This is a genomic window from Streptomyces sp. ICBB 8177 (assembly GCF_003144095.1).
In the GTDB taxonomy this organism is placed as follows: domain Bacteria; phylum Actinomycetota; class Actinomycetes; order Streptomycetales; family Streptomycetaceae; genus Streptantibioticus_D.
Map to the genome: position 1 here is coordinate 1,158,182 of NZ_NSKH01000023.1, position 57,671 is coordinate 1,215,852.

The following is a 57,671-nucleotide window of genomic DNA, read 5'->3' on the forward strand; positions in this document are numbered from 1 at the left end:
GAAGGCCTGGGCCTGACCAGCGACCCCGCCCTCGTCGCGCAGGCCGGCGGCCTGTCCGGCGCCCCCCTCAAGGCCCGCTCCCTCGACGTCCTGCGGCGGCTGTACGCCAGGGTCGGCGACCGCGTCACCCTGGTCGGCGTCGGCGGCGTCACCACCGCCGACGACGCCTGGGAGCGCATCCTCGCCGGCGCCACCCTGGTCCAGGGCTACAGCGCCTTCGTCTACGAGGGTCCCTTCTGGTGCCGCGCGGTCCACCGGGGCCTCGCCGAGCGCCTCGCCGCCAGCCCGTACGCCACCCTCGCCGACGCCGTCGGCGCCGACGTCCGCAAGGAGAACGCATCGTGACGAGGACAAGCTTCGGCGCCCGGCTGCGCCACGCCATGGACACCCGCGGACCGCTGTGCGTCGGCATCGACCCGCACGTCTCCCTGCTGTCCGCCTGGGGCCTGGACGACACGCCCGACGGCCTGGAGCGCTTCTCGCTGACCGTCGTGGAGGCGCTGGCCGGACGGGTCGCGGTGCTCAAGCCGCAGTCCGCGTTCTACGAGCGGTTCGGCTCGCGCGGCATCGCCGTGCTGGAGCGCACGGTCGCCGAGGCCCGCGAGGCGGGCGCCCTGGTGCTGATGGACGCCAAGCGCGGCGACATCGGCTCCACCATGGCCGCGTACGCCGCGACCTACCTGGACCCGGCGAGCCCGCTGTTCAGCGACGCGGTCACCGTCAGCCCCTACCTCGGCTACGGGTCGCTGCGCCCGGCCGTCGAGGCGGCCCGGGAGTCCGGCTGCGGGATCTTCGCGCTGGCGCTCACCTCCAACCCGGAGGGCGCCGAGGTCCAGCACGCCCTGCGCCCCGACGGCACCACGGTCGCCGGCGCCGTCCTGGACCACCTGCGCGACGAGAACGCGGGGGAGCGGCCCATGGGCTCGTTCGGGGCGGTGGTCGGCGCGACGCTGGGCGGCACGATCGCCGCGGCGGGTATCGACCTCGACACCGGCGGCCCGCTGCTCGCCCCCGGCATCGGGGCCCAGGGCGCGACCCCGGCCGACCTGCCGGTGGTCTTCGGTGCCGCGCTGCGCAACGTGCTGCCGAGCGTCAGCCGCGACGTCCTGCGCCACGGCCCGGACGTCACCGCGCTGACCGCCGCGGCGGCCCGGATCGCGCAGGACGTCCGGGCGGTCGTCGAGGCCTGACCGGCCGCCACTGCGTCGCTTATGTCCGAAAAGCGGCATCGGATCGTCAGGGAATCGAGTCTGACCAGGACTTTTCGTCTGTTCTCGCTGACGGGAGCGGGTTCGCCCGCTAGTCTCCGACAGGAGAACGCACGTAAGCGCGTTGCTCGTTGCTCTGCGAGTGCGGAGCAACTAGGTTCCACACCGGTCAGTATCCGACAGTTCTACATCCGAGGTGACGTAGGCGTGGCTCTTCCGCCCCTTACCCCTGAACAGCGCGCTGCCGCGCTCGAGAAGGCCGCCGCGGCTCGCCGGGAGCGCGCCGAGGTCAAGAATCGTCTCAAGCACTCCGGGGCCTCCCTCCACGAGGTCATCAAGTCGGGCCAGGAGAACGAGGTCATCGGCAAGATGAAGGTCTCCGCCCTGCTGGAGTCCCTGCCGGGCGTCGGCAAGGTCCGCGCCAAGCAGATCATGGAGCGGCTCGGCATCTCCGAGAGCCGCCGCGTGCGGGGTCTGGGCTCCAACCAGATCGCGTCCCTGGAGCGGGAGTTCGGCGGCGGCGCCGCCTGACGGCCGCCGGCGTTTTCCGCCTGGGCGGAGAACCGGGATAATCGCTCCATGGCTGCACACTCCCGGGGGACGTCCCCCGTACCCCCGGACGTACGTCCGCGGCTGACCGTGCTCTCCGGCCCCTCCGGGGTCGGCAAGAGCACGGTCGTCGCTCATCTGCGCACCGTTCATCCGGAGATCTGGCTGTCGGTCTCCGCGACCACCCGCAGGCCCCGGCCGGGTGAGCGGGACGGCGTGCAGTACCACTTCGTCGACGACGACGTCTTCGACAAGCTCATCGCCAACGGCGAGCTACTGGAGTGGGCCGAGTTCGCGGGCAACCGCTACGGCACCCCCCGGCAGGCGGTGCTGGACCACCTCGCGCAGGGGGTGCCGGTACTGCTGGAGATCGACCTGCAGGGCGCCCGGCTGGTCCGCCAGTCGATGCCCGAGGCGCGGCTGGTCTTCCTCGCGCCGCCCAGCTGGGACGAACTGGTGCGCCGGCTCACCGGTCGCGGCACCGAGTCGCCCGAGGTGATCGAACGGCGTCTGGCGGTGGCCCGTACCGAACTGGCCGCCGAGTCGGAGTTCGACACCACCCTGGTCAACACCTCCGTCGAGGACGTGGCGCGTGAGCTGCTAGCCTTGATGGTGGACAGCTGACGGACCACGCTCCCGCGTCCGTCCGTCTCGGTCCAGTCAACCCCAGCAGCGAAAGGCACAGCGTGTCCTCTTCCATCACCACGCCCGAGGGCATCATCAACCCGCCGATCGACGAGCTGCTCGAGGCCACCGACTCGAAGTACAGCCTCGTGATCTACGCGGCCAAGCGCGCGCGGCAGATCAACGCCTACTACTCGCAGCTCGGCGAAGGCCTGCTGGAGTACGTCGGCCCGCTCGTGGACACCCACGTCCACGAGAAGCCGCTGTCGATCGCGCTGCGCGAGATCAACGCGGGCCTGCTGACCTCCGAGGCCGTCGAGTCGGCCCAGTAGTCGGCCCGGCAGGGCGACGCGGGCGGCGCCTCGCGCGCACCAGCGAAGGCATCACCACCACGGGCCCGGCGGCCACCACCGCCGGGCCCTTGGTGTGTCATGGAACCGTACGGTCCTGCCGGGGCACACCGGCGACGCGACAGTGGGGAGAGGCGATGGGCAGGCCGAAGGTCGTCCTGGGGGTGAGCGGCGGCATCGCCGCCTACAAGGCGTGCGAGCTGCTGCGGCGGCTGACCGAGTCGGGCCACGACGTGCGCGTGGTGCCCACCGCCTCCGCGTTGCGCTTCGTCGGCGAGCCCACCTGGTCGGCGCTGTCCGGCAACCCGGTCTCCCCGCAGGTGTGGGACGAGGTCCACGAGGTGCCGCACGTGCGGATCGGGCAGGCCGCCGACCTGGTCGTCGTCGCCCCGGCCACCGCCGACACCCTGGCCCGCGCCGCTCACGGCCTCGCCGACGACCTGCTGACCAACACGCTGCTCACCGCACGCTGTCCGGTCGTCTTCGCGCCCGCCATGCACACCGAGATGTGGGAGAACCCGGCCACCCGGGAGAACGTCGCCACCCTGCGCCGCCGCGGAGCCGTCGTCATCGAGCCCGCCGTGGGCCGCCTGACCGGTGTCGACACCGGCCAGGGGCGGCTGCCCGACCCCGCCGAGATCTTCGAGGTCTGCCGCCGGGTGCTGGCCCGGGGCGCCGAGGGCGTGGCCGCCGACCTCGCCGGGCGCCACGTCGTGGTCAGCGCGGGCGGCACCCGTGAGCCGCTGGACCCGGTGCGCTTCCTCGGCAACCGCTCCTCCGGCAAGCAGGGCTACGCCCTCGCCCGGTCCGCCGTCGCCCGGGGCGCCCGGGTCACCCTGGTGGCCGCCAACACCGACCTGGCCGACCCGGCCGGCGCCGACGTGGTCCGCGTGGGCACCGCCGTCCAGCTGCGCGAGGCGGTGCTCAAGGCCGCCTCGGACGCGGACGCGGTGGTCATGGCCGCCGCGGTGGCCGACTTCCGGCCCGCCACCTATGCCAGCGGCAAGATCAAGAAGCGGGAGGGCCAGGAGCCTGCCCCGGTCGAGTTGGTGCGCAACCCCGACGTCCTGGCCGAGCTGGCCGCCGGCCGTCCGCATGCCGGACAGGTCGTGGTGGGCTTCGCGGCCGAGACCGACGACGTGCTGGCGAACGGCCGCGCCAAGCTCGCCCGCAAGGGCTGCGACCTGCTGGTCGTCAACGAGGTGGGGGAGCGCAGGACCTTCGGCTCGGAGGAGAACGAGGCCGTGGTTCTGGCCGCCGACGGTACCGAGACGCCCGTGCCGTACGGGCCCAAGGAGGCCCTGGCCGACGTGGTGTGGGACCTGGTCGCCCGGCGCTGGTGACTGCCGGGCCGGGGGTGCGCGAGCGGCGCGAGCCGCAAGGGGTGGCCGGCATGAGCCGGGTGCGCGGCACGGGGCGGGGGCGCGGCACGCCGGTGCGGATCGGATGCGGCGCGCGGCGCGCCTGACCGTGTGAATACCCCCGTTTCCGCACGGTGAAAGGCGTATCGTCGTAGTGTTCGAGCGGGAGACGCAGGTCATCGGGTCCATGGAGCCATCCACGGACCGAGACACGGTGTCCGTCCGCTCGACACGACCGTTAAACTGGCCGTGGTCCGACGGGCGCAGCCCCGAGTTCGGACTTCTCCTATCAGCCAGCAGCCGCTGCAACCCCAGGGAGCGATGTGTCTCGCCGCCTGTTCACCTCGGAGTCCGTGACCGAGGGTCACCCCGACAAGATCGCTGACCAGATCAGCGACACCATTCTCGACGCGCTCCTGAAGGAGGACCCGACCTCCCGGGTCGCCGTGGAGACGCTGATCACGACCGGTCTTGTGCACGTCGCCGGAGAGGTGACGACCAAGGGCTACGCCGACGTGGCGACCCTGGTCCGCAACACCATCCTCGGGATCGGGTACGACAGCTCCAAGAAGGGCTTCGACGGCGCCTCCTGTGGTGTGTCGGTGTCCATCGGCTCGCAGTCCCCCGACATCGCGCAGGGTGTCGACACCGCGTACGAGAACCGGGTCGAGGGCGACGACGACGAACTGGACCGGCAGGGCGCGGGCGACCAGGGCCTGATGTTCGGCTACGCGTGCGACGAGACGCCCGAGTTCATGCCGCTGCCGATCACGCTGGCGCACCGGCTGTCCAAGCGGCTCACCGACGTCCGCAAGAACGGCACGATCCCCTATCTGCGTCCCGACGGCAAGACCCAGGTCACCATCGAGTACGACGGCGACAAGGCGGTCCGCCTCGACACCGTGGTCGTCTCCTCGCAGCACGCCTCGGACATCGACCTGGACTCCCTGCTGGCCCCGGACATCCGCGAGTTCGTGGTGGAGCCGGAGCTGAAGGCGCTGCTGGACGAAGGCATCAAGATCGACACCGACGGCTACCGGCTGCTGGTCAACCCGACCGGCCGCTTCGAGATCGGCGGCCCGATGGGCGACGCCGGCCTCACCGGCCGCAAGATCATCATCGACACCTACGGCGGCATGGCCCGCCACGGCGGCGGTGCCTTCTCCGGCAAGGACCCGTCCAAGGTGGACCGCTCCGCCGCCTACGCGATGCGCTGGGTCGCCAAGAACGTGGTCGCCGCGGGCCTCGCCTCCCGCTGCGAGGTGCAGGTCGCGTACGCGATCGGCAAGGCCGAGCCGGTCGGCCTGTTCGTGGAGACCTTCGGCACCGCCAAGGCGGACGTCGAGAAGATCGAGCAGGCCATTTCCCAGGTCTTCGACCTGCGCCCGGCCGCCATCATCCGCGACCTGGACCTGCTGCGCCCGATCTACGCCCAGACCGCCGCGTACGGCCACTTCGGCCGCGAGCTCCCCGACTTCACCTGGGAGCGCACCGACCGCGTCGACGCCCTGCGGGCGGCAGCGGGGCTGTAGGGGCGCGCCCGCACCACGCACCACCCCCGGGGCCCGGACGGCGACCAAGCCGTCCGGGCCCCGGGCGTTCCCCGGGACGGCTCCGCGCGCACCCGGGGATGTCCGACCCCTCTGGTAGGAATGGCGTTGTGAGCAGCGAGGACGACGGAGCGCCGGGTGCCCCGGGGGCGGGGGCCGGGGGGGAGCAGCTCGCGCTCATTCGGGAAGAGGTGCGCAAGGCCAAGCAGCCTCGGGCCAAGCCGCGCAGCTGGCGGGGGGTGGCGCTGGCGCCTCGGCTTCCCGTGGCCCGGGTGCTGGTCGACAAGGGGCTGCTCCACCTCGATCAGTACTTCGACTACGCCGTGCCCGAGGCGATGGACGAGCAGGCCCAGCCCGGCGTGCGGGTGCGGGTGCGGTTCGGGGCGCGCGTGGTGAAGGGGCGCCGGGAGGGCGGCGAGCTGCACGACGGCTTCGTGATCGAGCGGCTGCCGTCCAGCGACTACTCCGGGCCGCTCGCGCCGCTCGCCCAAGTGCTCTCCCCTGAGCCGGTGTTGGGGCCGGAGCTGCTGCGGCTGTGCCGGGCCGTCGCCGACCGCTACGCGGGCGCGCTCGCCGACGTCGTGCAGCTCGCGGTGCCGCCGCGCCGGGTGCGGCCGGAGAACGCGGCGCCCGGCGAGCCGCCACCCGCTCCCGCGCCGCCCGCGCCCGGCGGCTGGACGCGGTATCCCACCGGGCCCGGCTATCTGGACACCCTGGCCGGTGGCGGGTCGCCGCGTGCGGTGTGGACCGCGCTGCCAGGGCCCGGCTGGCCCGACGAACTGGCCCGCGCGATGGCCGCCACCCTCGCCTCCGGCCGCGGCGCGCTCGCCGTGCTGCCGGACGGCCGCGCGGTCGCCCGGGCCGACGCCGCCCTCACGGAACTGCTGGGGGAGGGCCACCACGTCGTGCTCACCGCCGACAGCGGCCCCGAGGAGCGCTACCGCCGCTGGCTCGCCGTCAACCGCGGCACCGTGCGCGCCGTCATCGGCACCCGCGCCGCCGTCTTCGCCCCCGTCCGCGACCTCGGGCTCGCCGCGCTGTGGGACGACGGCGACTCCAGCCACGCGGAACCGCACGCCCCGCAGCCGCACGCCCGCGACGTACTGCTGCTGCGCGCCGCCGACGAGGGCGCCGGATTCCTGCTCGGCGGCCACGCGATGACCGTCGAGGGCGCCCAGCTGCTGGAGCGCCGCTGGGCCGCGCCGCTGACCGCGGACCGTGAACGGGTGCGCGAGGCCGCGCCGTTGGTCCGTACGGTGGGCGACGGCGACGAGGGGCGGGATGCCGCCGCCCGCGCCGCCCGGCTGCCCTCGCTGGCCTGGCGGGTCACCCGGGACGCGCTGGCGCACGGCCCGGTGCTGGTGCAGGTGCCCCGGCGCGGCTACGTGCCCCGGCTGGCCTGCGAGCGCTGCCGGGAGCCCGCGCGCTGCGCGCACTGCGCCGGACCGCTGGAGCTGGCGGACGCGCCCCGCGAGGGCGGCGGCACGCTGCGCTGCGGCTGGTGCGGCAGGCCCGAGGCGGCGTGGCACTGCGGGAGTTGCGGCGGGACACGGCTGCGCGCGCAGGTGGTCGGCGCCCGGCGCACCGCCGACGAGCTCGGCCGCGCCTTCCCCGCCGTGCCGGTGCGCACCTCGGGCCGGGACGCGGTGCTCTCCCGCGTGCCGGACCGTCCGGCCCTGGTGATCTCCACGCCCGGAGCGGAGCCCGTGGCGGACGGCCCCGGCTACGCGGCGGCTCTGCTGCTCGACGGCTGGGCGCTGCTGGGCCGCCCCGACCTGCGTGCCGGTGAGGAGGCGCTGCGCCGCTGGCTGCTGGCCTCCGCGCTGGTCCGCCCCGCTCACGAGGGCGGGACGGTGGTGGTGCTGGCCGAGCCCACGCTGCGGCCGGTGCAGGCCCTGGTGCGCTGGGACCCGGCCGGGCACGCGGCGCGTGAACTCGCCGACCGGGCCGAGCTGGGCTTCCCCCCGGTCTCCCGGATGGCCTCGCTGACCGGCCCGCCCGCCGCGGTGGCGGACCTGCTGACGACTGCCGAACTGCCGGACGGCACGGACGTGTTGGGCCCGGTGCCGCTGCCCGAGGCGCCGCCCGGCAGGCCACGGCGGGCCGGTGACCCGCCAACGGGGGAGCGGTGGGACCGGGTGCTGCTGCGGGTGCGCCCGGGCAACGGTGGCGCGCTGGCGGCGGCGCTGAAGACCGCCCAGATCGCGCGCACGGCCCGCAGGCAGACGGATCCGGTGCGCGTAAGGATCGACCCGCCCGACATCGGGTGACGCGGCGGGCGCGCGGCGGCGCGTGGTGGCCCGCGTTGGGCGCGGTGCGCCCCGGGCGCTCGCGTCCGCTCCGGCGCCCGACCTGTCGGCGTGGCGGGCGGCGGTGCGGACGCGGTGCGTCGGGCGTGGGCTCAGGTGCGGGCCGTCCCCGGTCCCGTCAGCCCTCGCGCGGCTCGTCAGCCGTTGCGCGGTCCAGGCAGCGCCCCGGGGAAGGCGTCGTCGCGCACGCCCGGCGCGGGGTGCGGCCCCATCGGCGTCGTGCGAGCCGCCGGGACCGTGCCGCGCGGGGCGTCCTCCGGCGTGCCCGGAGCGGAGGCCCGGCGCGTTCCGTAGCGCCGGTGCACCGCCTGCTTCGTCACGCCGAGGGCGGAGCCCACCGCGTCCCACGAGAAGCCGAGCGACCGGTCGAAGTCGACGGCGGCGGTCACCAGGGTCTCGACGCTGTCCCGCAGTTCCTGGGCCAGGCGGACGGTCGGCGCGGGGGCGCGCCCGTAGACGACGAATCCCGCGGCAGGCCCGCTGCGCCTGGGGCGATACACATTGCCCAGTTGCGCGGTGAGGGTACGCAGTGCGTCCACCTGCCGGCGGACCCGCTCGATGTCCCGCACCAGCAGGTGCAGGCTGGCCCGTGCCTGGGCGTCGTGGGTTGCGTGGTCGGCCATCAACAAGCCTCTCGAACCGGCGATGCTGTGAGTGTGTACGGAAACCTGAGGGTCCAGGAGACGACGGGCCGCCGGGCGACCCGTCCGGTCAATCTCTCTTGACCAACGCGCCAGCCGCCCAAGGGGTCACGCACCAGGGGCGTACCGGGGCAGTCAGGAGGCGCGCACGGTTCCGTACGCCCCCACGACGAGCCGTTCCCGGTGAGCGCAGGGGGCGCCCTCGCCCGCCCCCCGGGACGCGCCGGGCGGGACATAGACTTGGGCCGATCCTCCGTGCCGCCACCGTCGACAGGAGTCCGCCCGTGTCCGTCCTGCCGATCCGGCTGTTCGGCGATCCGGTGCTGCGCATGAAGGCGCAGCCGGTCACCGTCTTCGACAAGGAACTGCGCACCCTCGTCAAGGACCTCACCGACACCATGGTCGACGCCCCCGGCGCCGGACTCGCCGCGCCCCAACTCGGGGTGTCGCTGCGGGTGTTCACCTACCGGGTCAACGGCGAGCTGGGCCACCTGGTCAACCCCGACCTCACCCTGACCGACGAGGAGCAGGACGGCCCCGAGGGCTGCCTGTCGCTGCCGGGCCTGCGCTACGACTGCAAGCGCGCCCACGGCGTGGTCGCCCGGGGCTTCAACATGTACGGCGACCCGATCGTGGTCGAGGGCACCGAACTGCTGGCCCGCTGCGTCCAGCACGAGACCGACCACCTGGACGGCATCATCTTCATCGACCGCCTCGACCCCGAGCAGCGCAAGGCCGCGCTGCGGGCGATACGCGAGGCGGAATGGGCGGGCGAGGCACCACTGAAGGTCAAGGCCTCGCCGCACAGCACCTTCGGACGCGCGCTGTGAGCCCGCCGGGCACCGCCCCGGCCCGGCGCTCGGCCACCTGACCGTCCGACCCGTTCACCCCCCCGGCGGGGGCCGCGGCCCGCCAACCCTCCGTTCCCGAAAGGCACTCCACGCACGATGAGGCTCGTCTTCGCCGGTACCCCCGAGGTCGCCGTTCCCGCCCTGGACGCCCTGCTGGCCTCCGACCGGCACGAGGTCGCCGCGGTGGTCACCCGGCCCGACGCGCCCGCCGGGCGGGGCCGCAGGCTGGTGGCGAGCCCGGTGGCCCAGCGGGCCGAGGAGGCCGGGATCGAGGTGCTCAAGCCGGGCCGCCCCCGCGAGGAGGACTTCCTCGCCCGGCTGCGCGAGATCGCCCCGGACTGCTGCCCGGTCGTCGCCTACGGCGCCCTGCTGCCCAAGGCGGCGCTGGAGATCCCCGCCCGCGGCTGGGTCAACCTGCACTTCTCGCTGCTGCCCGCCTGGCGCGGCGCGGCCCCCGTGCAGCACGCGGTGCTGGCGGGCGACGAGGTGACCGGCGCGTCCACCTTCCTCATCGAGCAGGGCCTGGACTCCGGCCCGGTCTACGGGGTGACGACCGAGACGGTGCGTCCCCGCGACACCAGCGGCGACCTGCTGGAACGGCTGTCGCACAGCGGAGCGGGACTGCTGGTGGCCACCATGGACGGCATCGAGGACGGCAGCCTGGTGGCCCGCCCGCAGCCCGCCGACGGCATCACCCTGGCCCCGAAGATCACGGTGGACGACGCCCGGGTCGACTGGGAGGCGCCCGCGCTGCGCGTCGACCGGCTGGTGCGCGGCTGCACCCCGGCGCCCGGCGCCTGGACACTGTTCCACGGCGAACGCCTCAAGCTCGCCCCCGTCGCCCTCGCCGCCGACCGGACCGACCTCGGCCTCGCCCCCGGCGAGCTGGCCGTGGGCAAGAACGCGGTGCACGTCGGCACCGGCTCCCACCCCGTCGAGCTGACCGAGGTCCAGCCGCAGGGCAAGAAGCGCATGCGCGCGGCGGACTGGGCCCGCGGGGCCCGGCTGGCCTCCGGTGATCGCCTGGGGGAGTGACGTCGTACGCTGGTGGCGCAGGGCGGCCGCACGACGCGAGGCGGCTCGCGCCACCGCCGATCCTCTTCCGGAGCACCTTTCCTTGAACGACCACCCCCGCCGCCGTCCGCAGGCCAGGCCGCACGGCAAGCCGCAGCACAAGCCCTACCGCAAGCCCGCGCCCGACCCGGTCCGCAAGCTCGCCTACGACGCGCTGCGCGCGGTGGACGAGCGGGACGCGTACGCCAACCTCGTGCTGCCCGCGCTGCTGCGGGAGGCCGAGCGCGCCGGGGACTTCGACCGCCGGGACGCGGCGCTCGCCACCGAACTCGTCTACGGCACCCTGCGCCGCCAGGGCACCTACGACGCGGTGATCGCCTCCTGCGTCGACCGGCCGCTGGGCGGGGTCGACCCGCCGGTGCTCGACGTGCTGAGCCTCGGCGCGCACCAACTGCTGGGCACCCGCATCCCGCCGCACGCCGCCGTCTCCGCCACCGTCGAGCTGGCCCGCGCGGTCGTCGGCGACGGGCGCTCCCGCTTCGTCAACGCGGTGCTGCGCAAGATCGCCGCCGACGACCTCGACGGCTGGCTGGACCGTGTGGCGCCGCCGTACGACGAGGACCCCGAGGAGCACCTCGCGGTCGTCCACTCGCACCCGCGCTGGGTGGTCTCCGCGCTGTGGGACGCCCTCGGCGGCGGCAGGCAGGGCATCGAGGACCTCCTCGCGGCCGACAACGAACGGCCCGAGGTGACGCTCGTCGCCCGTCCCGGACGCTGCGCCCCCGCCGAACTCGCCGCCGAGGTGGGCGAGGACGCGGCGCCCGGCCGCTGGTCCCCGTACGCGCTGCGGATGGCGGACGGCGGCGACCCGGCGGCGCTGGAGGCGGTGCGCGACGGCCGCGCCGGAGTCCAGGACGAGGGCAGCCAGCTGGTCGCCCTCGCGCTGGCCGGCGCACCGCTGGAGGGGCCCGACCGGCTCTGGCTGGACGGCTGCGCCGGCCCCGGCGGCAAGGCGGCACTGCTCGCGGCGCTGGCGGCGGAACGCGGCGCGGCCCTGGTCGCCGCGGAGAAGCAGCCGCACCGCGCCCGGCTGGTCGCCCGCGCGCTCGACGGCAACCCGGGCCCGTCCCAGGTCGTCACCGCCGACGGCACGCGTCCGGCCTGGCGGGAAGGCGCGTTCGACCGGGTGCTGGTGGACGTGCCGTGCACCGGGCTCGGCGCGCTGCGGCGCAGGCCCGAGGCGCGCTGGCGGCGGCGCCCGCAGGACGTGCCGGGGTTCGCGCCGCTCCAGCGCGAGCTGCTGCGCTCCGCGCTGCGGTCGGTGCGCGTCGGCGGGGTGGTCGGCTACGCGACCTGCTCGCCCCATCCGGCCGAGACCCGCGCCGTGGTGGAGGACGTGCTGGCCCGGCCCGGCGCGGGCGTCGCCGCCGAGTTCGTCGACGCCCGTCCCACGATGGAGGGCGTGACGGACCTGGGCGACGGGCCCGACGTGCAGTTGTGGCCGCATCTGCACGGCACCGACGCGATGTACCTGGCGCTGCTGCGGCGCACCGCGTGACCGCCGGGGCGGCGTACCGCGCGCCGCCCCGCACCCGGGCCCGTTTCCTCGGCGGGGCGTTCGACCCGCCATACTGGGCGCATGCGCGCGCAGATCAACCCGAGCATCCTGTCCGCCGACTTCGCCCGGCTCGCCGAGGAGGCGGAGGCCGTGGCCGGGGCCGACTGGCTCCACGTCGACGTGATGGACAACCACTTCGTGCCCAACCTGACGCTCGGCCTGCCCGTCGTGGAGTCGCTGCGCAAGGCGACCGGCACCCCGCTCGACTGCCACCTGATGATCGAGGACCCGGACCGCTGGGCCCCGGGTTACGTGGAGGCGGGCGCCGGCTCCGTCACCTTCCACGCCGAGGCGGCGACCGCGCCGGTCAAGCTGGCCCGGGAGATCCGCGCGAAGGGCGCCCGCGCGGCGATGGCCCTGCGCCCGGCCACCCCGGTCGAGCCGTACGAGGACCTGCTGCCGGAGCTCGACATGCTGCTGGTGATGACGGTCGAGCCGGGCTTCGGCGGCCAGTCCTTCCTCGACATCATGCTCCCCAAGATCCGCCGCACCCGGCAGCTGATCGCCAAGCACGGACTCGACCTGTGGCTCCAGGTGGACGGCGGCGTCTCGCAGTCCACCATCGAGCGCTGCGCCGAGGCCGGGGCCGACGTCTTCGTGGCCGGATCCGCCGTCTACGGCGCGGGCGATCCGGCCGAGGCGGTGCGCGGGCTGCGCGCCCAGGCGGAGTCCGCGGCGGCCTCCGCTCCCTGGGCCTGCGGGCACTGAACCCCCGCTGAACAGCGGACGGCGCACGGGGGCACAGCCGGGTAAGCGGGCTCGCGGGCCCGGGCCGGGGCGGCGCCGTTCCCGTATGTTGAGGAGGGCGGCGGTGCGGAAGACGGGGAAGCAGTCATCGTCGTACCGGTCAGGACGCCGCACAATCTGCAAGAATGAGCGTGTCGTCAATCAGATGAGCCCCCTGTGCCCGCAGGGGGACCCCCAGGGGAGGGTGACGTGACCACTGGCCGCTCACCGGTCCGCATGGGCCCCGCCGAGATGGTGCAGGCGGCGGCGATGGCCCGCCGGTTCTATCTGGAAGGCAAGTCCAAGATCCAGATCGCCGAGGAGTTCGGCGTCAGCCGCTTCAAGGTGGCCCGGGTCCTGGAGTCGGCGCTGGAACGCGATCTGGTGCGCATCGAGATCCGGGTCCCCGCCGAACTCGACGCCGAGCGCTCCGACGCGCTGCGCGCCCGCTACGGGCTGAGACACGCCGTCGTGGTGGAGTCCCCAGCCGACCAGGACCAGGACTCCCCGGATCCGGAGAACCTCGGCGCGGTCGCCGCGGGACTGCTCGGCGAGCTGGTCACCGAGGGCGACGTGCTGGGACTGGCCTGGGGCCGTTCCATCATCACCATGGCGAACGCGCTGGACCGCCTCCCGCCGTGCACCGTCGTGCAGTTGACCGGCGTGTACGACGCCGGGACCGCGGAACGCGGCTCGGTCGAGGCGGTGCGCCGGGCGGCCGCCGTCTCCGGTGGCGAGGCGCACCCGCTGTACGCGCCGATGGTGCTGCCCGACGCGTCGACCGCCGCCGCGCTGCGCCAGCAGACCGGCATCGCCGCGGCCATGGGCTACTTCGACAAGGTCACCGTCGCGGTGGTCTCCATCGGCTCGTGGGAACCGCGGGTCTCCACGGTGTACGACGCGCTGTCCGACGCCGAGCGCAAGCACTACGCGGACCTGGGCGTGGCCGCCGAGATGTCCTCCCACCTCTTCGACGCCGAGGGCCGCCGCGTCGGCCGCGACCTGCGCGAGCGCTGCATCACCGTGGACGCCGACCGGCTGCGCGCGGTGCCCGAGGTGGTCGCGATCGCGGGCGGCATCCGCAAGGCCAACGCGGTCGGCGCGGTGCTGCGCTCCGGCCTCGTCACCAGCCTGGTCACCGACACTGCGGCCGCCGACCACCTGCTCCACCAGCAGTCCCCGGGCCCCCGGCCCGCCCTGGACCGCGTGGACCCGGGCGAGGCGTAGGGCGCTCTCACATCGGCCTGACGGGACTTCAACCGGCTTGCCACCCAAGTTTGTTGGCGACCCGTCACCCGAGGCGCCGTGCGCACCGCCGCGGTCAGTCCGCGATGCCCGGGGCGCCCCACACCGGGAACCAGCGGCTCAAGTCGTCCTCCACTCGCAGGTCGTTGGCGACCATCGCCTTGATCTGCAACTCCAGCGCGTTGTCCCGCTTCTCGCCGGGGCGCGGTGCGAACGGGTAGAAGGTGCCGCGCTTGTAGAGGTAGACCAGCGCCAGCGACTGCCCTTCGGCGTTGCGGAATCCCACCAGCGAGCAGAGCAGCTGCGGGCCGAAACCGCCGTCCTGGAGGATGGTGTTGACCGCGTGCAGGTCGTTGACGAGCCCCGCCACGTCGTCAGGGGCGTGCCGGGAGAGCAGCCACGTGTAGTGGTAGTCGTCCTGGTGGAACTCCACCGGGATCCCGCCGGTCGCCACGTCCGCGTCCAGCAGCCCCTGGACTTCCTCCCGGGCCTGGGCGAAGGCGCCGCCCTCGACGGCCGCGAAGCACACCGAGCCCTCACCGGTGGGCTGGAACCCGGCGGCGGCCTGGAGGGTGACCGCGGCCGAGGGCAGTCCGAAGAGCTGGTCGAGGTCGGGACGTACCGGCTTGCTGCGGCCGAGCAGGGCGTCGAGGAATCCCACGGGCGGTAGCTCCTTGGCGAGCGGGGGACGGCGAACGGGGAGGAGACGGCGGAGGAGCGGGAGGGGCAGGAGGAGCGGCGGAGCCGGATGCCCGCCGGGCGTCGGCATCGTGACGGCGCCGGCCCGCTCCGCCCGGCCCGGCTCCCCGGCGCCGGGAAGCCGGGCCGAGGCGGCGGGCCCGGTGGCTCAGGCCTGGTTCAGCTCGGCGGAGATCCGGCCCAGCTGCTCCAGCCGCTGCTCCAGCGTCGGATGGGTCGACAGCAGGTTGGACAGGCTCTCCTTGGAGGCGATGGCCGGAGCGAAGTAGAAGGCGTTGAACGGCTCCGCCTTGCGCAGGTCCTCCGTCGGGATGCGGGCCATCGTGCCGCTGACCTTGGTCAGCGCCGAGGCCAGCGCGGACGGGCGGCCGGTCAGCTGGGCGGCCGAGCGGTCGGCGGACAGCTCGCGGTAGCGCGACAGCATCCGGGTCAGCAGGAAGCTGATCGCGTAGACCACCGCGCTGACCAGCGGGATCAGCAGGGCGACGATCGCCGCGTTCTGGTTGTTGCCCCGGGAGCGGAAGCCGCCCCACAGGCCGATGCGGGTGATGATCCCGGCCAGCACGCCCAGGAAGGAGGCGATCGTCATGACCGCGACGTCCTTGTGCGCCACGTGGGACAGCTCGTGGGCGAGTACGCCCTCCAGTTCCTCCGGCTCCAGCCGGCGCAGCAGCCCGGTGGTGGCGCAGATGATCGCCTTGTCGGCGTTGCGGCCGGTGGCGAAGGCGTTGGGCACGTCGCTGTCGGCGACCGCGACCCGCGGCTTGGGCATGTCGGCCAGCGCGCACAGCCGGTCGACGACGCCGTGCAGCTGCGGGAACTCCTCGGGGGTGACCTCCCGGGCGCCCATGCTGAAGGCGGCGATCTTGTCGCTGAACCAGAACTGCGCGATGAACAGTCCGCCGGCGATGACGAGGATGATCGGCCAGGCGCCCCGCAGCAGTGCGAGAAGCGCGCCCACGAAGACCACGTAGAGCAGACCGATCAGGAACATGGTGATGACCATGCGACTGGACAGCCCCCGGTCCGGGGCAAAGCGCGTGCGGTTCATGTCCCCTCCTGGGGTCCGAGGGCCCGGCCGGTCCCGTCTGGCCGGAGGACGCCTGCTTCGATTGTCTCTCCGCCGTGACCGTACAAGCCCCGGGCGGCCCCAGGACACTGCCCGGAAGCCGGTCCCGGAACACTGTCTCGGATCATGCCCCAACAACGTTCCGGCGATCCGGGAGGTTCCTCCAAGCAGGGATTCCCACCCTCCCGTGCAAAAATGAAGTACGTGCGCTTTCTCAATGATGTTCAGCCCCCGTACGACCTGACCTACGACGACGTCTTCATGGTCCCCAGCCGTTCCGCGGTGGGATCCCGGCAGGCGGTGGACCTGTCGTCGCCGGACGGTACGGGCACCACCATTCCGCTCGTCGTCGCCAACATGACCGCGATCGCCGGGCGCCGGATGGCCGAGACGGTGGCCCGCCGCGGCGGCCTGGTCGTCATCCCGCAGGACATCCCGATCGACGTGGTGACCGAGGTCATCTCCTGGGTGAAGCAGCGCCACCTGGTGCTGGACACCCCGATCGTGCTCGCCCCGAACAACACCGTCGCCGACGCCATCTCCCTGCTGCCCAAGCGGGCCCACGGCGCCGGCGTCGTGGTGGCCGACGGCCGCCCGGTCGGCGTGGTCACCGAGTCGGACCTGTCCGGGGTGGACCGTTTCACCCAGCTGGGCGAGATCATGTCCAGGGACCTGCTCCTGCTGGACGCGGACATCGACCCGCGCGAGGCGTTCAACCGACTGGAGGACGCCCACCGCAAGCTCGCCCCCGCGGTGGACGCCGACGGCCGCCTGGCCGGCATCCTCACCCGCAAGGCCGCGCTGCGCGCCACCCTGTACTCCCCGGCCGTCGACGCGGACGGCCGACTGCGCGTCGCCGCCGCGGTCGGCATCAACGGCGACGTGGCGGGCAAGGCCAAGCAGCTGCTCGACGCGGGCGTGGACACGCTCGTCATCGACACCGCGCACGGCCACCAGGAGTCGATGATCGCCGCCATCAAGGCGGTGCGCGGCCTCGACCCGAAGGTGCCGATCGTGGCGGGCAACATCGTGGCCGCCGAGGGCGTGCGCGACCTGATCGAGGCGGGCGCCGACATCATCAAGGTGGGCGTCGGCCCCGGTGCGATGTGCACCACCCGGATGATGACCGGCGTGGGCCGCCCGCAGTTCTCGGCGGTTCTCGAGTGCGCCGCCGAGGCCCGCAGGCACGGTAAGCACGTGTGGGCGGACGGCGGCGTGCGCCACCCGCGCGACGTGGCGATGGCGCTCGCCGCGGGCGCGTCCAACGTGATGATCGGCTCGTGGTTCGCCGGCACCTACGAGTCGCCCGGCGACCTCCAGCAGGACGCGAACGGGCGGCTGTACAAGGAGAGCTTCGGCATGGCCTCGGCCCGCGCCGTGCGCAACCGCACCAGCGACGAGTCCGGCTACGACCGGGCCCGCAAGGCGCTCTTCGAGGAGGGCATCTCCACCTCGCGGATGTTCCTCGACCCGGCCCGCCCCGGAGTGGAGGACCTGATCGACTCGATCATCGCGGGCGTGCGCAGCTCCTGCACCTACGCGGGCGCCGGATCGCTGGAGGAGTTCCACGAGCGGGCCGTCGTCGGCGTGCAGAGCGCCTCCGGCTACGCCGAGGGCAAGCCGCTGCACAGCAGCTGGTCGTAAGGCGACAGGGGATCTACAGCCCCTGAGACGCAGGCCACAACCTCATACGGGCATGGAACCGCAGGTACCGTCTAGCATAGGTACCTGCGGTTCCGTATGAGTATGCAGACCGCGTCCGCATCCCGATGGAGGTCAGTGGTGAATACCGGCACGCGGCCGGCGACGCAGGCTACGGCACCCGCCGCCCCGGCCCGCACGGGCCTGGGCGCCGCGCTGGCCCGCCGCAAGCCCGTCGAGCGGCTGGTCGCCGAGGGCGGCACCGGCACCGGCGGCACGCTGCGTCGCTCGCTGGGCATGTGGCAGCTCACCATGATCAGCATCGGCGCCACCCTCGGCACCGGCATCTTCGTGGTGCTCGGCGAGGCGGTCCCCAAGGCCGGGCCCGCCGTCGTGATCTCCTTCGTCATCGCCGGCTTCACCGCGTTGTTCTCCGCCCTGTCCTACGCGGAGCTGGCCGGCACCATCCCGGTAGCCGGTTCCTCCTACTCCTACGCGTACGCCACCCTCGGCGAGCTGGTCGCCTGGATCTGCGGCTGGTGCCTGATCCTGGAGTACGGCGTCTCGGTGGCCGCGGTCGCGGTCGGCTGGGGGCAGTACCTCAACGAACTGCTGCACGGCACCCTCGGCGTCACCCTGCCAGCCGCACTGTCCGCCCCGCCGGGCGGCGGCGGCATCGTCAACGTCCCCGCGCTGCTGGTCGTGCTGCTCGCCATGGGCTTCCTGCTCGGCGGCGCCAAGGAGAGCGCCCGGGCCAACACCGTCATGGTCGCGGTGAAGATCGTCTCCCTGCTGCTGTTCTGCGCGGTCGCCCTCACCGGCATCAAGTCCGGCAACTACGCGCCCTTCATGCCGCTGGGCGTCGGCGGGGTCAGCGCGGCGGGCGCCACCCTGTTCTTCTCCTACATCGGCTTCGACGCCGCCTCCACGGCCGGCGAGGAGGCGAAGAACCCGCAGCGCGACCTGCCGCGCGCCATCATGCTCTCGCTGCTGATCGTCACCGTGCTGTACTGCCTGGTCGCGCTCGTCGCGGTCGGAGCGATGCCGTGGAAGGCGTTCGGCGACGTCGACGCCACGCTCTCCACGATCATGCAGCAGGTCACCGGGCAGGGCTTCTGGGCCGTGCTGCTCGCCCTCGGCGCGGTCGTCGCCATCGCGAGCGTGGTGCTGACCGTGCTGTACGGGCAGACCCGCATCCTGTTCGCGATGTCCCGCGACGGCCTGATGCCCAAGGTCTTCTCCACCGTCCACGCCCGCACCGGCGTGCCGCGCGCCAACACCGTCATCGTCGCGCTGTTCTGCGGCGTGCTGGCCGCCGTCGTGCCGCTCGGCCAGCTCGCCGACGCCACCAGCATCGGCACTCTGTTCGCCTTCGCGCTGGTCAACCTCGCCGTGCTGGTGCTGCGCCGCAGGCGGCCCGAGCTGAAGCGGTCGTTCCGCACCCCGTTCAGCCCGGTCACGCCGCTGATCGGCTTCGGGCTGTGCCTGTGGATGATGGCGAGTCTGGAGTTCACCACCTGGATGGTGTTCTGCGGATGGATGGCCGCGGGCCTCGTGATCTACTTCGCCTACGGGCTGCGCCGCTCCCGGCTCGCCCGACCCGAACCGGAGAAGTGAACCACCCGCCGTGTCCCTGAACGATCTCGACGAACGCATTGTGCACGCCCTCGCCGAGGACGCCCGCCGCTCCTACGCGGACATCGGCGCCGAGGTGGGGCTGTCCGCCCCCGCCGTCAAACGCCGCGTCGACCGCCTGCTGGCCACCGGCGCCATCACCGGCTTCACCGTCCGGGTCGACCCCGCCGCGCTGGGCTGGGAGACCGAGGCGTTCGTCGAGATCTACTGCCGCCACAAGACCTCCCCGGAGGCGATCAAGCGCGGCCTGGAGCGCTACCCGGAGGTGGCGGCCGCCTCCACGGTGACCGGCGAGGCCGACGCCGTGGTGCAGATCTACGCCGAGGACGTGCGCCACTTCGAACGCGTCCTGGAACGCATCGCCGGTGAGCCCTTCGTCGAGCGCACCAAGTCGGTCCTGGTCCTGTCCCCGCTGCTGCGCAGGTACGGCGCGGGCGCGCCCGCGTGACGCCCCGCAGGAGAGCCGCTTCCTGCGGTCGGCGGCCACCCTGGTCCGCCTCCGCGCAACGAATCGCCGCCCTGGTGGGTGAAGACGCAACGAATCGGCCGTCCGCACGCAACGGGACGGCCTTGTTGGCGTCCGGTCCCCGCCCGTACCGTCGTATCGATCCCGCTCATCCGACAGGCATCCGACACGACGAGGTTCCATGACGCCGCCGCTGCGCATCGCGCTGTACCAGGGCCCCGCGGGCGTTCCGGCGTCCGCCGCCGACAGCCTCGCCGCGCTGGACGACGCCGCCCGCCGGGCCGCCGCCGCGGGCGCGGGCCTGCTGGTCACCGCCGAGATGTACCTCACCGGCTACGCCATCGGCGACGCGGTGGCCGACCGCGCCGAGACCGCCGACGGCCCCTGCGCCCGCCGGGTCTCCGAGATCGCCGCCGAGCACCGGATCGCCATCGCCTACGGCTACCCCGAGCGCGCGGGCGACGCGGTCTTCAACTCGGTGCGGCTGACCGGCCCGGACGGCGCCACCCTCGCCGGCTACCGCAAGACCCACCTGTTCGGCGACTTCGAGACCGCCCACTTCACGCCGGGCGACACCGCCGTCGTCCAGGCCGACCTCGGCGGACTCACCGTGGGCCTGCTGATCTGCTACGACGTCGAGTTCCCCGAGACCGTGCGGGCGCACGCACTGGCCGGCACCGACCTGCTGGTCGTGCCGACCGCCCTGATGCGTCCCTTCGAGTTCGTCCCCCTCACCCTCGTCCCGGCCCGCGCGTACGAGAGCCAGCTGTACGTGGCCTACGCCAACCGCTGCGGCGCCGAGGGCGAGTTCCACTTCACCGGGTTCAGCTGCCTCGCCGGCCCGGACGGCACCGTGCGGGCCCGCGCCGGAACCGGCCAGGACCTGGTACTCGGCGACGCCGACCCGGCCCTGCTCGCCGCCTCCCGCGAGGAACTGCCCTACCTGCGCGACCGCCGCCCCGAGCTGTACGGCCGCCTCACCTGAGCCCCGCCGCCCGGTCCCCGGTCCGCCGCCGCGCCTTCACGCACCGCCCCGCTCCAAGGAGAAACACGCCCATGACCTCCACCGTGCCCACCGCCGTCCACGACGAGCAGGAGCAGCCCGCGGCCCGGCCGGTGACCATGTTCGGTCCGGACTTCCCCTACGCCTACGACGACTACCTGGCCCACCCGGCCGGGCTCGGCTCCGTCCCCGCGACCGAGCACGGCACCGAGGTGGCGGTCATCGGCGGTGGCCTGTCCGGCATCGTCGCAGCGTACGAGCTGATGAAGATGGGGCTGAAGCCCGTCGTCTACGAGGCCGACCGGATCGGCGGACGGCTGCGCACCGAGGGCTTCGACGGCTGCGACCCGAGCCTGACCGCCGAGATGGGCGCGATGCGCTTCCCGCCGTGCTCGACCGCGTTCCAGCACTACGTGGACAAGGTGGGCCTGACCACCAAGGCCTTCCCCAACCCGCTGGCGCCCGACACCCCCTCGACGGTCGTCGACCTCAAGGGCGAGTCGCACTACGCCCGCACCCTGGACGACCTGCCCGAGGTCTACCACCAGGTGATGGACGCCTGGAACGCCTGCCTGGAGGACGGCGCCCGCTTCTGCGAGATGCAGCGCGCCATCCGCGAGCGCGACGTGACGGCGATCCGGGAGATCTGGGCGGAACTGGTCGACAAGCTCGACAACCAGACCTTCTACGGCTTCCTGTGCGACTCCCCGGCCTTCAAGAGCTTCCGGCACCGGGAGATCTTCGGCCAGGTCGGCTTCGGCACCGGCGGCTGGGACACCGACTTCCCCAACTCCATCCTGGAGATCCTGCGCGTCGTCTACACCGGCGCGGACGACGACCACCGCGGCATCGTCGGCGGCAGCCAGCAGCTCCCGCTGCGGCTGTGGGAGGACGAGCCCGCCAAGCTGGTGCACTGGGCGCCCGGCACCTCCCTGTCCTCGCTGCACGGCGGCACCCCGCGCCCGGCGGTGACCCGGCTGCACCGCACCGCGGGCAACCGCACCACCGTCACCGACGCCTCCGGCGACATCCGCTCGTACAAGGCGGTCGTGTTCACCGCGCAGAGCTGGATGCTGCTGTCGAAGATCGACTGCGACGACGCGCTCTTCCCGATCGACCACTGGACGGCCATCGAGCGCACCCACTACATGGAGTCCTCCAAGCTCTTCGTGCCCGTGGACCGGCCGTTCTGGCTGGACCCGGACCCGGAGACCGGACGCGACACCATGAGCATGACGCTCACCGACCGCATGACCCGCGGCACCTACCTGCTGGACGACGGCCCCGACAAGCCCGCGGTGATCTGCCTGTCGTACACCTGGTGCGACGACAGCCTCAAGTGGCTGCCGCTGAGCCCCAACGAGCGTCTGGAGGTCATGCTCAAGTCGCTCGGCGAGATCTATCCCAAGGTCGACATCCGCAAGCACATCATCGGCAACCCGGTCACCATCTCCTGGGAGGACGAGCCCTACTTCATGGGCGCGTTCAAGGCCAACCTGCCGGGTCACTACCGGTACCAGCGGCGGCTGTTCACCCACTTCATGCAGGACCGGCTGCCGCAGGACAAGCGCGGCATCTTCCTCGCCGGCGACGACATCTCCTGGACCGCGGGCTGGGCCGAGGGCGCCGTGCAGACCGCGCTCAACGCGGTGTGGGGGGTCATGCACCACCTCGGTGGCGCCACCGATCCGTCCAACCCCGGCCCCGGCGACGTCTACGACGAGATCGCCCCGGTCGAACTCCCGGAGGACTGACGGGCGATCGGGTACGGCAGCCCTTCCGGGGCGACCCGCCGTGGGCCGGACCCGTACGGCAACGGGGTCAGCAGGCAGCGGCCCACCAGGCCCACGCCCGCGTCCAGACGCCGCGCGAACTCCTCGTGCACCGTGGGGAGTTCGCGCAGCCGCCACAGCAGGCACGCCGTCGACCAGGCGGCGTCCCTGGCCCGCTCCAGGCTCCACGAGCCCAGCAGATGAGTCAGCGGATCGGCCAGCTCCAGCAGGTCGGGTCCCGGCATCAGCTCCTCGCGGACCCGCTCCTCGATCGTCTCCAGCACGTCGCCGACCCGCTCGAAGTCGGCCTCCACCGCGGGCGGTTCGACCCCCAGGGCCGCGCATGTGTCGACCACCGCGAGTGGCAGGTCGTGCCCGACGTGGGCGTTGATCCCGGCCAGCGCGAACTGCGTCGGACGGACCTCGCGGTGGTGGCGCAGCCGGAACAGCGGGCGCCAGCAGTCGGGCGGACGGCCGCCGGCCGCGTCCGCGTCGACGGCCAGCAGATACCGCGCCGCGAACCGGGCGCCCAACTCGGCGGTGTGGCCCGGGTGCGGGAAGAAGCCGCTTCCCAGGCGCGCGTTCAGCTCGCGCGTCACCGACAGGTAGACCGCGTTGAACACCGCGACCCCGTCGTGCGGGGGCAGCGCGGCCGACAGCGCGGTCATCCGCGCCACCACGGCGTCCACGGAAGGCATGGCGCAAGCCTGGCAGCGCCCGGGCGCCCCGCCACGACGGCACGACGCCGCGTCCCCACAACGAGCGATCCCCGCCGGGTCCGGCGCGAGCCGTCAGTCCTGCGCCCGGCCCTCGTCGTAACCGGACGTGCCCTCGTCCAGCAGCGGTTCACCGGGGGGCCGCTTCATGTGGGCGGGGGCCAGGGCGCGCAGGCCGTGGTAGCCGACGAGGACCACGATCGTGCCCAGCGCGATCCCGCTCAGCTCGAAGTTGCCGCTGATGTGCAGGCTCACCCCGCCGATGCCGATGATGACGCCCGCCGCGACCGGCACCAGGTGCAGCGGATTGCGCAGGTCCACCCGGTTGTGCGTCCAGATCTGGGCGCCCAGCAGGCCGATCATGCCGTAGAGGATCACCGTGATGCCGCCGAGCACCCCGCCGGGGATCGCCGCGACGATCGCGCCGAACTTCGGGCACAGGCCGAACAGCAGGGCGAAGCACGCCGCCGCCCAGTAGGCGGCCGTGGAATAGACGCGGGTCGCCGCCATCACCCCGATGTTCTCGGAGTACGTGGTGGTCGCGGGGCCCCCGAACGAGGTGGAGAGCACCGTCGCCGCGCCGTCCGCCGCGATCGCCGTGCCCAGGCTGTCGTCCAGCGGGTCGCCGGTCATCTCGCCGACCGCCTTGACGTGACCCGCGTTCTCCGCGACGAGCGCGATCACCACCGGCAGCGCCACCAGCACCGCCGACCAGTGGAAGGCGGGACCGTGCAGCGGCGGCAGCCCGACCCAGTGCGCCCTGCCCACGCCCGACAGGTCCAGGCGCCAGTGCGACGTGACGTGGCCCGAGCCGTCCACCGAGTGGATGCGGCCGAAGACGCGGTCGAAGACCCAGGAGACCGCGTAGCCGAAGACCAGCCCGAGGAAGATCGCGATGCGCGACCAGAAGCCGCGCAGCCCGATGATGGCCAGCGCGGTCACCAGCATCGTCAGCAGCGCCGTCCACTGGTCCTGCGGCCAGTACGTGGTCGCCGTCACCGGTGCCAGGTTGAAGCCGATCAGCATGACCACCGCGCCGGTGACCACCGGCGGCATCACCGCGTGGATGACCCGGGCCCCGAACCTGCGCACCGCGAGCCCCACCGCGAACAGCACCGCGCCGACCACCAGGATCGCGCCGGTCACCGCGGGCGTGCCGCCGCCCTGGGCGCGGATGACCGCCGCCACCCCCACGAACGACAGGCTGGAGCCGAGGTAGCTGGGCACCCGCCCGCGCGTCGCCAGCAGGAAGATCATCGTCGCGATGCCCGACATCATGATCGCGAGGTTCGGGTTGAGCCCCATCAGGACGGGCGCCACGAAGGACGCCCCGAACATCGCCACCACGTGCTGGGCGCCCAGCCCCGCCGTGCGCGGCCAGCTCAGCCGCTCGTCGGGTCTGACGACCGCGCCGGGGGCGGGGGTGCGCCCGTCGCCGTGCAGGGTCCAGCGCACGCCCAGGCCCATTCGCTGTGCTCCGTGTCCTTCAGTCGATCGGTCTCGGGTGGCCTTCCCGCGGGACGATCCGTCTGTTCGCGGGATGAACCGCCCGACATCGTAGTTCGGTGTCCTGCGGCGGCCGTCCACCGGCCCGTGCCTCGCGGGACCGGCGCGCCGCGCTGGAGCCCGGCCGGGGCGCGCCCGGACAACCGGTGAAACATCCCGACTTGTCGTGCTCATGTGACCCAGGCCACAAGGACCCGGCCGCATGCGCCGAGCCGTCCGTGGCAGACTGAAGACGTACCAGTGACGTTTGGCGCACTCCGGGGTCGGTGAAAGTCCGAACCGGCGGTTACAGTCCGCGACCCGTCCGCTGCCAGCGGCCGGTTGACCAGGTGAAATTCCTGGACCGACGGTTAAAGTCCGGATGGGAGGCAGTGCGCGGCGGGACCTCACGGGTACGCCGCCCCGAGCGGTCGCCGCAGTCGGCTCCACGCCGTGTGCGACGGTCCTCGGCCGTCCCGGCGTTCCCCGTGCGAAGCGTCCCGTGGCAGTCCCATATCGCCCCGGAGTCCGTGCCCGAAGAGGCAGGAGGACCCGGTGGCCACCCCCGAGGAAACCGACGCGATGCGGCGCGCGATCGCGCTCGCCGCCCGCGGCCTCGGCTCCACCAGCCCCAACCCGGTCGTCGGCTGCGTCGTCCTCGACGCGGCGGGCCGCCTCGCGGGCGAGGGATGGCACCGCAGGGCCGGCGGCCCGCACGCCGAGGTCCACGCGCTGCGCGAGGCGGGCGAGCGGGCCCGCGGCGGCACCGCCGTCGTCACCCTGGAGCCCTGCAACCACACCGGCCGCACCGGGCCCTGCGCCCAGGCGCTCATCGCCGCCGGCATCGCCCGCGTCGTGCACGCCGTCAGCGACCCCGACCCCTGCGCCGCGGGCGGCGCCACCACCCTGCGCGCCGCCGGGATCGACACCGAGAGCGGACTGCTGGAGGCCGAGGCCGCGCGCGGCAACGAGGCATGGCTGACCGCCATCCGCCTCGGCCGACCCTTCGTCCACTGGAAGTACGCCGCGACGCTCGACGGCCGGGTCGCCGCCGCCGACGGCACCAGCCGCTGGATCACCTCCGGCCCGGCCCGCGCCGACGTCCACCGGCTGCGCGCCGAGTCCGACGCCGTGCTCGTCGGCTCCGGCACCCTGCGCGCCGACGACCCGCACCTCGCCGTACGCGGCCTGGACGGCGACGTCACCCAGCCGCTGCGCGTCGTCCTCGACACCCACGCCACCGTCGCCCCCACCGCCCGCGTGCTCGACGACGCCGCGCCCACCCTGGTCGCGGTGGCGGACGACGCCGGCGCGAACCACCTGGAGGGGCGGGCCGAGGTCGTACGGCTGCCGAGGGCGGCGAGCGGACGCGGGCTGGACGTGCCCGCGCTGCTGGCCGCGCTGTACGAACGCGGCGTGCGCTCCGTCCTGCTGGAAGGCGGCCCCACTCTGGCCGGCGCCTTCGTCGCGGCGGACGCCGTCGACAAGGTCACCGGATATCTCGCCCCCGCCCTGCTCGGCGCCGGACCCGCGGTCCTCGCCGACGCCGGAATCACCACCATCGCGCGGGCGTTGCGGCTCGACGTGGCGGAGACCGCCACGCTCGGCCCCGACCTGCGCGTCACCGCGTATCCCCGCCGCACTGAGGAGAACTGAGTGTTCACCGGAATCGTCGAAGAGCTGGGTGAGGTCACCGCCGTCGAGAACCTCGGCGACTCCTGCCGGTTCACCCTGCGCGGCCCGCTGGTGACCGAGGACGCCGAGCACGGCGACTCGATCGCCGTCAACGGGGTCTGCCTGACCGTGGTCGACACCGCCGACGGTGCTTTCACCGCCGACGTGATGGCCGAGACCCTCAAGCGCTCCAGCCTCGGCGCGCTCCAGGTCGGCACCCGCGTCAACCTGGAGCGGCCGATGGCGCTCGGCGGCAGGCTCGGCGGCCACCTCGTCCAGGGCCACGTGGACGGCACCGGCACCGTGCTGGAGCGCGTCCCCGGCGAGCACTGGGAGATCGTCAAGGTCGGCCTGCCGAAGCAGCTTTCGCGGTACGTGGTCGAGAAGGGCTCCATCACGGTCGACGGCATCAGCCTCACCGTCGTGGACGCCGGTGACGACTTCTTCACCGTCAGCCTCATCCCCACCACCCTCGCGCTCACCACCCTCGGCATCAAGCAGCCCGGCGACCCGGTCAACCTGGAGGTCGACGTGCTCGCCAAGTACGTCGAGCGGCTGCTCGGGGACCGCGCGCCCGGCGCCGGAGCGTCCGCCGCGGGGCCGCTCGGGACGGAGGCCGGGCGGTGAGCTCTCTCGCCTCGCTCAACAGCGTCGCGTTCTCCGTCTTCGGCGAACACGTCAAATGGGCCGACATGACCGGCAACCTGCTGGGTCTGGCCGGGCTCGCGCTCGGCTGGCGCCGCGCGCTGTCGGCCTGGCCGGTCCAACTGCTGTCCGGCGCCGTGCTGGTGGTCGCCTACTGGTCGGCTCACCTGACCGGCGGCGTCGGCAAGCAACTGCTTGTCGTGGTGGTCGCCGCCTGGGGCTGGATCCGGTGGCACCGCGGCCGGCGCGAGTCGGGACAGGTCGAGGTGCGCTTCGCCACCTGGCGCGAACGCGGCGGGCTGGTCGGCGGCACCGCGGTCGGCACCCTCGCGGTCGTCGGCCTGTTCACGCTCTTCCCCTCGCTGTCGTGGAATCCCTGGCCGGACGCGTACATCTTCGTCGGCACGCTCGCCGCGATGGTCGCCATGGCCCGCGGCTGGGTCGAGTTCTGGTTCGCCTGGCTCGCCGTCGACCTGGTCGGCGTACCGCTCGCCTGGGACAGCGACCTGAAGTTCTCCGCCCTGGTCTACGTCATCTACTTCGTCCTGGTCCTGCTCGGCCTGCGTGCCTGGTGGCTGCGGACCCGAACCTCCCGCCCCGACGCGGGAGCCCTGGAAGGAGCGCCGGCATGACGACCGCGCCGACCTGGTACGACCCCGAGGACCCGCGAGGCGAGGGCACCCCGCTGCTCGACTCCGTGCAGCAGGCCGTCGCCGACATCGCCGCCGGACGTCCGGTCGTCGTGGTGGACGACGAGAACCGGGAGAACGAGGGCGACCTGATCTTCGCCGCCGAACTCGCCACCCCCGAACTGGTCGCCTTCATGATGACCGAGTGCCGCGGCCTGATCTGCGCCCCGATGGAGGCCGACGCGCTGGAGCGGCTGGAGTTGCCGCAGATGGTCGCCCGCAACACCGAGTCGATGACCACCGCCTTCACCGTCAGTGTCGACGCCGCCCCCGCGCGCGGCACCAGCACCGGCATCTCCGCCGCCGACCGCGCGCTCACCCTGCGGATGCTCGCCGACCCGGGCAGCGCCCCCGGCGACTTCGTGCGCCCCGGCCACGTCTTCCCGCTGCGCGCCCGCCCCGGTGGCGTCCTCACCCGCAACGGGCACACCGAGGCCGGCGTCGACCTCGCCCGGCTCGCCGGACTGCGCCCGGCCGCCGCGATCTGCGAGATCGCCAACGAGGACGGCACCATGGCGCGGCTGCCCGAACTCGTCCCGTTCGCCCGCAAGCACGGACTGACGATCATCTCCATCGAGGACCTGATCGCCTACCGCGAGACCAGCGAGCCGACGGTGCGCCGCGAGGCCGTCACCCGGCTGCCCACCGCCTTCGGCGACTTCCGCGCCTACGGCTACCGCAGCACGGTGGACGGCGTCGAGCACATCGCGCTCGCCACCGGGGACATCGGCGACGGCGAGGACGTGCTGGTGCGGGTGCACTCCGAATGCCTGACCGGCGACGTCTTCGGCTCGCTGCGCTGCGACTGCGGTCCGCAGTTGCAGGCGTCGCTGGAACGCGTGGCCGCCGAGGGGCGCGGCGTGGTGATCTACCTGCGCGGGCACGAGGGCCGCGGCATCGGCCTGCTGCACAAGCTGCGCGCCTACGAACTCCAGGAGCGCGGACGCGACACGCTCGACGCCAACCTGGAACTCGGCCTGCCCGCCGACTCGCGCGACTACGGCGCGGGGGCGCGCATCCTCGCCGACCTCGGGGTGCGCTCCGTGCGGCTGATGACCAACAACCCCGACAAGGTGGACGCCCTGGTCCGGCACGGCCTGCGGGTGCACGGGCGCGAGCCGATGCCGGTCCAGGCCGGCGAGCACAACCTGCGTTACCTGCGCACCAAGCGGGACCGCATGGGCCACGACCTGCCCTGGCTGGACGGCGGCCCCACGGGGGCCTGCGGCAACCAGTGACCGGTACGACAGACTGCACCGACCACCACCTGTACCAACGCGAAGCACCGACGACAGCACACAAGCACCGAGGAGAGATGTGAGCGGTAAGGGCGCCCCCGAGTTGACCGTGAAGAGCTGCAGTGACCTGCGGGTCGCGGTGATCGCCGCGCAGTGGCACCAGCAGGTCATGGACGGCCTGGTCGACGGCGCGCTGCGGGCGCTGCGCGAACTGGGCATCGACGAGCCGACCCTGCTGCGGGTGCCGGGCAGCTTCGAACTGCCCGTCGTCGCCAAGGCGCTGGCCTCCCGGGGCTACGAGGCCATCGTCGCCCTGGGCGTCGTCATCCGCGGCGGCACCCCGCACTTCGACTACGTCTGCCAGGGCGTGACCGCGGGCCTCACCCAGGTCTCGGTGGACACCGGGGTGCCCGTCGGCTTCGGCGTGCTGACCTGCGACACCGAGGCGCAGGCGCTGGAGCGCGCCGGGCTGCCCGGCTCGTCGGAGGACAAGGGCCACGAGGCGGTCACCGCGGCGCTCGCCACGGCGGCGATCCTGCGGTCCGTCTCCGAGCCCTGGCGCTGAGCGCGGCGGTCCGAGCACGTAGAGTAGGACCACCATGGCGAACAAGACATTCGAGCAGCTCTTCGCCGAGCTGAAGGACAAGGCCGCCTCGGGCGACCCCGCCACCTCCCGCACCGCGGAGCTGGTGGGCAAGGGCGTCCATGCCATCGGCAAGAAGGTGGTCGAGGAGGCCGCCGAGGTGTGGATGGCCGCCGAGTACGAGGGCGCCGACGCCACCGCCGAGGAGATCTCCCAACTCCTGTACCACGTTCAGGTGATGATGGTCGCCCGGGGAATCTCCCTCGACGACGTATACGCTCACCTGTGACCATCCGTAGTGCGTCCGCACGTTCCGTGATCAACGAGTCGTAAAGGAAACCGCTCCATGCTGCGCATCGCCGTCCCCAACAAGGGTTCACTGTCCGAGCCTGCGTCGGCGATGCTGCATGAGGCCGGCTACCGGCAGCGCAAGGACCGCCGGGAACTGGTCCTGGTCGACGCCGACAACCAGGTGGAGTTCTTCTTCCTGCGCCCCAGGGACATCGCCGTCTACGTCGGCTCCGGCCGCCTCGACATCGGCATCACCGGCCGCGACCTGCTGCTGGACTCCGGGGCGCAGGCGGAGGAGATCCTCCAACTGGGCTTCGCCGCCTCCACGTTCCGCTACGCCACCCGGCCCGGCACGGCCACCGGCGTCAAGGAGTTCGGCGGCATGACGATCGCCACCTCCTTCGCCGGACTCGTGGAGAAGCACCTCGCCGACAACGGGGTGGACGCCTCCGTGGTCCACCTCGACGGCGCTGTCGAGACCGCGATCCAGCTCGGCGTCGCCGAGGTCATCGCGGACGTCGTGGAGACCGGCACCACCCTGCGCAACGCGGGCCTGGAGATCATCGGCGAACCGATCCTGGAGTCCGAGGCGGTCGTCATCCGCCGCGTCGGCGCGCCGCAGGACGAGCCCAAGGTCCAGCAGTTCCTGCGCCGCATGCAGGGCGTCCTGGTCGCCCGGCGCTACGTGATGATGGACTACGACATCCGCGCCGAGAAGGTCGAGACGGCCGTGGCGCTCACCCCGGGCCTGGAGTCGCCCACCATCTCCCCGCTGCACCACGAGGGCTGGGTGGCCGTGCGCTCCATGGTCCCGGCCCGCGAGGCCCAGCGGATCATGGACGACCTCTACGAGCTGGGCGCCCGCGCCATCCTGACCACCGGCATCCACGCCTGCCGCCTGTGACCGCGGGCGGCCCCGGCACGACGCCCGGGCTGCCACCGGGCCGCGCCCGCCCCGTTCCACCCGCCCCCCGAACTCCTGCGAAGCGCCCACCATGACCTCCGCCGCGTCCCGTACCGGGAAGACCGCCGACATGCCCGCACCCGACGAACCGACCGGACTGCCGGTCACCTTCCGCCCGGTGCGCACCCGGGTGGTGCTGCTCACGGTGGGCAGCGTCATGCTGGTCACCTTCGCCACCGTGGCCCTGGCCATGCCCGCGCCCTGGGCCGCGGCGGACCGGGCCACCATGATCGGCACCGGGCTGATCATCTTCGCCGTACTGGCGCTGCTCAGCCGTCCGAAAGTGGTCGCCACCCAGGAAGGCCTCACGGTGGTCAACCTCACCACCGTGCGCCGACTGGCGTGGGCCGAGGTGCTGCGCGTCAACCTGCGGGCCGGCGATCCGTGGGTCTACCTCGACCTCGCCGACGGCACCAGCCTGGCGGTGATGGGCATCCAGCCCGGCATCGCCCGGCAGCGGGCGGTCACCGACGCGCGCAGGCTGCGCGAACTCGCCGACGCGCTGGGCACCGGTCCTGCGGACGCCGTGTAAGCGGTCCACTACCGCCGGTGGAACCCGGCGCGGCGACGGCCCGTCGTGACTCCCGCCGCGGGGCGTGGCTTGACTACTCTGGAAGGGCGAGGCGCCGGTGCGCCCGCCCCCGCTGTGTACGAGCCGCGCCGCCGCGCGCGGCTCGCGGGGAACCGGAACGATCCGAGGAGTGACACTTTTCCGGCGATGGACGAATCGTCCTGTAGTACCTGCGCCGCCCCTGACCGAAGCGCCCGGCGCGCGGTGGTGGCGGCATGAGTTCCCTTCTGCTGCTCGGTGCGGCACTCCTGCTCATCCTGGCCAACGGCTTCTTCGTCGCCGCCGAGTTCGGCCTGGTGACTGTCGACCGGCCGGAGGCCGAACGGGCCGCCGCGGCCGGTGACCGCCGGGCCCGCGGCGTCGTGGCCGCCCTGCGCCAGTTGTCCTTCCAGCTCTCCGGCTCACAGCTGGGCATCACCATCACCTCGCTGGTGGTCGGCATGCTCGCCGAGCCGGCCCTCTCCCACCTGCTGGCCGGCCCGCTCACCGCCATCGGCCTGGGTGAGGCCGCGTCCGGCGTCGCCGTGGTGCTCGGCATGGTGCTGGCCTCCAGCGTGCAGATGGTCATCGGTGAGCTGGTGCCCAAGAACTGGGCGGTCTCCCGGCCGCTGGCGGTCGCCCGCATGGTGGCCGGACCGCAGCGCGCCTTCAGCCGCCTGTTCCGCCCGATCATCGAACTGCTCAACGCCTCCGCCAACCGCCTGGTCCGCGCGCTGGGCGTGGAGCCCACCGACGAACTGGCCTCCGCCCGCACCCCCGGCGAGCTGGTCTCGCTGGCCCGGCACTCCGCCCTGGCCGGAGCCATCGAGCAGGACACCGCGGACCTGTTCGTGCGCACCGCGGGCCTGGGCGAGCTGACCGCACAGTCGGTGATGACCGCCCGCGTCAAGGTCAGCGCCCTGGAGGACACCACCACCGCGGCCGACGTGCTCAACCTGACCCGGGCCACCGGACTGTCGCGCTTCCCGGTCTACCGTGAGCGGCTGGACGAAGTGGTCGGCATGGTCCACCTCAAGGACGCGCTGTCGGTGCCCAAGCACCTGCGCGATCGCACCCCGGTGGGCCGGATCGCGGTGGCGCCGCTGCTGGTCCCCGAGACGCTGCCGGTGCAGCCGCTGCTTGAGCAGCTGCGCAGCGAGCAGCCGATCGCCGTGGTCGTGGACGAGTACGGCGGCACCGCCGGCGTGGTCACCCTGGAGGACATCGTCGAGGAACTCGTCGGCGAGGTCCGAGACGAGCACGACGACGCCGACGCCGACACGCCGGAACTTCTCCAGGCGCCGGCGCAGGACGGCCGGCCGGCGTGGGACGCCGACGGCGGCTGCCGCACCGACGTCCTGGCCAGGATCGGCCTGGACGCGCCGGAGGGCCCGTACGAGACGGTGGCCGGGCTCGTCGCCGACCTGCTCGGGCGCATCCCGCAGGCCGGTGACGTCACCGAGCTGCCCGGCTGGCGGATAGAGGTGCTGGAGGTCGGCCACCACCGGGCCGAACGCATCCGGCTGACGCGCCGGGGCGCGGGGCGCGAGGAGCGGTCATGACGAGTGTCCTGCAACTGTTCTTCGCGGCGCTGCTGGTCCTCGGCAACGGCTTCTTCGTCGGCGCCGAGTTCGCCATGGTCTCGGTGCGCCGCAGCCAGATCGAACCGCTCGCGGTGAGCCAGCGCCGGGCCCGCACCGTGCTGCACGGCCTGGAGAACCTGCCGCGGATGATGGCCGCCGCGCAGTTCGGCGTGACCGTCTGCTCGCTGACCCTCGGTGCCGTCGCCGAGCCGACCGTCTCCCGCCTGCTGGAGCCGGTCTTCTCCGCGCTGCACGTGCCCGGCGAGCTGGTGCACCCGATCGGCTACGTCGTCGCGCTCGCCGTGGTGATCTTCTTCCACCTGGTGGTCGGCGAGCTGGTGCCGAAGAACCTCGCGATGGCCTCCCCGGAGAAGGCGGCGCTGTGGCTGGGCCCGGGCCTGGTCGGCTGCGCCCGTATCTTCCGGCCGGTCATCGTGGTGCTGAGCGCCTGCGCCCGGCTGGTGCTGCGGCTCTTCCGGGTCGAGCCCAAGGACGAGATCGAGGCCGTCTACACCAGCGAGCAGCTCACCTACCTGGTGGAGGACTCCGGCCAGGCGGGCCTGCTCGACCCGGCCGCTCAGGAGCGCCTGTCCGACGCGCTGGAGCTGGGCAGCCGCCCGGTCACCGACGTGCTGCTGCGCCCCGGCGAGCTGGTCACCGTCGGCCCCGAGGTCACCCCGCACCAGGTCGAGGAGCTGACGGTCTCCACCGGCTACTCCCGCTTCCCGGTCGCGGGCCCCGACGGGGGCTTCCTGGGCTACCTGCACGTCAAGGACGTCCTGGAACCGGCCGAGAACGACGAGGGCGACCGGCCGGTGCCGCGCAGGCTGTGGCGGCCGATGACGACGCTACGGGCCGAACTGCCGCTGGACGACGCGCTCACCGCGATGCGCCGGGCCGCCTCCCACCTGGCGGCGGTCGCCGACGCGGACGGCGGGGTGCTGGGCCTGGTCGCGCTGGAGGACGTGCTGGAGATGCTGGTCGGGGAGGTGCGCGACCCCGCTCACCGGGACGCCGCGGGCCATGCCGCGCCGGGCCCCCGCTCCGGCACCCAGTCGCGGGCGCTGGCGGGCTGACCGGCGCCGGCGACCGGGACGGACCGGGGCGGCCGTCACTGCGGCGGCTGCCCCGGCCCGCGGCCCGACAGCACCTCGCCGTAGGCCTGCATCAGGTCGGCCAGGCGCAGGGTGGCCAGGTCCTCCCGGGTCGGGGTGCCGGTGTACGCCGACAGCCGCAGGTCGCGGTAGGCGCAGCTCTTCTCGTACAGCGTCCGCAGGAAGCGGCCGTTGCCGAGTTCGTCTATCCACTCCTGGGCGACGACGTGACCGCTGATGCTGCGCAGCTCCTCCAGCGCCTCCTCGTCCCAGTGGTCGCCGCCGTCGGCGGCCAGCACCTCGCCGATGCGGGTCAGCTCCAACGGCCGGTAGCTGGGGAAGTCCACCCGGGTGGTGAACCGCGAGCCGAGGCCGGGGTTGGCCGCCAGCAGCCGGTCCATGCCCTCGGGATACCCGGCGAGAATCACCACCAGGCGGTCCCGGTTGTCCTCGGCGCGCTTGAGCAGCACCTGCAACGCCTCGTCGCCGTACGCGTCGCCCTTGCCGTAGCCGGAGTTGGACAGGCTGTAGGCCTCGTCGACGAAGAGCACCCCGCCCAGCGCCGAGTCGATCAGCTCGTTGGCCTTCACCGCGGTCTGGCCCAGGAACTCGCCGACCAGATCGGCGCGTTGGGCCTCCACCAGGTGGTCGCCGCCGAGCAGCCCGAGCGCGTAGAAGACCCGGCCGAGTATGCGGGCGACCGTGGTCTTGCCGGTGCCGGACGGGCCGGAGAAGACGAAGTGCCGCTTCGGCGGCTGTACCGGAAGACCCTGGCCGGCCCGCAACCGGGCCATCCTCAGCTGCGCCGACAACGCCTTGACCTGCCGCTTCACCGGCTCAAGCCCCACCATCCGCTCCAGCTCGGCCAGTGCGTCGGCCAGCAGCGCGGGATCTGCGGCGCCCAGCGGCACGCCCTGCGGCGCGACGGGGAAGACCGGCAGCAGGGCCTTGCGCCGCGCCCCGGCGTCGTCCACCGGCGCCGAGCCGGTCACCGGGCCGCCCGCGCCGCCCGCCGCCGCGTCCCCGCCCTCGCCCGCCGCCTCGCCGGGCCCGCCTGCGTCGCCGGGGGAGTCGTAGGGCGCTCCCGAGTCGGCGTCCGGCTGGCCGTCCGGGGCGGTCTGCCCGTAGCCGGGCAGGGAGATCGCGGCCAGGTCCCCCGACTCGTGCAGCCCGTCCTCGGCCTCCGTGATGGCGGCCAGCCGCGCGGCGGTGTCCATGAACGCCGGGTCCACCCGGTGCACCGCCCGGTACAGCGGCAGGGCGGCCGCGGTGCGCCCGGTCCCCTCGTAGGCGCGCGCCAGCCAGTAGCGCAGCTCCTTGCGCTGCGGCTGCTCGCTGCGGCAGCGCATCAGCGCGGTGGCCAGCAGCGGCTCCGCCTGCCCGCACATCTCCAGCCTGACCCGGGCCATCCCACCGAACAGCCCCGCCTCTATGCCCAGCACCGGGTCCTCGAGCAGCGGTTCCGCGTGGCGTATCAGCTGCTCCCAGTCCTTGACCAGGTAGGCACGACACGCGTGCAGGAAACGCACCTGCGGATCGGTGTCCACCGGGGGGCAGTCGGCCAGCGCCCGGTCCAGATCGGCCACGTGCCGGCCGTCCAGCCAGTGGGAGGCGTGCGCCAGCAGCAGGTCACGCTGCGTCTCCAGCACCGGCTGCACCCACCAGCCCAGCCAGTACCAGGAGTTGAGGGAGCGCAGATAGCGGCGCCGCTGCTCGCCGAAGCGGTCCCGGTGCCGGTACATGCGCAGCAGCGCCGTCGAGGTGTCGGCCCGCAGCGCGTGCAGCCCGAGCCAGGCGTCGGCCATGCCCGGGTCCAGCCGCACCGCAGCCCGGAACTCCTCCTCCGCCTGCGCGTACGCGCCGACCGTGTAGGCGTCCACGCCGCGCAGCCACGCCAGATCGGCGGGGGCGCCGGAGCCCGCCCCGCCCTGCGGGGGTACCGCCTCAGTGCCGAAGTCCATCAGGTCCCCCACTACCGTGCCCCCCGTGGCCTGCCGCCGCCTCCCGGCCGGGGCCGAACAGCGGCTCCCGGTACGGAAGTTGGCGCCGGAGCGACCGCCGTGACCGACCGGCCGTACTCCCTTGGGCATCGTACCTGCGGTGTTGGCGCCTGGGAGGGGGAGACGCACCGCCCGGCGGCGGAACGGGCCAGGAACCGGCCTCGGCACCGGCTTCCGCGACGTCGTGACGGAGGGTGAGGGCCACGGGGGGCGTTATCCGGCGAAACGGACAGTCCGCCTGCCCCGGAACAGGACGAAGCCCCCGGTCACGGGGGAACAACCGGGGGCTTCGTGCTCGGGGCGATCCATGACGGACCGCGCATTGAGAACGTAAGTCCTGTACGCCCCCCAGGTCAAGCCACGTTGAGCCACTGGCCGGGAGTGGATCGTGTCCGACGTCGCACCGGCTGCGCGCCGTCACGGTACGTGAGGCGCCGGGCGGCTCAGTGCCGGCCCAGCGGCCCCGGGAGCACCAGGTGACCATCGGGTACCTGCCGCACCACGTCGTCGGCGAAGGGGCGTGTCGGATCGGCCGCGAAGTGTTCGGTCTCCGCCCGCATCCAGCCGTCCCAGAACTCCCGCAGCGCCGGACCGTCACGGTGCCGGCCGCGCGCCCAGGCGGGCTCGGGGGCCATCTCCATCCACAGGATCCGGGCCAGGAACGGCCGGAGGGCGGCCCGCCCGGCCCCCACGCCCTCGATGACCACCACCGGGGAGCACGGCACCGCGCGGCCGGGGCCGAAGCGGCGCGCCGTCCAGTCGTACACCGGGCAGACGCCGTCCGCGCCGCGCGACAGCGGCTCCAGCACTCGCTCGCGCAGCGACCGCGTCCAGCCGAACGGCTCGTCGTGGGTGGCGAGGTCGTCGAGGTGGACCACCGGAGCACCGCCGAGCGCGCCGGACAGCCGTTCGGCGAACGTGGACTTACCCGAGCCCGCGTGCCCGTCGACGGCGACCAGCCGCACCGGGCCGCAGGACGGGGCGAGGGCGCGCAGCCGGGCGGCGTAGGCGGGCAGGGGGGTGGGCGCCTCGGAGGCGGCGTCCTTCGTGGTCCGGTCCATCGCGCCCCAGCCTACGGCGCCGGCACACGGTTCCGGCCACCGCCCGGTGCCTGCGCGGTGCCCCGCCCGCACGACGTCGTCCCTGCGCGTCGTCGTCTTCGCGTCGTCGTCCCTGTGCGTCGCGGCGTCTCGTGCGTGCCCGGCGTCCGCCGCGGCGCGTGGCGTCTAACGTGATCGTCGTGACTGACACCCAGGGCTCGCCAGCCGCCACCGATCTCTACCCCGCCGACCGGATCGAGCGGGCCCGCCGGGCCACCGCCGAAGCCGGGATCGACGCGCTGCTCGTCTCACCCGGAGCCGACCTGCGCTACCTGACCGGATACCACGCCCATCCGCTGGAGCGCCTGACCTGCCTGGTGATCCCGGCCGGGAGCGACCCGCTGCTCGTGGTGCCGGCGCTGGAGAAGCCCGCGGCCGAGGCCTCCCCGGTCGGCGGGCTCGACCTGGAGGTCATCGGCTGGGCGGAGACCGACGACCCGTACGCGGTGGTCGCCGAGCGGCTGCCGAGGAACGTGAAGCGGATCGCGGTCGACAACCACATGTGGGCCGAGAAGCTGCTGGCCTTCCGGGCCGCCATGCCGGGCGCCGAACAGTCTCTCGCCGGTGAGGTGCTGCGGGAGTTGCGGATGCGCAAGAGCCCCGCCGAGGTGGAGGCCCTGCGGCGGGCCGGTGCGGCGATCGACCGGGTGCACCGCAGGATCGGCGAGTGGCTGAAGCCCGGCCGCACCGAACGCGACGTGGCCCGCGACATCGCCGACGCCATCCTCCAGGCGGGCCACGCCACCTGCGACTTCGTCATCGTCGGCTCTGGCCCCAACGGCGCCAGCCCGCACCACGAGGTCTCCGACCGGGTGATCCGCCCGGGCGACCCGGTGGTGGTCGACATCGGCGGCACCACCCCGGAGGGGTACTGCTCGGACTCCACCCGCACCTACGCGGTCGGCGAGCCGAACTCCGACTTCCGCGAGCTGTACGCCGTACTGCAACGGGCCCAGCAGGCGCAGACCGAGGCGGTACGGCCCGGGATCACCGCGCAGGAACTGGACGCGGTCGGCCGCGACATCATCGAGGACGCGGGCTTCGGCGACCACTTCATCCACCGCACCGGCCACGGCATCGGCCTGGAGACGCACGAGGAGCCGTACATCGTGGCGGGCAGCGACCTCGCGCTGGAACCCGGCATGGCCTTCTCCATCGAGCCGGGCATCTACCTGCCCGGCAGGTTCGGCGCCCGCATCGAGGACATCGCGGTCTGCACGGCCGACGGCGGCGAACGGCTCAACGTCACCGGGCGCGACCTGGTGGTGCTGCCCGGCTGAGCCATGCCAGTGGTCTGCGCCAATGAACATCGCCGGGCCGCGTGGGAACGGTTCCGAACGGCGGGCGCAGGGTCGATAGTTGCCGGAAGGCGGCGTGTCGGCCGCGTGACGACGACGAAGGAGACGGGGCCCAGCCATGACGAGACCCGCGCCACGCCGCACCGTACTGGCCGCCGCCTTCGCCACCGCCGCGACCGCCGCCGTGGCCGTCCCGGCACGGGCGGCGGCTTCCGACCGGGCGGCGGCGGCCGGTCCCGGCCGGGGGGCGATCGCGCCCGGGACCGCGGGGGAGGGGGCTGCCGTGGACTACCACGCCTGGACCTCGTACACCGACTGGCGCTGCGGCGCCGGGCGCGGGACGACCGTGCGCGCCGGTGCCCGCCCCGGTGTCGCCGTCGACCGCCCGGCCGGGACGACCTCGTACACCGATCCGCACACCGGCACCACCGCCGAGTGGGAGTACGCGGTGTGGACCTCGCCGGAACACCGGCTGCCGCACCCGGCCACCGAACTCGTCGCGTCCTGGAACGCGGACGCCCCGGCCGGCACCTGGATCCAGGTCGAGCTGGGTGGCACCTACAGCGACGGCACCGCGACCCCCTGGTACGTGATGGGGCGCTGGGCGGCGGGCGACGGCGACATCAAGCGCACCTCCGTGGACGGCCAGGACGACGGACGCAGCGGCATCTCCACCGACACCTTCGCCATCGACAAGCCCGCGAGCGGCCTGCGGCTGGCCGCGTACCGGCTGCGCCTGACGCTGTACCGCAAGCCCGGCACCCGGCTCACCCCGGTGGTGTGGCGGCTCGGCGCGATGGCCTCCGACGTCCCCGACCGCTTCACCGTCCCGGCGTCCACCCCGCGGCTGGCGCTCGGCAGGCAACTGCCGGTGCCGTGCTACTCGCAGGACATCCACAAGGGCCAGTACCCGCAGTACGACAACGGCGGCGAGGCGTGGTGCAGCCCGACCTCCTCGCAGATGGCGCTGGAGTACTGGGACCGCAAGCCCACCCCGGCAGGCCTCGCCTGGGTCGACCCGTCCTACGCCGACCCCCAGGTCGACCAGGCCGCCCGCCACACCTACGACTACCAGTACCAGGGCTGCGGCAACTGGCCGTTCAACGCGGCCTACGCGGCGAGCTACCGCGACATGAACGCCGTCATCACCCGGCTGCGCTCCCTGAACGACGTGGAACGGCTGATCGCCGCCGGCATCCCGGTGATAACGTCCCAGTCCTTCCTGGCCTCGGAACTCGACGGCTCCGGCTACAGCACCGCCGGCCACCTGATGTGCGTCGTGGGATTCACGAAGACCGGCGACGTGGTGGTCAACGATCCGGCCAGCCCCGACGACGCGGCGGTCCGCCACGTCTACCAGAGGCGGCAGTTCGAGAACATCTGGCTGCGCACGAAGCGGTATCTGGCGAACGGCCAGGTGGGAAGCGGGTCGGGCGGGGTGGTGTACGTGTACTGGCCCACCGACCCCTCCCCGGCCCGGCGCGAGGCGCTGCGGGACGTGGGGATCTGCTGACGCCGCCGTTCCGCGTCAGGTGACCGCGGCGGTCCGCCCGCCAGGGTCAGCCCGCTTCCGTCGCTTTCGCCTTGGCGCCCCAGCGGTGTTCGACCCTGGCGATGCGCCAGTAGGCGAGGGCGCAGGCCCACACCACGACGAAGAGGCCGACGATGACGTATCCGACGTTGTTGAGGTCGATGCCGGAGATCCAGTTCGTGAGGCCGTCCTTGAGGCCCACGTCGTCGTGGAGCACGCCGACGAGTTCGATGGTGCCGATCACGAACGCGACGGCGATGGACAGGCCGGTGATGGTGAGGTTGTAGTAGACCTTGCGCACCGGGTTGGCGAACGCCCAGTGGTAGGCGAAGTTCATGAACGTGCCGTCGAGCGTGTCGAACAGGCTCATGCCCGCCGCGAACAGCAGGGGCAGGCACAAGATCGCGTACCACGGCAGCCCCGCCGCGGCGCCCGAGCCGGCCATCACCATCAGGGCGACCTCGGTGGCGGTGTCGAAGCTGAGGCCGAACAGGACGCCGACCGGGTACATCTGGCCGGGACGGCGGATGGACCTGGTCAGACGGCCCAGAATGCGGTTCATGAAGCCGCGGCTGTCGAGGTGCTTCTCCAGCTCGTGCTCGTCGAAGTTCCCGGCGCGCATGGCCTTGAAGACGCGGTAGATGCCGGCGAGGGCGACGAGGTTGAGCGCGGCGATCAGGTAGAGGAAGGTGCCCGACACCGTCGTGCCGATCACGCCGAGGGTGACGTGGGCCGAGGAGTTCTCGTCGACCAGGGTCCCGGCGACCCTGGCGCCGGCGGCGATGAGCCCGGCCATGGCGACGACGATGGTGGAGTGTCCGATGGCGAACCAGAATCCCACGGATATCGGACGCTTTCCGTCGGCCATCAGCTTGCGGGTGGTGTTGTCGATGGCGGCGATGTGGTCGGCGTCGAAGGCGTGCCGCATGCCGAGGGTGTACGCGGTCACGCCGAGCCCGACGCCGAACACCTGCTTGCCCATGGTGTAGTGGTGCGGCGCGACCATCATCACCAGGATCGTGAAGGCCAGGACGTGGAGGGCGGCGATGACCGCCAGCAGGACACCGGTGCGTATCCAGTCGGCCCGGCCGAAGCGCTGGGGGACCGTGGTCGCGGGCGTGTCCGGGGACGCGGACGTGTTTTCGGGCAGGGTCATGTCGGGCAGCCTCTCCAGCACCTCGTGGACAGTTCGTCGTGCGGTGCCGTGGCCGGTCTCCTGGCTGACAGGTCGAACGCCGCCGCGTCGGCCTTCCCGGCCGCCGAGGCGCCCAGTGGCTTGCGGTTCCGCTCCGGTCCGGGGTCCGGCCGATGCGGAGTGACGCGGTGACTTCCTGATCACAGTGGCGAGGGCCGCTCCGGCATCACACCGGTCTTCCCGAACACCACGGCCCGGCAAGACTAGGTGCGCGGTCCAGCGACTGACAACCCGCCCCCAGGTGCAAGCCCTTGGCAATGAATTCCTGGTCGCGCTTCGCGGAGCCGTTCAGAGCGTGGTGAGCGGGCCGGGGGACGCATCGGGGGGCCACCCGTTCACGTGACGCGGCGCGAGGACGTCGAGGAAGCCGAAGCCCGCTGCGTTAAGCTGCACGATTCCGTGACCGGCGCATGAGGGCGGCGCACGGGAGTGGAGGACGAAGTGCGCGCAGAGTGTGAGGACTTGGGCCCGGGGCGACACCGGTCGCAGGACCGGACCGGCGCGGGCCCGGAGAGCGATGACCGTGTGGGCCCGGGCACGGGCCGGGGCTTGGTGACGCCGGAGCAGGCCGCGCGGGTCGCCGTTCTCGGGCCGTTCTTCGCTTTCGGTGTCCATCCGGCGCGGTCCGCCGCGCCGGATGCGTGGCGCGTCCTGGCCGATCTCTTCGAGTCCGGGTCCGGTGTGTTCGCCGAACGGGTCGCCGCGGTGCGCGCGTTCCTCGCCGCGGGCGGCCGGCGTGCTCCAAAGGAGGTTGAGGAGAGGGTCGCCGCGTCGGTGACGCACCTCGGACTGGTCTCCCGGCTGCTGTCACCCGTGCTCGGGTGCGCCGCGGTGCTCGGCCGGGTCCCCGCGCTCGATCCGGAACGGGTGCGCTGGCGGTCCGAGTTGGGCGGCGCCTTTCCGCTGTCACTGCCCGAGGACGCGCTCGGCTCGGGTGAGGACGTGCCGCTGTCCACGGTCGTCGACGGGGTGCTGCGGCCACTGGAGGCGGCTGCGCTGCCGCTGTCCGTCTCCCCGCACATCCTGCGCGGCAACGCCGCCTCCGCCCTCGACGGCGCCGCCCGCGCCGCCGCCCACTCCGGCTCGCCGGACGCGGGCCGGGTGCGGGCTGCGGCCTCCGAGCTGCTGGACGACCCGTACCTGGCGGGCGCCTTCAGCGGCGAGGGCCGGGCGTTCCGGCGCCGCAGTTGCTGCCTGATCTACCGGGCCGCCCCCGACGGCGCCGGCGGGCTGTGCGGCGACTGCGCCCTCACGACCCGCCGCCACTGATCGTCCTTCGGCAGGCACCCCACGGGGTGACCGGTGCCGGATCACTGGTGCACGTGGGCGCGCTGGCCGTCGCGGTCGAAGACCATGATCAACTCGGCCGGGCCGTCCAGGGCGGTGATCGCGTGCGGGACCATCGTCGCGAACTCCGCCGCCTCACCCGCGTCGACGTCGATCTGCCGCTCGCCCAGCCACAGCCGCACGCGCCCCTCCAGCACGAGGAACCAGTCGTGGCCCGGGTGGACCCGTTGGCTGGGCGGCGCGTCGGACGGCTCGAGGCGCATCTTCACCGCGACCGTGCGGCCGTCCGGACGGCTCAGCGGCCACGTGGTCCGCGTGCCGCTGCTGTGGGCGACCGGACGGATGACCACGTCGTCGTCGGTGGGCACCTCCAGGAGCAGGTCCAGGCTCATCTGGAGGGCGTTGGCCAGCGGTACGAGCACGTCGAGGCTGAGCGTGCGCTTGCCCGTCTCGACGCGGCTGATGGTCGACGGGCTGAGATTGGTGCGCCCGGCCAGTTCGTCCAGGGAGTACCCCAGGGTGGTGCGCATGCTGCGCAGGCGCGACCGCGCCAGGGCCTCGATGTCGGTCACTCCGTTCATGCAACCCATGGTGGCCCCGCCTTGCGGATTGTGCAAGCCGCCTTGCTGATTACGCCAGGAGCGGTACCGTCGGATTCATGAGCGAGCACCCCACCAAGAGCCGGCACTCGGCCCCTGCCGAACATGCCGAACATGCCGAACATGTGGAGCACACCAGCCACAGCCACTACCCCACCCTGGAACGCCACTGCGACGTCGCCGTGATCGGCGGCTCGGCCGCCGGTCTCGCCGCCGCCCTGCAACTCTCCCGCCAGCGCCGTGGCGTCGTCGTGGTCGACGACGGCACCCCCCGCAACGCCCCGGCCGCGCACATGCACGGCTACCTGGGGCACGAGGGGGCCGCGCCCGGCGATCTGACGAAGATCGGGCGCGAGGAGGTACGCACGTACGGCGGGGAGGTGCTCTCCGGCCGAGTCGTGGGGGTGCACCCTCGCGACGACGGCCGGTTCCGGCTCGACCTCACCGGTGGGCACACCCTGGTCGCCCGCCGCGTCCTCGTCGCGACCGGCCTGTCCGACGAACTCCCCTCGATCGACGGCATCGCCGAGCAGTGGGGGCGCGGCGTGATCAACTGCCCGTTCTGCCACGGCTTCGAGGTGCGCGACCAGCGCCTGGTCCAGATCGTCACCCACCCCCTGGGCCTCCACCCGACCCCGCTGTTCCGCCACCTGACCGACCGGCTGACCGTCGTGCTGCACGATTCGGCCGGGCTCGACGGAGGAGTCGTCGAAGCACTCGCCGCCTCCGGCGTCACCGTCGAGCGCGGTGAGGCCGGCCGGGTCCTCACCGGACCGGACGGCGAGGTTTCCGGTGTCGAACTCGCCGACGGACGCGTGCTCGAGGCCGACGCCGTCGTGGTCGGCCCGCGGTTCCGGGCTCGCGCGGAGGCGCTGGCCGGGGCCGGGCTCACCGCCACCCCGCACCCGAGCGGCGCCGGCGACGTCCTCGCGGTCGACCCGCGCGGCGAGACCGCCGTACCGGGGATCTACGCGGCCGGCAACGTCACCGACCCGAGCCTGCAGGTGCTGCCGTCGGCCGCCCAGGGCAGCCAGGTCGGCGCCATGATCGCCTTCAGCCTCGCCGAGGAGGACCTGCGCGCCGCCGCCCGGCGGTCGGGCGAGGAGGCCGACTGGGACCACCGCTACGCGGGCCCCGACCGGGCGTGGAGCGGCAACCCCAACGGCACACTCGTCCGCGAGGTCACCGCCCTGGCCCCGGGCCGGGCGCTCGACGTCGGCACCGGCGAGGGCGCCGACGCCCTCTGGCTGGCCGAACACGGCTGGAAGGTGACGGCCACCGACATCTCAGGCAACGCGCTCGCCCGGGTGCGCGCCGAGGCCGAACGCCGCGGGCTCACCGTCGACCTCGTACGCGGCGACGCCAACGATCCCGCGCCCTTCGGTACCGAGACCTTCGACCTGGTCTCCCTGCAGTACGGCTCGTTCAAACGCACGCCCGACCAGCGCGGGCTGCGCAGCCTGCTCGCCGCCGTCGCCCCCGGCGGCACGCTCCTGGTCGTGCACCACGACGTCACCCCCCTGCGCGAGCCGGTGGACGTGGCGGCCCAGACCCGGATGTACGACCCGGAGGCGTTCATCGGGATCGACGAGATCGCCGCCGCGCTCACGGCGGACCCCGGCACCTGGCACGTCGAGACCCACGAGACCCGCGAGCGGCCCCCCGGCGCGGCCAGCACCCACCACGTCAGCGACGTCGTCCTGCGCGCGACCCGGCGAGCGCTCTGACCGCACCACCCGCGGCAGCGGGCTGAGGCCGGCAGGCCGAGGCCCGCCGCCAGGACGACCGGGTCAGCCGCCTCACCCGCGCAGGGAGTCCGTCCGGGACGAGCCGTTCGACCACGGGGTCCGGCCGGCCGGGGCTCGCGCGGACCGAGGACCGCCCCGCCCGGTCATCCTGGGCCGCGCCGGTCCGAGGACGCCTCACGTGCGGGCCGTGGCCCGTCGAGGGCCGACGCCAGTTCCGTCCTGCGGCGGATGCCCAACTTGCGGTAGACGCTGGTGAGATGGGTCTCCACGGTACGCCTCGCCAGGTGCAGCAGATCGCAGATCTCGGCGTTCGTGCGGCCCTCGGCGGCGAGATCGGCGATCCGGCGCTCGCTCGCGGTGAGCGCCGCAGACCCGGTACGTGCCGTCTCCGCCCTGCGCGCGCCGCTCTCCCGCAGCGCGTGTTCCGCCGCGGTACGCATCCGTACCGAGCCCAGCACCTCGGCGCGTTCCGCCGCCTCCCGCAAGGTGTCGCGGGCCCGCGAGCGCTGGCCCGCCGCGATCAGCTGCCTGCCGCGCGCGATCAACGCGGGAACCAGTTCCATGTCGATCGAGGTGTCCCGCAGCAGCTCGACGGCCTGCTCGGTCAGCTCCAGACCGCGCCGTCCGCCGGTCGCCATCCCCAGTACCCGCAGCGCCCGGCCCGTCACCCGCGGGGTGCCCCACACCGCGGCGAGCCGGGCCTCCTCCTCGGCCAGGACGAGGGCCTCCCGCCGCCTGCCGAGCGCCAGTTGGCACTCCGCCGCGGCGGACCGCCACGGGGTGACGACCGGGCTGACGACGTCCCGCGCGGACTGCCTGCGCCCGCTCTCCAGGAAGTGGTGGAGCGCGCCCGCCGGATCACCGTAGGCGGCACGCAGCACGCCCCGCGCGTACAGGAAGCGGTTCAGCTCCCAGGAGTCGGGGGCGTCCGGCAGCCGCACGCCGTCGGCGAGGGCCAGGGCCTGGTCGAGGCGGCCTGTCTCCACCAACGCCACGACGGCGTGCGCCTGTTCGTTGACCGACCTGGCGCGACGGGCGGCCCCCGTTCCGCTGGGAGGCGGCCCGGGGTCGGCCAGCAGTTCCGCGTACGCGCCGCGGGCGGCGGCGATGTCGGTACGGGTGTGGAGCAGATTGGTGTGCATCGGGTGCAGCAGCGACCCGCGCTGCCCGGCCAGGCCGCGCCGCACCAGCCACTCGGCCTCCTCCAGCTCGTCCGCCCACTGCGCCACGGCGGCCGCGGTGCCCAGCAGGAACGGTTCCGTCAGCGCGTCGGCCGGTTCCTCCAGCAGCGCCCTGATCCCGCGCATCGCGGCGTCCGCCGAAGTCAGCCCCGCGGTCGCCTCGTATCGGATGAGCAGAGCCCGCCCGGCCGCGCCGACCAGCCCGGGCGAGTGCTCCGCGGTCGAGCGCAGCCAGCGGTACACCTCGCTGCGGACCTGCTGGTCGTGTTCCGACAGGAACGCCGACGCGGTCCGGGTCATCCGGGTCAGGCCCGGGTGGTCCGGCAGCTGCTCGTCGAGGTCGCGCAGCACGTCGACCGCCGCCCGCGCCTGGCCGCGTTCGGCCAGCGCGGTGCCCAGCGCCAGTGCCGCGCGCAACCGGTCGCCGGGACCGCCCGGCAGCCGCGCCGCCTCCGACAGCCGGGGGATCCCGGCCGACGACCGGCCGGTGGCGTACTCCAGCGACCCCAGTTCGGTGAGGACCGACGCCCGCCGCTGCGGGGGCAGCGGCTCGTCCAGCGCCCGCCGCAGGAACGCCATCGCGGCCTCGGGGCGCCCGCCCCCGATCGCCTGGGCCGCGGCGTCGAGCAACGCGCCGGCGGCCCACTCCTCGCCCACCGCACCGGTCCGCAGCAGGTGGCCGGCCACCGTCTCGGCGGGCTCGCCCCTGCCGAGCAGCGCCTCGGCCGCGACCCGGTGCGCGGCCTGCCGCCCCTCGCTCGACCAGCCGCTGAGCACCGCGTCCCGCAGCAGCGGATGGGCATAGCGCGGCCGCCCCTCGCGGTCACGCCGCAGCAGGCCGAGGCGGGCCATCGCGGTCAGCCAGCCCGCCACCCGCGCCGGGTCGGCCCCCGCCATCGCGGCGACCAACTCGGCGTACTCCTCGGCGCGTTCGTACGGCGCCGTGGCCGCGACGCCGCCCGGGCCCTGGAGGTCCACCACCGCCAGCGCTCGGGCGACATCGGCGGTCGTGCGGCCCGCGCTCTCCAGCCACCACGAGACCGCGGCAGGGAAGGCACCCGATTCCAGCGCGGCGCAACTGTCCGGCAGCGGAGCCGGAACCGCCCCGTCCTGTGCGCGCGCGGGCAGGTCGTCCAGCAGGGCACGCAGCAGCAGCGGGTTGCCCGCGCCCGCGCGCACGCAGTCGGCCACCCACTCCTGCCCGCCCGCGACACCCGGCGCGACACCGGACGCGGCACGCACCAGCCCCGCCGCCGAGGCGGCACCGAGCGGGCCGAGGGTGAGCGTGCGCACGAGCGCCGGCGACAGCCCGTGGGCCAGCCCCGCCGACGGCGGATCGATGTCGTACTGCCCGCGCTCGGTCACCACCAGCAGTACCGGTAACCGGTCGAGGAGAAGCGCGGTCTCGGCCAGCCAGCGGTGCGACGGCCGGTCCGCGAGGTGCGCGTCGTCGACGGCCAGCAGCATCGGCCCCCGGGCCGCGCACGAGCGCAGAGCCCTCCACAGGCGTTCACCGACGACCCGGTCGTACGAGGACGCGCGTCCGGCCGTACAGGAATCAGTGGGATCGAGGGCAGAGTTGAGCAACTTCAGTACGGAGCCGAAGGGTGTGCTGGCATCCTGCGGTGAGCACCGGGCCCGCAGGACGAGCATGCCGCGCGCCGCCGCGTCCTCGGTGACGGCTTCCAGCACCGCCGTGCGCCCGGTGCCGGTGGCCCCGCGCAGGAGCACCAGGCGACCGGAGCCCGCCCTGGCGCGAGCGGCCTCGGTGGCGACCAGCGCCAGCGCCTCCTGACGCTCCCGCAGCCGGCCGTGGTCGGCCGAGGCAGCCGCCCAGGGCAGCCCGGGTGCCCGGGAGGCCCCCGGCGCGTCCGGCGACCACGGCGTCTCGGGGATCCGGGACATCCGGGGTGTGCGCAGTATCCGGGACATCACAGGCCCTCCCGCCGTGGAGTCTCGTGGCCGATCTCGTGGTACCTGCTGTGACCTTCCACGATGGCCACGGCACGCGGGATCCCGCAGGCTGGAGGCCGGACAGCGGCCACCGGCTCCGTGGGGGCGGCGAACAGAACAACAGGGGGAGCGGTCTTGCGCGGTTCACTCGCGGCCCCGGTCATGACCCGGACCAAGGACACCGGCCCGCACGCGGTCACGAGCGCGGGCGCGGCGGCCGGGGCACCCGACGGACGAATACCGGTGGTGGTGCACGCCCCCGACCCGCTCTCCCAGGCCGGGGTCCTCAGCCACCTGAGGCAGCATCCGCTGATCGACCTGGTCACCGAGGAGGGCGCCGGGCCGGGGGCGGTCGCGGTGCTGCTGGCCTGGACGCTGGAGGAGAGCACGCTCGCGCTGCTGCGCAGGCTCGTGCGCAGCGAGGGCGCCCGGGTCGTGCTCGTGGTCAGCCGTATCCGCGAGGCGGAACTGCTCGAAGTCGTCGAGTGCGGTGCCGTGGCCATCGTCTGGCGCCACGAGGCCACCGCCCACCGGCTGGCGACGGCGGTGCGCGCGGCGTTCCGCGGCGACGGTGACCTGCCGGCCGACCTGCTCGGCCGCCTCATCCAGCAAGTGGGCGCACTCCAGCGCAGCGTGGCCAACCGGGCCGGACCTCCCTCGTCGGGACTGACGCCGCGCGAGGCGGACGTGCTGCGGCTGGTGGCCGAGGGCCTGGACACCGGGGAGATCGCCAGCAAACTTTCCTACTCCGAACGCACCGTCAAGAACGTCATGCACGGCCTCACCACGCGCCTGCATCTTCGTAACCGGGCCCATGCCGTGGCCTATGCCCTCAGGGAAGGTTACATCTGACCTGCTGGGCAGCACCGAGAGTCCTTTCGGACAGCCTTCCGTGCCCTGTCGTGGGTCCCGGCGAGCATGCCGGGGCGACGACCGGACTGGAAGGATCGGAAGGGGAGTGCCATCGGCCGCCGCGCGAGCGGCGATCCGGTGCGCGGGCCGACGTCCCGCGGGGCGAACACGTTGGCAGAACGAGCACATACGCCGCCAGCGGCGGTTCACGGTACGGCGGGAGCGGCGAGGGTGATCCACGAGGTCGACGAGGTCCTCAAGAAGCTGCTCGGCGGCGGTGCCCTGGCCGGCTCCGACATAGACGTCTCCTTCGACGCGCCCACGCGCGACTGGGCCGCACGGCGCAACGGCCCGGCCCTCAACGCGTACCTGTACGACATACGGGAGGACGTGGCGCGACGGCAGCGCGGTTCCGTGCCGGTGCGTGACGACCGCGGAGTGGTGCTGCGCCGCCGGCAGCCACCGCGCTGGTTCAGCCTGTCCTACCTGGTGACGGCCTGGACCAAGCGGCCACAGGACGAACACCGTTTGCTGTCCGCGGTGTTGGCCACCCTCCTGCCCAAGGAGATCATTCCCGCCGACGAACTCCCCGGGTCACTGGGGGAGTTGGGCCTTTCCGTGCCGCTGACGGTCGCGGGATCGCGGACCGAGGCGCAGTCGCTCGCGGAGATCTGGTCGGCGCTCGGCGGAGAACTCAAGCCGTCCCTCGACCTGGTGGTGACCGCGCCGTTCCCGGCCTTCCCCGAGTACGACGCCGGTCCGCCGGTCACCGAGGGCGCGGGCGTGCGGGTGCGGGGTATCGACGGCTCGCTGGAGGGCTCGCCCGAGCGGCACCACCGCAGGCCGCTTCCCGTGCCGGACGCCGTGCGCGACGACACGACGGACGACGCGGCGGAGCAACGGTGAACGCGCCCACCACCGCCCGGCCGGACGCGGACACCCGGGCGCCGGGCACGGACACCGCAGCACCTGACGCCCGCGCGGCGCACTGCGGTGACGCCGACGCGCTCCTCGCCCGGCTCGGCCGCCTGCGTGAGCGCCTCACCCTGCTCGTCGAGCACCGCTGCGCCGACGACCCCACCGCCGGAGACCCGCTGCGCGGCCTGTACCTGTCCGAGGACGCGGTACGCCGCCTGCTGGCCGCCCCCACGACACCCGGCCCGGCCGCGACCGACGCGCCGGACCCCGGGACACGGCAGGGCGGTGACGCGCTCGACCGGCTCGCCGAACGCCTCGGGCTGACCGCACTGGACGCGGGTCTGCTGCTGATCGCCCTCGCACCGGACCTCGACCGCTCCTTCGAGCCGCTGTACGGCTACCTCAACGACGACGTCAGCCGCCGCCGGGCCACCGTCGGCCTCGCCCTCGACCTGCACGGGCTCCCGGCCCACCTGCCCTCCGTACGCGGACGCTTCCATCCGTCCGCGCCGCTGGTCGCACTCGGGCTGATGACGGTGGAGGACCAGGGACGGCCCTTCCTCAGCCGCTCCTTGGAGGTCCCCGACCGGGTCGTCGCCCACCTGCTCGGCGACGACACCCCGGACGCGGCGCTCGCCGGGCACGTCGGCCCGCTGACGGCGCCTGGCGAACGCGCCCCCCACGACGCCGAGTTCACCCGCAAGCTCGCCGACCGCCTGGCCGCGGGGCCACTCACCGCCTACCTGCGCGAGCAGCGCGAGGGCGACGCGGCGGCTTGCGCGGCGGCGGCCCTGCGGGACTGCGGCCTATCGGCGCTGCACCTGGTGCCCGAAGCCGCGCCCGCGCCCGGCACGCGGGACGCCGGGGTGCGCGAGCCGGTCGCCGCACTGCTGCGCGAGGCACGGCTGCGCGGCTGCGCCATCGTCGTGTCACCGGTGCCCGACGAACCCGGCCCCCTGCTGCGCGCGCTCACCACCGACGACGTCACCGTGCTGTTCGCCGGGTCCCGCCCCTACGACCCGCAGTGGTGCGACCGCGATCCGCTCGTGCTGGACGCGCCCCGGCCGGGGGCCACCGGCGCGGTGGACGCCTGGTCGGCCGCGCTCGGGCCGGACGCGGACGACCCCGCGCTTGACCTGGCCGCCACCGTCAGCGCGTACCGCCTCGGCGGCGAACGGATCGGCCGGGCGGTGCACGCGGCCCGCAAGCTCGCCTCCTTCGACGGCACCGGACTGACCGCCGCCCACCTGCGGCTGGTCGCCCGCCAGCAGTCCGCCTCCGGGCTGGAGCGGCACGCGCGGCGCATCCGCCCGGCCGTCGGCTGGGACGACCTCGTCCTGCCCGCCGGGCCGCTGGCGCAACTGCGGGAACTGGCGCTGCGCGCCCGCCACCGCGAACGCGTCCTCGGCGACTGGCGGTTGTCCGCGGGCGGCGGCCGGGGCCGGGGCGTGCTGGGACTGTTCGCGGGCGAGTCGGGCACCGGCAAGACGCTGTCGGCGGAGGTGGTCGCCGCGGAACTCGGACTCGACCTGTACGTCGTGCAGTTGTCGTCCGTCGTGGACAAGTACGTGGGCGAGACGGAGAAGAACCTGGAGCGCCTGTTCACCGAGGCGGACCGCACCGACGCCGTCCTGCTCTTCGACGAGGCCGACGCGGTGTTCGGCAAGCGCTCCGAGGTCAAGGACTCCCACGACCGCTACGCCAACATGGAGAGCGCCTACCTGCTCCAGCGGCTGGAGTCCTTCGACGGGATCGCGCTGCTCACCACCAACCTGCGCGCCAACATCGACGAGGCGTTCACCCGGCGCCTCGACCTCGTGATCGACTTCCCGTTCCCCGACGCGGAACAGCGCCTCGCCCTGTGGCGCACCGGCCTCGCCCACGTCCCGTGCGCCGACGGCATCGATCCCGAACCGGTCGCCCGCGACTTCGAGTTGGCCGGCGGATCGATCCGCAGCGCCGTGGTCACCGCCGCGTACGCCGCCGCCGGGCGCGGTGAGCCGGTGACCACCGCCGACCTGCTGACCGGCGCCCGGCGCGAGTACCGCAAGGCCGGGCGCCTGGTGCCGGGCGAGGGCGGCTGGTAGCAGCCGCCCTCGCACCGCCGTCGCCATCAGGCGCCAGGTGTCAGGCGGAGCCGGGGACCAGACGCCAGCCCTGGTCGTCGTTGTCGCTGCAGTTGTAGATGGTCAGCGGCTGGCCGTTGGCCGCGTCCGAACCGTCGGAGGAGTGCCCCGACACGTCCAGGCACAGCTCGTTGCTCATGTAGTTGCGGATCCAGTACAAGCCGTTCGGCCGCTTCTCCAGGGACCACAGCTGGTTGTCCTGGATCGTCCGGGTGCACGAGTACTCGCTGACGTGGGTGGTGGCCTGGTCGGGACCGTTGCCCGGCAGGTCCATGCAGTACCCGTCCTTGACGTTCTCGATCTGGAACAGGTCGGTGCCGTTCGGCCCCTTGCCCGGGAAGACCACGTCGAGGTTCCACAACTGGTTGTCGGAGTCCGTCGGGTCGCAGGTGAACTGGTTGACCGGGCCCCCGATCGACCCCACCCCTTGACCGGGGAGGTCCGCGCACTTGCCGGTGGCGCCGTCCATCAGCAGGACGCGCTGGTTCTTCGGCTTGGGCTTCTTGTTCCCACCGCCCCCTCCCGGGGCCTGCGCACTCCCGCCCCCGCCATCGGGCGACTGCGAGGGGGAGGGGCTGGGCGGCGGCGCCAGGGACGGGGTCACCGACGGGCCCGGGAGCGCCGTGGCCGCCGCTTGCGCGACGCGCTCGGTGGCGAGGGTGTGCACCTGCGGCGGATGCGCGAACCAGAAGGCGGCGAAGGCGACGGCCAGCGCGACGACCATGCCCAGCGCGGTGGCCAGCCAGCGGGGCAGCACGCCGCGCTGGGTGTACATGCCCTCCACCGGGTGCGGCCGGGCCCCCGAGCGCTGCACGGCCAGGGTGTAGGGCCGCTGCTGCTTGGCGCCGAACCAGATGATCCGGTGCGGCCGCAGCGTCGTCTTCAGGAACGCCGCGCGCCCCGGGGCGATCTGCACACTGCCGGGACGGATGTCGTACGCGAGGTGGTCGCCGTTGTCGCTGCCGGTCACGGAGGCGGTCAGCGGGGTGTTGCCCAGGTTGTCGACGGCGAGCTTCGGGCGTCCGCGGAAGCGGCCCTTGACGGTCGGCGGGACGAGTTCGGCACGCAGCTCGGTGAACGGCGTGACGGTCAGGTTGCCCTCGGGCACCGTCGTCGCCTCGGGGTGCTCGGTCGGGGTGATGCGCACCGCGTACGGGTTGGGCCCCGCGGTCGCGTCCGGGGTGCGCGGCGGCGCGAACGTCAGCTCCACCGTCCCGGTGGTCCCGGGATAGAGCCGGATCGACGGGGGCGTCACGGTGGTCCACGGCGCCACCTCGCCCACCGGCTCGAAGCGGTACTCGTCGACGACGTCACCGGTGTTGCGCAGCCGCAGACGCACGGTCGTGCTGCCACCCGGATCGACGGTCGTGGACGCGGGCTCCAGGGAGGTCCACAGGCTCATACGGCGACGCTATGGGACGGGCGCCGCCGTGTCGCAGGACGTGGGGCAGGGTGCGCTGCCCGAACGTGCCCGGTGCGGTGTCCGCCGGGGCAGACCGCGCGCCCGCGTCCCCCGGCCGTGGTGCGCGGGGCCGGGCGCGGCTCCCGCCGGACCTCCCCGGACCGCTCGACTGCCGCTCCGCGGACGGCCGTTCGGCCCGATCGGGCAGTGAATCTGCCCCCGAACGGGGACCTGAGGACGTTTCGGCCCCGCGCTTCGCGCGTGAAGGTGGATGACGTCATATCTCGTACCCCGAGGAGAGCCACAGCATGCCCTCGTACCTGTCACCCGGCGTCTACGTCGAGGAGGTGGCCAGCGGTTCGCGTCCGATCGAGGGGGTGGGCACCTCGGTGGCGGCCTTCGTCGGTCTCGCGCCGACCGGCCCGCTGAACGAGCCGACGCTGGTCACCAACTGGACCCAGTACGCCGCGGCCTTCGGTGAGTTCGTCGACGGGTACCACCTCGCGCACGCCGTCTACGGCTTCTTCAACAACGGCGGCAGCGCCGCGTACGTGGTCCGCGTCGGCGGCGCCCCCGGTGGCGAGAACGGCGGCACGCAGGACCCGGCGGCGGTGACCGGCTCCGCCGCGGCACCCGCCGCGCTGCCCGCCGGCGAGGCCAAGGCGCTCGGCACCTTCACCGTGACCGCCATCGCCTCCCCGGAGAGCGGCGGCCGCATCACCGTCGAGGTGGCCGACCCCGAGGGCGAGGGACCGGCGGAGCGCTTCCGGCTGGTCGTCAAGGACGGCGACAAGACCGCCGAGACCTTCGACGTGACCGCCAAGAAGGGCGGGCGCAACTACGTCGTCACCCAGGTCAAGGAGCGCTCCAAGCTCATCACCGTCCAGGAGTCGGCGCCGGCCGCGCAGTTGGCGCGCCCCGACAACCAGACGGTGACGCTGGCCGCGCCCACGCCGCCCCCGGCCGTCCCGGCGGAGACGAACTCCGGTCACCCCGGCGTCGCCGACTACCTGGGCGACTCGGCGGACCGCACCGGCTTCGGCGGCCTGGAGGCCGTCGACGAGATCTCCATGGTCTGCGTGCCGGACCTGATGTCCGCCTACCAGCGCGGCGCCATCGACCTGGAGTCCGTCAAGGCCGTGCAGCTCGGCCTGATCGCCCACTGCGAGCTGATGGGCGACCGGGTCGCCATCATCGACCCGCCGCCCGGCCTGAACGCCCGTCAGATCCGGGTGTGGCGCCAGGAGACGGCCGGCTACGACTCCAAGTACGCGGCCCTGTACTACCCGTGGATCAAGGTCTTCGACCCCGCCACCGGCCAGACCCGTATGGCGCCGCCGAGCGGTCACATCGCCGGCATCTGGGCCCGCAGCGACTCCGAGCGCGGCGTGCACAAGGCGCCGGCCAACGAGGTCGTGCGCGGCGCGGTCGACCTGGAGATCCAGATCACCCGGGGCGAGCAGGACCTGCTCAACCCCATCGGCGTCAACTGCGTCCGCGCCTTCCCCGGCCGGGGCATCCGGGTGTGGGGCGCCCGCACCCTCGCCTCCGACCCGGCCTGGCGCTACCTCAACGTGCGCCGGTACTTCAACTACCTGGAGGAGTCGATCCTCCTCGGCACCCAGTGGGTGGTCTTCGAGCCCAACGACCAGGCGCTGTGGGCCCGGATCCGGCGCAACGTCTCCGCGTTCCTGGTCAACGAGTGGCGTAACGGCGCCCTGTTCGGCTCCCGGCCGGAGGAGGCCTTCTACGTCAAGTGCGACGAGGAGACCAACACCCCGGAGTCGGTCGACCTGGGACGGGTCATCTGCGAGATCGGCATCGCCCCGGTCAAGCCCGCCGAGTTCGTCATCTTCCGGCTGGCGCAGTTCTCCAGCGGCAGCGGGGAGCTGGAGGAGTAGGGCGGGTCGTCACGGCCGCGTGCGGCCGCACCCAGATCAGCAGTAGACGGCACCGTGTCAGAAGGACGGACAGCACTTCATGAGTCTCCAGCCGGGTGACGCCCTCACCTCACACAATTTCGGCCTCCAGATCGACGGCGTCATGGTCGAGTACCTCGCCGAGGTCAGCGGCCTCAGCCTGGAACAGGACGTCATCGAGTACCAGCAGGTCTCCGCGCAGGGCAAGCCGGTCACCAAGAAGATGCCGGGCGTGAAGAAGGCCGGCACCTGCACCGTCGTGCGCGGCATGACCCAGTCGGCGGCGTTCAACCAGTGGATCAACGAGTCGGTGGCCGGGCAGATGGCCACCGCCCGCAAGAACGCCACCATCATGGTGATGGACTACCAGAACAACCCGGTCAAGCGGTACAACATGCGCAACGCGTGGTGCAGCAAGATCGACACCAGCACCGTGAAGGCCGGAGAGGCGTCCGCGCTCACCGAGACGGTGACCATCACCTTCGAAGAACTGGTCATCGAGTAATGCGCCGTACGGCCACCAGGCCTTCCCCGGCCGCCGAACCCGAAGGGGCGGCGGCCGGGGAGCCCGCCGCCTCCGAGGTCCTCGCGCCGATGCCCGAGGCACCCCAGGCGGCCCCGGCGGCACCGCCGCAGCCCCAGCAACTGCTGCGCACCGAGTTCGAGTTCGAGCTTCCGCGCGGGTACGTCGACGAGGCCGGCACCGTGCACCGCAACGGCACGATGCGGCTCGCGACCGCCCGCGACGAACTGATCCCGCTCCAGGACATGCGCGTGCGGGACAACCCCGCGTACCTGTCGGTGGTGCTGCTCGGCCGGGTGATCACCCGGCTCGGCACGCTCCCGCTGGTGCACGACGGGATCGTGGAGAACCTCTTCGCCTCCGACCTGGCGTTCCTCCAGGACTTCTACCGTCAGGTCAACGCGGAGGGCCACACCCGCGCCGGAGTGACCTGCCCGCACTGCGAGCAGCCGTTCGAGGTGGAGCTCGGCGGGAGCCGCCTGGGGGAATCGTGACGTACGCGACCGACCGCATCCACGAGGAGGTCGCGTACATCGCCTACCACTTCCACTGGAGCCTGGAGGAGATCCTGGACCTCGAACACCGCGACCGCCGCCGGTACACCGAACGGATCGCGGCGCTCGTGACGCGCGCCGCCTCCGGGGAGGGGTGAGGCACCGATGGGAATCCTCGACGGATTGCGGTCGGCGGCCGCCGGGGTGTCCGGGCGGGGCAGGACACGACCGGCCCCGCGTGACGCGGGCGCGGCGGAAGGGGCGTCGGGCACGTCCGACGCCGCACGGCCTGGTGTGGACCGTGCGCAGACGGCCGTCCCCGGCCCGGCCGCCGTCAGCCCGGACGCCACCGGGCCGGTCACCGCTGCTCCGGTGCGTACGGCGTCCTGGCCCGCCCTGCCGCCGATCCAGCGGGCGACCGCGGGAGGGCGGCAGCAGGTCAGCGACCCGGCGTTCGGCGGGCGGTTGACCACCTGGGACAACCCCTCCTTCACCGGCTCGCTCTCCCACGCCGTCCTCGACGGCGCGCCGGGCGGCGTGCTGCGGAGCCTTCCGGTCGCGGCGTCCGGTCCGGCCCCCGGGCTCGAACTGCCGTCGCTCACTTTGCCGGTGGCGCCGTACGACGAGCCGTCGGGCGGCGACGGCGACCACGGCGTCCCGCTGCCCGTGCAGCGTGCGACGGGGCCCGCCGCGGTCGCGGTCAGCCGCCCGACCGGTCCACGAGTGGCGCCCGTCGCGCCGCGAAGCGTCCGCCCGGTCCAGCTGACCAGGGCGGCGCCCACCGGCGGCGCGCGGCGCACGCTTCCGTCGGCTGTCGCGTCGGGTGTTCGGTCGCCCGAGTCACCGGTTTCTTCGCCTTCACCGGCTCGTCCGTCATCGTCGGCTTCTCCGGCTTCATCGGCCGCCTCGTCGGCGTTGTCCACCGTGGCGGCCTCGCCCGGAGCGCCCGACGCCACCACCTCCTCAGCCCCGGGGCCGGGCACCCCCTTCCCGGCCCCGGCTTCCGCCCCGGCCTGCCGCGCCGCGGCGGCGAGGCCGCTGGCCCCGGCGCGGGCACTGACCCCTTCGCGGGCCGCCGTCTCGTCGTCGGCGGAGCAGGTCGTGCACCGCCGGCAGGCGAGCGCCGCGGTTCCGTTGCGGCGCGTTGCCACGAGCGAGGGCACGCGGCCGTCGTCCGACCGGCCGTCGCCCGGTACGGCGCAGAGCCCGGCCGGAGCGCGAGGGGCGGCCGGCCCGGTCCAGCGCCTCGCGGGGCCGGGCTCCAGGCCAACGGCTCCGGTGGCACCGGTCCCTGGCCGTGCGGTGCCGCAGGGCCCCACGCCTCCGTCAGCGCCAACTCCGGGCTCCGTCAACCCCGTTGGACCAGCCCGGAATGGGACGATGCCCGGCGTGGCCAAGCAGTCGCGCTGGGCGCCCTCGCCGGACTCCACGCGGGCGGCCGAGCCGCACACGGCGGCCGCGGCCCAGCCTGTGGCGGTCCAGCGGATCGCGACGCGTCGGGCGGACGACGCGCCGGCCCCTGCCGTCGGCACCCCCGTGGCCCGCTCGGCCACCCCCGTGGCTCACTCCGTCGCGCCGCCCACCGCGGCCCCTGGCGTACCGTCCGGCGCACCGGAGGGCACGTCGGGCCGACGGCCGGGCCTGGGCGCGCCGGTGGCGCCGCCTGCCGTTCGGCCGACTTCCGAGGAACGAGCCGCCGTGG

At 73.6% G+C, this 57,671-nt stretch carries 50 protein-coding genes and 2 riboswitches (1 of these 52 cut by a window edge); of the genes, 39 read left to right on the plus strand and 11 right to left on the minus strand.

Translation table 11 applies throughout. The features are described 5' to 3' along the window. The 8 genes from CK485_RS25550 to CK485_RS25585 form a co-directional block, all read left to right on the plus strand. Window positions 1-345 carry the 3' end of a quinone-dependent dihydroorotate dehydrogenase gene (locus tag CK485_RS25550; RefSeq protein ID WP_109454172.1) on the plus strand. It extends 768 nt beyond the left edge of the window, so the window shows 345 of its 1,113 coding nt (coding positions 769-1,113); the start codon falls outside the window, past its left edge; it ends in the stop codon at window positions 343-345. Beyond that, window positions 342-1,190, plus strand: coding sequence for an orotidine-5'-phosphate decarboxylase (gene pyrF / locus CK485_RS25555; protein ID WP_109454173.1), 849 nt, complete (start codon window positions 342-344; stop codon window positions 1,188-1,190). The genes CK485_RS25550 and pyrF overlap by 4 nt, the downstream gene beginning before the upstream one ends. 225 nt (window positions 1,191-1,415) lie before the next feature. Next, on the plus strand, window positions 1,416-1,739 hold the full coding sequence (locus CK485_RS25560) for an integration host factor (RefSeq protein ID WP_109454174.1): 324 nt from the start codon (window positions 1,416-1,418) through the stop codon (window positions 1,737-1,739). A gap of 48 nt (window positions 1,740-1,787) precedes the next feature. Next, window positions 1,788-2,381 (plus strand): guanylate kinase, encoded by a 594-nt coding sequence (gene gmk, locus CK485_RS25565; protein WP_109454175.1) that lies wholly within the window; start codon window positions 1,788-1,790, stop codon window positions 2,379-2,381. Window positions 2,382-2,443: 62 nt separating this feature from the next. After that, window positions 2,444-2,713, plus strand: a complete 270-nt coding sequence (gene rpoZ, locus CK485_RS25570) for a DNA-directed RNA polymerase subunit omega (RefSeq protein ID WP_109454176.1) — start codon at window positions 2,444-2,446, stop codon at window positions 2,711-2,713. A 155-nt stretch (window positions 2,714-2,868) separates the two neighbouring features. After that, window positions 2,869-4,074 (plus strand): bifunctional phosphopantothenoylcysteine decarboxylase/phosphopantothenate--cysteine ligase CoaBC, encoded by a 1,206-nt coding sequence (gene coaBC, locus CK485_RS25575; RefSeq protein ID WP_109454177.1) that lies wholly within the window; start codon window positions 2,869-2,871, stop codon window positions 4,072-4,074. Between the two features lie 341 nt (window positions 4,075-4,415). Beyond that, entirely contained in the window at window positions 4,416-5,624 is a 1,209-nt protein-coding gene (gene metK, locus CK485_RS25580; RefSeq protein WP_109454178.1) for a methionine adenosyltransferase, read from the plus strand. A 128-nt stretch (window positions 5,625-5,752) separates the two neighbouring features. Continuing rightward, the gene (locus CK485_RS25585) at window positions 5,753-7,912 is read left to right on the plus strand and encodes a primosomal protein N' (protein ID WP_241968576.1); all 2,160 of its coding nucleotides are present in this window, start codon (window positions 5,753-5,755) and stop codon (window positions 7,910-7,912) included. 176 nt (window positions 7,913-8,088) lie between these two features. On the opposite strand, the gene CK485_RS25590 is transcribed toward CK485_RS25585, so the two are convergent. Next, window positions 8,089-8,574, minus strand: coding sequence for a hypothetical protein (locus CK485_RS25590; RefSeq protein ID WP_109454180.1), 486 nt, complete (start codon window positions 8,572-8,574; stop codon window positions 8,089-8,091). A gap of 302 nt (window positions 8,575-8,876) precedes the next feature. Between CK485_RS25590 and def the strand changes: the two genes are divergently transcribed. From def to CK485_RS25615, 5 genes are all read left to right on the plus strand, one after another. Next, complete coding sequence (gene def, locus CK485_RS25595; RefSeq protein ID WP_109454181.1) at window positions 8,877-9,422, plus strand: peptide deformylase; 546 nt, start codon at window positions 8,877-8,879, stop codon at window positions 9,420-9,422. 117 nt (window positions 9,423-9,539) lie between these two features. Next, entirely contained in the window at window positions 9,540-10,478 is a 939-nt protein-coding gene (fmt, locus tag CK485_RS25600) for a methionyl-tRNA formyltransferase (protein WP_109454182.1), read from the plus strand. An 82-nt stretch (window positions 10,479-10,560) separates the two neighbouring features. Then, window positions 10,561-12,015, plus strand: a complete 1,455-nt coding sequence (locus CK485_RS25605) for a transcription antitermination factor NusB (protein WP_109454183.1) — start codon at window positions 10,561-10,563, stop codon at window positions 12,013-12,015. An 81-nt stretch (window positions 12,016-12,096) separates the two neighbouring features. Next, on the plus strand, window positions 12,097-12,783 hold the full coding sequence (gene rpe / locus CK485_RS25610; protein WP_109454184.1) for a ribulose-phosphate 3-epimerase: 687 nt from the start codon (window positions 12,097-12,099) through the stop codon (window positions 12,781-12,783). Window positions 12,784-13,038: 255 nt separating this feature from the next. Next, the gene (locus CK485_RS25615) at window positions 13,039-14,028 is read left to right on the plus strand and encodes a sugar-binding domain-containing protein (RefSeq protein WP_199239531.1); all 990 of its coding nucleotides are present in this window, start codon (window positions 13,039-13,041) and stop codon (window positions 14,026-14,028) included. Window positions 14,029-14,122: 94 nt separating this feature from the next. On the opposite strand, the gene CK485_RS25620 is transcribed toward CK485_RS25615, so the two are convergent. Both CK485_RS25620 and htpX read right to left on the minus strand, forming a co-directional pair. After that, a complete protein-coding gene (locus CK485_RS25620; RefSeq protein WP_109454186.1) occupies window positions 14,123-14,707 on the minus strand; it encodes a hypothetical protein in 585 nt (194 codons plus the stop codon). Between the two features lie 186 nt (window positions 14,708-14,893). After that, on the minus strand, window positions 14,894-15,796 hold the full coding sequence (gene htpX / locus CK485_RS25625) for a zinc metalloprotease HtpX (RefSeq protein ID WP_109454187.1): 903 nt from the start codon (window positions 15,794-15,796) through the stop codon (window positions 14,894-14,896). Between the two features lie 213 nt (window positions 15,797-16,009). Here htpX and CK485_RS25630 point away from each other — a divergent pair, with 213 nt between their 5' ends. The 5 genes from CK485_RS25630 to CK485_RS25650 all read left to right on the plus strand — a co-directional run bounded on the left by CK485_RS25630 (window position 16,010) and on the right by CK485_RS25650 (window position 22,313). Next, window positions 16,010-17,458, plus strand: a complete 1,449-nt coding sequence (locus CK485_RS25630; protein WP_109454188.1) for a GuaB1 family IMP dehydrogenase-related protein — start codon at window positions 16,010-16,012, stop codon at window positions 17,456-17,458. Window positions 17,459-17,659: 201 nt separating this feature from the next. Then, complete coding sequence (locus tag CK485_RS25635; protein WP_241968616.1) at window positions 17,660-19,072, plus strand: amino acid permease; 1,413 nt, start codon at window positions 17,660-17,662, stop codon at window positions 19,070-19,072. A gap of 10 nt (window positions 19,073-19,082) precedes the next feature. After that, window positions 19,083-19,538, plus strand: coding sequence for an Lrp/AsnC family transcriptional regulator (locus CK485_RS25640; protein ID WP_109454190.1), 456 nt, complete (start codon window positions 19,083-19,085; stop codon window positions 19,536-19,538). A gap of 199 nt (window positions 19,539-19,737) precedes the next feature. Continuing rightward, entirely contained in the window at window positions 19,738-20,541 is an 804-nt protein-coding gene (locus CK485_RS25645; protein ID WP_109454191.1) for a carbon-nitrogen hydrolase family protein, read from the plus strand. A gap of 71 nt (window positions 20,542-20,612) precedes the next feature. Further along, on the plus strand, window positions 20,613-22,313 hold the full coding sequence (locus tag CK485_RS25650; protein WP_109454192.1) for an NAD(P)/FAD-dependent oxidoreductase: 1,701 nt from the start codon (window positions 20,613-20,615) through the stop codon (window positions 22,311-22,313). Here CK485_RS25650 and CK485_RS25655 read toward each other — a convergent pair. Both CK485_RS25655 and CK485_RS25660 read right to left on the minus strand, forming a co-directional pair. Then, window positions 22,274-23,029: a DUF5995 family protein gene (locus tag CK485_RS25655; protein WP_241968577.1), complete on the minus strand. Its 756-nt coding sequence runs from the start codon at window positions 23,027-23,029 to the stop codon at window positions 22,274-22,276. The genes CK485_RS25650 and CK485_RS25655 overlap by 40 nt on opposite strands. A 93-nt stretch (window positions 23,030-23,122) precedes the next feature. Next, entirely contained in the window at window positions 23,123-24,514 is a 1,392-nt protein-coding gene (locus CK485_RS25660) for a solute carrier family 23 protein (protein WP_109454193.1), read from the minus strand. Between the two features lie 287 nt (window positions 24,515-24,801). Beyond that, window positions 24,802-24,932, plus strand: a riboswitch (FMN riboswitch). Between the two features lie 155 nt (window positions 24,933-25,087). On the opposite strand from CK485_RS25660, the gene ribD reads away from it, so the two are divergent. From ribD to CK485_RS25710, 10 genes are all read left to right on the plus strand, one after another. Beyond that, on the plus strand, window positions 25,088-26,188 hold the full coding sequence (ribD, locus tag CK485_RS25665) for a bifunctional diaminohydroxyphosphoribosylaminopyrimidine deaminase/5-amino-6-(5-phosphoribosylamino)uracil reductase RibD (RefSeq protein ID WP_109454194.1): 1,101 nt from the start codon (window positions 25,088-25,090) through the stop codon (window positions 26,186-26,188). Then, window positions 26,189-26,833: a riboflavin synthase gene (locus CK485_RS25670; protein ID WP_109454195.1), complete on the plus strand. Its 645-nt coding sequence runs from the start codon at window positions 26,189-26,191 to the stop codon at window positions 26,831-26,833. Next, window positions 26,830-27,483, plus strand: a complete 654-nt coding sequence (locus tag CK485_RS25675; RefSeq protein WP_109454196.1) for a nicotinamide mononucleotide transporter family protein — start codon at window positions 26,830-26,832, stop codon at window positions 27,481-27,483. The genes CK485_RS25670 and CK485_RS25675 overlap by 4 nt, the downstream gene beginning before the upstream one ends. After that, entirely contained in the window at window positions 27,480-28,778 is a 1,299-nt protein-coding gene (locus CK485_RS25680) for a bifunctional 3,4-dihydroxy-2-butanone-4-phosphate synthase/GTP cyclohydrolase II (protein WP_109454197.1), read from the plus strand. Before CK485_RS25675 ends, CK485_RS25680 begins: the two co-directional genes overlap by 4 nt. A 79-nt stretch (window positions 28,779-28,857) precedes the next feature. Continuing rightward, entirely contained in the window at window positions 28,858-29,343 is a 486-nt protein-coding gene (gene ribH / locus CK485_RS25685; RefSeq protein WP_109454198.1) for a 6,7-dimethyl-8-ribityllumazine synthase, read from the plus strand. Window positions 29,344-29,377: 34 nt separating this feature from the next. Next, on the plus strand, window positions 29,378-29,650 hold the full coding sequence (locus CK485_RS25690; protein ID WP_109454199.1) for a phosphoribosyl-ATP diphosphatase: 273 nt from the start codon (window positions 29,378-29,380) through the stop codon (window positions 29,648-29,650). Window positions 29,651-29,707: 57 nt separating this feature from the next. Further along, window positions 29,708-30,556 carry an ATP phosphoribosyltransferase gene (gene hisG / locus CK485_RS25695; RefSeq protein ID WP_109454200.1) on the plus strand — a complete coding sequence of 283 codons (849 nt, stop codon included), beginning with the start codon at window positions 29,708-29,710 and terminating at the stop codon, window positions 30,554-30,556. Window positions 30,557-30,686: 130 nt separating this feature from the next. Further along, window positions 30,687-31,148 (plus strand): PH domain-containing protein, encoded by a 462-nt coding sequence (locus CK485_RS25700; protein ID WP_109454423.1) that lies wholly within the window; start codon window positions 30,687-30,689, stop codon window positions 31,146-31,148. Window positions 31,149-31,402: 254 nt separating this feature from the next. Next, window positions 31,403-32,728, plus strand: a complete 1,326-nt coding sequence (locus CK485_RS25705) for a hemolysin family protein (RefSeq protein WP_109454201.1) — start codon at window positions 31,403-31,405, stop codon at window positions 32,726-32,728. Beyond that, complete coding sequence (locus CK485_RS25710; protein ID WP_109454202.1) at window positions 32,725-33,825, plus strand: hemolysin family protein; 1,101 nt, start codon at window positions 32,725-32,727, stop codon at window positions 33,823-33,825. The genes CK485_RS25705 and CK485_RS25710 overlap by 4 nt, the downstream gene beginning before the upstream one ends. 35 nt (window positions 33,826-33,860) lie before the next feature. Here the strand turns inward: CK485_RS25710 and CK485_RS25715 are convergent, their stop codons facing one another. Next, the gene (locus tag CK485_RS25715; protein WP_109454424.1) at window positions 33,861-35,804 is read right to left on the minus strand and encodes an AAA family ATPase; all 1,944 of its coding nucleotides are present in this window, start codon (window positions 35,802-35,804) and stop codon (window positions 33,861-33,863) included. 482 nt (window positions 35,805-36,286) lie between these two features. After that, window positions 36,287-36,904 carry a hypothetical protein gene (locus CK485_RS25720; protein WP_109454203.1) on the minus strand — a complete coding sequence of 206 codons (618 nt, stop codon included), beginning with the start codon at window positions 36,902-36,904 and terminating at the stop codon, window positions 36,287-36,289. A gap of 170 nt (window positions 36,905-37,074) precedes the next feature. On the opposite strand from CK485_RS25720, the gene CK485_RS25725 reads away from it, so the two are divergent. Both CK485_RS25725 and CK485_RS25730 read left to right on the plus strand, forming a co-directional pair. Then, a complete protein-coding gene (locus tag CK485_RS25725; RefSeq protein WP_109454204.1) occupies window positions 37,075-38,223 on the plus strand; it encodes a Xaa-Pro peptidase family protein in 1,149 nt (382 codons plus the stop codon). 136 nt (window positions 38,224-38,359) lie between these two features. Then, window positions 38,360-39,754, plus strand: coding sequence for a C39 family peptidase (locus CK485_RS25730; RefSeq protein ID WP_109454205.1), 1,395 nt, complete (start codon window positions 38,360-38,362; stop codon window positions 39,752-39,754). A gap of 46 nt (window positions 39,755-39,800) precedes the next feature. Here the strand turns inward: CK485_RS25730 and CK485_RS25735 are convergent, their stop codons facing one another. Further along, complete coding sequence (locus CK485_RS25735; RefSeq protein WP_109454425.1) at window positions 39,801-40,928, minus strand: HoxN/HupN/NixA family nickel/cobalt transporter; 1,128 nt, start codon at window positions 40,926-40,928, stop codon at window positions 39,801-39,803. 32 nt (window positions 40,929-40,960) lie between these two features. Then, window positions 40,961-41,174, minus strand: a riboswitch (cobalamin riboswitch). A 345-nt stretch (window positions 41,175-41,519) separates the two neighbouring features. On the opposite strand from CK485_RS25735, the gene CK485_RS25740 reads away from it, so the two are divergent. After that, complete coding sequence (locus CK485_RS25740) at window positions 41,520-42,236, plus strand: (2Fe-2S)-binding protein (RefSeq protein ID WP_241968617.1); 717 nt, start codon at window positions 41,520-41,522, stop codon at window positions 42,234-42,236. Between the two features lie 41 nt (window positions 42,237-42,277). On the opposite strand, the gene CK485_RS25745 is transcribed toward CK485_RS25740, so the two are convergent. Further along, window positions 42,278-42,835, minus strand: a complete 558-nt coding sequence (locus tag CK485_RS25745; protein WP_109454206.1) for an XRE family transcriptional regulator — start codon at window positions 42,833-42,835, stop codon at window positions 42,278-42,280. Between the two features lie 77 nt (window positions 42,836-42,912). Here CK485_RS25745 and CK485_RS25750 point away from each other — a divergent pair, with 77 nt between their 5' ends. After that, window positions 42,913-44,580, plus strand: a complete 1,668-nt coding sequence (locus CK485_RS25750) for a bifunctional NAD(P)/FAD-dependent oxidoreductase/class I SAM-dependent methyltransferase (protein WP_109454207.1) — start codon at window positions 42,913-42,915, stop codon at window positions 44,578-44,580. A gap of 164 nt (window positions 44,581-44,744) precedes the next feature. Here the strand turns inward: CK485_RS25750 and CK485_RS25755 are convergent, their stop codons facing one another. Further along, the gene (locus tag CK485_RS25755; RefSeq protein ID WP_241968578.1) at window positions 44,745-47,714 is read right to left on the minus strand and encodes an AAA family ATPase; all 2,970 of its coding nucleotides are present in this window, start codon (window positions 47,712-47,714) and stop codon (window positions 44,745-44,747) included. Between the two features lie 183 nt (window positions 47,715-47,897). Here CK485_RS25755 and CK485_RS25760 point away from each other — a divergent pair, with 183 nt between their 5' ends. From CK485_RS25760 to CK485_RS25770, 3 genes are all read left to right on the plus strand, one after another. Then, a complete protein-coding gene (locus CK485_RS25760; protein ID WP_109454209.1) occupies window positions 47,898-48,587 on the plus strand; it encodes a response regulator transcription factor in 690 nt (229 codons plus the stop codon). 231 nt (window positions 48,588-48,818) lie between these two features. Then, a complete protein-coding gene (locus tag CK485_RS25765; RefSeq protein WP_109454210.1) occupies window positions 48,819-49,493 on the plus strand; it encodes a DUF4255 domain-containing protein in 675 nt (224 codons plus the stop codon). Window positions 49,494-49,615: 122 nt separating this feature from the next. Further along, window positions 49,616-51,592, plus strand: a complete 1,977-nt coding sequence (locus CK485_RS25770; RefSeq protein ID WP_241968618.1) for an ATP-binding protein — start codon at window positions 49,616-49,618, stop codon at window positions 51,590-51,592. A 40-nt stretch (window positions 51,593-51,632) separates the two neighbouring features. On the opposite strand, the gene CK485_RS25775 is transcribed toward CK485_RS25770, so the two are convergent. Beyond that, window positions 51,633-53,033: an RICIN domain-containing protein gene (locus tag CK485_RS25775; RefSeq protein ID WP_109454212.1), complete on the minus strand. Its 1,401-nt coding sequence runs from the start codon at window positions 53,031-53,033 to the stop codon at window positions 51,633-51,635. A 308-nt stretch (window positions 53,034-53,341) separates the two neighbouring features. Between CK485_RS25775 and CK485_RS25780 the strand changes: the two genes are divergently transcribed. The 4 genes from CK485_RS25780 to CK485_RS29170 all read left to right on the plus strand — a co-directional run bounded on the left by CK485_RS25780 (window position 53,342) and on the right by CK485_RS29170 (window position 56,127). Next, window positions 53,342-54,934 (plus strand): phage tail sheath family protein, encoded by a 1,593-nt coding sequence (locus CK485_RS25780; protein WP_109454213.1) that lies wholly within the window; start codon window positions 53,342-53,344, stop codon window positions 54,932-54,934. 79 nt (window positions 54,935-55,013) lie between these two features. Then, complete coding sequence (locus tag CK485_RS25785; RefSeq protein WP_109454214.1) at window positions 55,014-55,457, plus strand: phage tail protein; 444 nt, start codon at window positions 55,014-55,016, stop codon at window positions 55,455-55,457. After that, window positions 55,457-55,969: a hypothetical protein gene (locus CK485_RS25790; protein WP_109454215.1), complete on the plus strand. Its 513-nt coding sequence runs from the start codon at window positions 55,457-55,459 to the stop codon at window positions 55,967-55,969. The genes CK485_RS25785 and CK485_RS25790 overlap by 1 nt, the downstream gene beginning before the upstream one ends. After that, entirely contained in the window at window positions 55,966-56,127 is a 162-nt protein-coding gene (locus tag CK485_RS29170) for a DUF6760 family protein (RefSeq protein ID WP_199239501.1), read from the plus strand. The genes CK485_RS25790 and CK485_RS29170 overlap by 4 nt, the downstream gene beginning before the upstream one ends. Window positions 56,128-57,671: the final 1,544 nt, after the last annotated feature.

Excerpts from the sequence above, each read along its gene's own strand:
- CK485_RS25690 (WP_109454199.1), top strand. The coding sequence starts at position 29,378 with ATGGCGAACAAGACATTCGAGCAGCTCTTCGCCGAGCTGAAGGACAAG.
- CK485_RS25655 (WP_241968577.1), bottom strand. The coding sequence starts at position 23,029 with ATGCCTTCCGTGGACGCCGTGGTGGCGCGGATGACCGCGCTGTCGGCC.
- CK485_RS25715 (WP_109454424.1), bottom strand. The coding sequence starts at position 35,804 with ATGGACTTCGGCACTGAGGCGGTACCCCCGCAGGGCGGGGCGGGCTCC.
- CK485_RS25750 (WP_109454207.1), top strand. The coding sequence starts at position 42,913 with ATGAGCGAGCACCCCACCAAGAGCCGGCACTCGGCCCCTGCCGAACAT.
- CK485_RS25745 (WP_109454206.1), bottom strand. The coding sequence starts at position 42,835 with ATGAACGGAGTGACCGACATCGAGGCCCTGGCGCGGTCGCGCCTGCGC.
- CK485_RS25615 (WP_199239531.1), top strand. The coding sequence starts at position 13,039 with ATGGGCCCCGCCGAGATGGTGCAGGCGGCGGCGATGGCCCGCCGGTTC.
- rpe (WP_109454184.1), top strand. The coding sequence starts at position 12,097 with ATGCGCGCGCAGATCAACCCGAGCATCCTGTCCGCCGACTTCGCCCGG.
- CK485_RS25710 (WP_109454202.1), top strand. The coding sequence starts at position 32,725 with ATGACGAGTGTCCTGCAACTGTTCTTCGCGGCGCTGCTGGTCCTCGGC.
- CK485_RS25630 (WP_109454188.1), top strand. The coding sequence starts at position 16,010 with ATGAAGTACGTGCGCTTTCTCAATGATGTTCAGCCCCCGTACGACCTG.
- CK485_RS25680 (WP_109454197.1), top strand. The coding sequence starts at position 27,480 with ATGACGACCGCGCCGACCTGGTACGACCCCGAGGACCCGCGAGGCGAG.
- CK485_RS25780 (WP_109454213.1), top strand. The coding sequence starts at position 53,342 with ATGCCCTCGTACCTGTCACCCGGCGTCTACGTCGAGGAGGTGGCCAGC.
- hisG (WP_109454200.1), top strand. The coding sequence starts at position 29,708 with ATGCTGCGCATCGCCGTCCCCAACAAGGGTTCACTGTCCGAGCCTGCG.
- CK485_RS25700 (WP_109454423.1), top strand. The coding sequence starts at position 30,687 with ATGCCCGCACCCGACGAACCGACCGGACTGCCGGTCACCTTCCGCCCG.
- fmt (WP_109454182.1), top strand. The coding sequence starts at position 9,540 with ATGAGGCTCGTCTTCGCCGGTACCCCCGAGGTCGCCGTTCCCGCCCTG.
- CK485_RS25720 (WP_109454203.1), bottom strand. The coding sequence starts at position 36,904 with ATGGACCGGACCACGAAGGACGCCGCCTCCGAGGCGCCCACCCCCCTG.
- coaBC (WP_109454177.1), top strand. The coding sequence starts at position 2,869 with ATGGGCAGGCCGAAGGTCGTCCTGGGGGTGAGCGGCGGCATCGCCGCC.
- CK485_RS25705 (WP_109454201.1), top strand. The coding sequence starts at position 31,403 with ATGAGTTCCCTTCTGCTGCTCGGTGCGGCACTCCTGCTCATCCTGGCC.
- CK485_RS25645 (WP_109454191.1), top strand. The coding sequence starts at position 19,738 with ATGACGCCGCCGCTGCGCATCGCGCTGTACCAGGGCCCCGCGGGCGTT.
- gmk (WP_109454175.1), top strand. The coding sequence starts at position 1,788 with ATGGCTGCACACTCCCGGGGGACGTCCCCCGTACCCCCGGACGTACGT.
- CK485_RS25755 (WP_241968578.1), bottom strand. The coding sequence starts at position 47,714 with ATGTCCCGGATACTGCGCACACCCCGGATGTCCCGGATCCCCGAGACG.
- CK485_RS25735 (WP_109454425.1), bottom strand. The coding sequence starts at position 40,928 with ATGACCCTGCCCGAAAACACGTCCGCGTCCCCGGACACGCCCGCGACC.
- CK485_RS25660 (WP_109454193.1), bottom strand. The coding sequence starts at position 24,514 with ATGGGCCTGGGCGTGCGCTGGACCCTGCACGGCGACGGGCGCACCCCC.
- CK485_RS25730 (WP_109454205.1), top strand. The coding sequence starts at position 38,360 with ATGACGAGACCCGCGCCACGCCGCACCGTACTGGCCGCCGCCTTCGCC.
- CK485_RS25590 (WP_109454180.1), bottom strand. The coding sequence starts at position 8,574 with ATGGCCGACCACGCAACCCACGACGCCCAGGCACGGGCCAGCCTGCAC.
- CK485_RS25650 (WP_109454192.1), top strand. The coding sequence starts at position 20,613 with ATGACCTCCACCGTGCCCACCGCCGTCCACGACGAGCAGGAGCAGCCC.
- CK485_RS25760 (WP_109454209.1), top strand. The coding sequence starts at position 47,898 with ATGACCCGGACCAAGGACACCGGCCCGCACGCGGTCACGAGCGCGGGC.
- CK485_RS25785 (WP_109454214.1), top strand. The coding sequence starts at position 55,014 with ATGAGTCTCCAGCCGGGTGACGCCCTCACCTCACACAATTTCGGCCTC.
- CK485_RS25775 (WP_109454212.1), bottom strand. The coding sequence starts at position 53,033 with ATGAGCCTGTGGACCTCCCTGGAGCCCGCGTCCACGACCGTCGATCCG.
- htpX (WP_109454187.1), bottom strand. The coding sequence starts at position 15,796 with ATGAACCGCACGCGCTTTGCCCCGGACCGGGGGCTGTCCAGTCGCATG.
- CK485_RS25790 (WP_109454215.1), top strand. The coding sequence starts at position 55,457 with ATGCGCCGTACGGCCACCAGGCCTTCCCCGGCCGCCGAACCCGAAGGG.